Genomic DNA, 57,671 nt, shown 5'->3' with positions numbered 1-57,671 from the left:
AACCGGCGCCATGAATACCCCCCTCACCCAGCTGATCCCGGCCATTGATATCCGCAAACCCCTTGATATGGCGATTTTGCCAGGCACGCCGATGATGCCGAAGAGCGCGGCGCTGGCGCTATGGGTAGGCAAACCCGGTGATGAAAACAGCGGCATTTTCGTGTCGATTAACGCCAATCTCACGCCGTATATCCTCTATTCCGCACGGCAGAATGATTTCAGCGGTATTGCGCTGGTCATCGGCCACACCGCTATCTCCACCTTCAGTAACCGGCTGGTGGATCCGCAAACGCTGCATAACGTGCCGATCCGCGAAGTGCAGATCGACGGTTTCCCCCTCAAGGTCTACCTGTATGCCAACAGCTGGCTGGCGGAAAATACGCAGTTTGCTCTGCTGCTCGGGGTGGTGTGCGGCCTGCTGGCGGGGCTGCTCTGCTATTACGTGCTGTCGATCAAATCCGATCCGCGAAAATCCATTCTGCTGGGGATCAAAAACAACCAGTTCTACGTCGTCTATCAGCCGGTGGTGAATGCCCAGACTCTGCGTATCAGCGGCGTGGAGGTCCTGATGCGCTGGCGCCATCCGGTGGTGGGCGAAATTCCGCCTGACGTCTTTATTAACCTCGCGGAAACCCAGCAGATGATCGTGCCGCTGACCGATCACCTGCTGGCGCTGATCGCCCGCGACGCGCCGGCGCTGAAGCGTATTCTGCCGCACGGCGTCAAGCTGGGGCTCAATATTTCCCCCGCCCATCTGCAGGCCGACAGCTTCCGCGACGATATGCTGCGCTTCGCCGCCGCGCTGCCCGCCGGCCATTTTCACGTGGTGCTGGAGGTCACAGAGCGGGCGATGATTGACAAAGAAAAATCGGTCGCTAACTTCGCCTGGCTGCACCAGCACGGTTTTGAAATCGCGATCGATGATTTTGGCACCGGGCATAGCGCGTTGATCTATCTCGAACGCTATAACTTCGATTATCTGAAGATCGATCGCGGCTTTGTGCAGGCGATCGGCACCGAAACCGTCACCTCGCCAGTGCTGGATGCGGTGCTGACCCTCAGCCGTCGGCTGAAATTGATGACCGTTGCCGAAGGGGTGGAGACCCAGGAGCAGGCGGAGTGGCTCCGCGCTCAGGGAGTGCATTTCCTGCAGGGGTACTGGATCAGCCGGCCGCTGTCGCTGGCGGCGCTGGTGGCCGCGCACGATGAACCCGCGAATTATTTCACAACGCGCTAAGTCTCACTTATGATGCGGGAACAGAAGTCGGTCACGGGGGCCGGCTATGACAGGGTATTCTGCCGCCTATGTATGCGCGACTTTTTCTGCTTCTGCTTGCTCTGTTTAGCCTGAGCGCTAAAGCGCAATCCATTCAGGAAAGCGTCGCCTTCGCGATTATCGGCGAACCGAAATACGCCGCCGGTTTCAGCCATTTTGATTATGTTAATCCACAGGCGCCGAAAGGCGGCACCCTCACCCTGGCGGCGATTGGCACCTTTGACAACTTCAACCGCTACGCGCTGCGCGGCAATCCCGCGGTACGCACTGAGGCGCTCTACGATCCCCTGTTCACCACCTCGGATGATGAGCCCGGCAGCTACTATCCGCTGATTGCCGAACGGGCGCGCTACGCCGGGGACTATTCATGGATGGAGATCGCCCTCAACCCGCGCGCCCGTTTTCACGACGGCACGCCAATCACCGCCCGCGATGTCGCTTTTACCTTCAATAAGTTTATGACCGAAGGGGTGCCGCAGTTCCGCCTCTTTTATAAAGGCACCACCGTGAAGGCCATCGCGCCGTTGACCGTGCGTATCGACCTCGGCCAGCCCGGTAAAGAGAACATGCTGAGCCTGCTGAGCCTGCCGGTGATGCCCGAGGCGTTCTGGCGTCATCACAAACTCAGCGACCCGCTGTCAAAGCCGCCGCTGGCCAGCGGGCCCTACCGCATCAGCGCCTGGCGGATGGGACAGTATATTACCTATTCCCGGGTCGCCGACTACTGGGCGGCCGACCTGCCGGTCAACCGCGGTCGCTGGAACTTCGATACGCTGCGCTATGACTATTATCTTGACGACAACGTCGCTTTCGAAGCCTTTAAAGCCGGGGCCGTCGACCGCCGGGAAGAGACGGTCGCCAAAAACTGGGCCACCCGCTACGTCGGCCGCAACTTCAGCCGCGGCTACATCATTAAAGAGGAGTATGCCAACACCTCGGCGCAGGATACCCAGTGGCTGGCGTTCAATATTCAGCGCCCGGTATTCGCCGATCGCCGGGTGCGGGAGGCCATTACCCTGGCGTTTGATTTTGAATGGATGAACAAGGCGCTGTTTTACAGCGCGTATCAGCGCGCCAACAGCTATTTCCAGAACACCGAATATGCCGCCCGCAGCCTGCCCGACGCGGCCGAGCTGGCCCTGCTGACGCCGATGAAAAATGAACTGCCCCCCGAGCTCTTTAGCCAGGTTTACCAGCCGCCGGTCTCCCGCGGCGATGGCTTCGACCGCGCCAACTTACTCCAAGCCGACGCCCTGCTTAACGCGGCGGGCTGGACGGTGAAGAACCAGCGCCGGGTTAACGCCGCCACCGGCAAGCCGCTGCGCTTTGAACTGCTGATGCCGGCCGGAAGCAATGACCGCTGGGTGCTGCCGTTTCAGCACAACCTGCAGCGCCTGGGGATCGTCATGGATATTCGTCAGGTGGATAACTCGCAGTACAGCAACCGCCGCCGCAGCCGCGATTACGACATGATGCCGAGCCTGTGGCGCGCCATGCCCTGGCCGGGCACTGACCTGCAAATCTCCTGGGCGTCGGACTATATTCACTCCAGCTACAACGCGCCGGGGGTGCAAAGTCCGGTGGTGGATAAACTGATTGCGCAGATCCTGCAGTGGCAGGGTAATAAGCAGAAGCTGATCCCGCTTGGCCGGGCGCTGGACCGCGTCCTCACCTGGAACCACTACATGTTGCCGATGTGGTATATGGCGCAGGACCGCACCGCGTGGTGGAATAAATTCTCGTTCCCCAAAACCCGCCCCATTTATTCGTCCGGCCTTGATACCTGGTGGTATGACGCGAACAAAGCGGCCACCCTCCCCGCGGACAGACGCTAAGGACATACCATGGGCAGCTACCTGATCCGCCGTTTGCTGTTAGTGATCCCCACCCTGTGGGCCATCATTACCATTAACTTTTTTATTGTACAGATCGCTCCCGGCGGCCCGGTCGACCAGGCCATCGCCGCCATCGAATTTGGTCAGCACGGTGGAATTCCAGGCACCGGCGACGGCGGGATGGGCGCCAGCCATGCCCGCACCGGCGCCGGCAATATCAGCGAGGGTCACTATCGCGGGGGGCGCGGCCTCGATCCGGAAGTCATCGCCGAGATCACCCACCGCTACGGCTTCGACAAACCGCTGCACGAGCGCTACCTGAAGATGCTGGGCGATTATCTGCGCTTTGATTTTGGCGACAGCCTGTTTCGCAGCGCCTCCGTGCTGCAGCTGATTAAAGACAGCCTGCCGGTCTCGGTGAGCCTCGGGCTGTGGAGCACGCTGATCATCTATCTGGTCTCCATTCCGCTGGGCATCCGCAAAGCCGTCAGCAACGGCAGCCGCTTTGACATCTGGAGCAGTACGCTGATTATCATTGGCTATGCGATCCCCGCCTTTCTGTTCGCCATCCTGCTGATCGTGATTTTCGCCGGCGGCAGCTATTTCGACCTCTTCCCGCTGCGTGGTCTGGTCTCGCCAAACTTCGACACCCTCCCGTGGTATGAAAAGATCCTCGACTATCTGTGGCACATCGCCCTGCCGGTGCTGGCGACGGTGATCGGCGGCTTTGCCGCCCTGACCATGCTGACTAAAAACAGCTTCCTTGACGAGATCCGCAAACAGTATGTGGTCACTGCCCGCGCCAAAGGCGTCGGTGAGAAACAGATCCTTTGGGGACACGTGTTCCGCAACGCCATGCTGCTGGTGATCGCCGGTTTCCCGGCCACCTTTATCAGTATGTTCTTTACCGGCTCGCTGCTGATCGAAGTGATGTTCTCCCTGAATGGTCTGGGGCTGCTGGGCTATGAAGCGACGGTCTCCCGCGACTATCCGGTGATGTTCGGCACGCTCTATATTTTCACCCTGATCGGCCTGCTGCTGAATATCGTCAGCGATATCAGCTATACGCTGGTCGACCCGCGTATTGATTTTGAGGGCCGCTAATGTCGTTCTTCAGTCCCGTTAATCAGGCCCGCTGGGCGCGCTTTCGCCACAACCGTCGCGGTTACTGGTCGCTGTGGCTGTTTTTAATCCTCTTCCTCTGCAGCCTGGGGGCTGAGCTGCTGGCCAACGATCGGCCGCTGCTGGTGCAGTACCGGGGCCAGCTGTACGTCCCGGTGTTAAAAAACTATACCGAGCAGACCTTCGGCGGCGCATTCGCCACCGCCGCCGACTATCAGGATCCCTGGCTGCAGCAGCAGCTGGCCAGCCACGGCTGGGCGCTTTGGCCGCCGGTGCGCTTCGGCGCGACGACGATCAATTTTGCCAGCACGGTTCCTTTTCCATCGCCGCCCTCGGCCAGCAACTGGCTCGGCACCGACGCCAACGGCGGCGATGTGCTGGCGCGGATCCTTTATGGGACGCGCATCTCGGTACTGTTTGGTCTGCTGCTGACGCTGTTCTCCAGCGTGCTGGGGGTGCTGGCCGGTGCGATACAAGGTTATTACGGCGGTAAAATCGACCTCTGGGGGCAGCGTTTTATCGAAGTCTGGTCCGGTATGCCGACGCTGTTTCTGATCATCCTGCTCTCCAGCGTCGTGCAGCCGGGCTTCTGGTGGCTGCTGGCGATCACCGTCCTGTTTGGCTGGATGACGCTGGTGGGCGTGGTGCGCGCTGAATTTCTCCGCACCCGCAACTACGACTACATCCGGGCGGCGCAGGCGTTAGGGGTCAGCGACCGGCAGATCATCCTGCGGCATATGCTGCCCAACGCGATGGTGGCGACCCTCACCTTCCTGCCTTTTATTCTCTGCAGCTCTATTACCACCCTGACGTCGCTGGATTTTCTCGGCTTCGGCCTGCCGCTCGGCTCACCCTCCCTCGGCGAGCTGCTCCTGCAGGGCAAAAACAACCTGCAGGCGCCCTGGCTGGGCATTGCCGCGTTTCTCTCTGTCGCCGTGCTGCTGACGCTGCTGATTTTCATCGGTGAAGCGGTGCGCGACGCCTTTGACCCTAGTAAGGCGGTGTAATATGACCCACCCGCTGTTAGCTATCGACAATCTCTCTATCGCCTTTCGCCAGCAGGGGGAGACGCAGACCGTCGTGCATAATCTGTCGCTCGAGGTGGCGGCCGGCGAAACGCTGGCCCTGGTGGGGGAATCCGGCTCCGGTAAGAGCATCTCCGCCCTGTCGGTGCTGCGGCTGCTCCCTACCCCGCCGGCCAGCTACCCCAGCGGCGATATCCGTTTTCATGGCCAGTCGCTGCTGCATGCGGATGAGGCGACCCTGCGCGGCGTGCGCGGCAACCGGATCGCGATGATCTTTCAGGAGCCGATGGTGTCGCTCAATCCCCTGCATACCCTGGAAAAACAGCTCTACGAGGTGCTGTCGTTACACCGGGGAATGCGCAAAGAGGCGGCACGCGGAGAGATCCTCGACTGCCTGGAGCGCGTCGGGATCCGTCAGGCGCCGCGGCGGCTGGCGGACTATCCGCACCAGCTCTCGGGCGGCGAGCGCCAGCGGGTGATGATCGCCATGGCGCTGCTGACGCGCCCGGAGCTGTTGATTGCCGACGAGCCGACCACCGCCCTCGATGTGTCAGTGCAGGCGCAAATTCTGCAGCTGCTGCGCGAGCTAAAGCGGGAGCTGAACATGGGGATGCTGTTTATCACCCATAACCTGAGCATCGTCCGCCAGCTGGCTGACCGGGTGGCGGTGATGCAGAACGGCCGCTGCGTGGAGCACAATCACTGTCGGGCGCTGTTTAGCGCGCCGGCCCATCCTTACACCCAACGCCTGCTGGATAGCGAACCGGACGGCGAGCCGGTGCCGCTGGCCGCCGATGCCCCGGTGCTGCTGCAGGCGGAGGAGTTACAGGTGGCGTTCCCCATTCGTCGGGGGATCCTGCGTCGGGTGGTCGATCACCATCGGGTGGTCAATGATCTCCATTTCCAGCTACGGGCCGGCGAGACGCTGGGTCTGGTGGGAGAATCGGGTTCCGGCAAAAGCACGACCGGTCTGGCGCTGCTGCGCCTGATCCCCTCCGAGGGCAAGATAACCTTTGCCGGCCAGCCGATTCAGGGACGCGGTCGCCGACAGCTGCTGCCGCTGCGCCGACAGATGCAGGTGGTTTTTCAGGATCCGAACTCGTCGCTCAATCCGCGCCTGACGGCGCAGCAGATCATTGAGGAGGGCCTGCGCGTCCACCAGCCGACGCTGACGGCGGCTGAACGCGAACAGGCGGTGATCCTTGCCATGCAGGAGGTCGGCCTCGACCCGGCCAGCCGCCAGCGCTACCCGGCGGCTTTCTCCGGCGGCCAGCGCCAGCGTATCGCCATCGCCAGAGCGTTAATCGTCAAGCCGCAGCTGATCGTCCTCGACGAGCCGACTTCCTCGCTGGATAAAACCGTTCAGGCGCAGATCCTGAATCTGCTGAAAGCGTTACAGGTGAAGCATCAGCTGGCCTATATTTTTATCAGCCATGATTTAGGCGTGGTGCGCGCGCTGTGTCACCAGGTGATGGTGCTGCGGCAGGGAGTGGTGGTCGAACAGGGCGAGTGCCAGTCCGTCTTCAGCGCGCCCCGGCATGAGTATACCCGCCAGCTGCTGGCGCTAAGCTGACGGTCAGAAAGGGTTATTGCCGGAGAAGGGCTCGGCGATCGCCACGCCAAAGTTTTTCAGACGACAGGTGGCGGCAAACTCATCCTGCAGATTAACGAACAGGCAGGGCTCGCCTTCGCACTCCAGAACGGAACAGTCGACTTCGATGTCGCTTAACGCCTGGCTGAGCTTATGCATCACCGGCCAGGCTTTTTCACCGTCCGGACTCAGCAACTTCAGGGCGACGAGACTGTTTTCGTTCTGCGCGCCGTTTTGCGGAATCGGTTCAACTCTGGAACCCGCAAAACCGGCCAGCCAGCGATAGCTCTGCGGCAGACGGTGTACGATAGAGAGTTGTTGTGTATTCACGTGGTTTCCCCGGAAGCAAAAGGCTTCACAATAAATTTACATCAATATTAACACACTGTTGACAAATAGTCCTGCTCAGACGCAGAAAACGTTTACAGCCGCGGCGGCCCAAGGTTAAGCGCTTATATTCCAGCGTGTTATTTTTTAACCCGGCAAGCCGATTGGCGCTATATGTACCCGTTTCTGTGATCCAAAACAACTTTTTTATCGCAACAATGCGACTTTTTACACTAATTGATTTTACATAAAGGAAACAAATCGCAGAACCCTGAAGCCCATTGCGGTTGACGTGCATCAAGAAAGGGGCGATTTCGCCCCTGAAAATGTGACCTAGCGTGCGATTTTTCGCCGGCGGGAAGCGTAAAGGGAGAAGAAAATAGAGCTGGTGGCGCAGAAGGCGATGGAGATCAGCATCGGCCAGGCGGTGGTAAAGGTGGCCATCGACAGCAGCGCGCCGATAATCGCCCCGATACCAAAGCGGAAAGTCCCCGCCAGCGACGAAGCGGTGCCCGCCATATGCGGAAACTCATCGAGGATCACCGCCATAGCGTTCGACGACACCATCGATACGCAGCCAACGAAGGCCGCCACGCCGATGACCAGCGACCAGAAGCCGACGTCGAGCAGGGCGCAAACCACCATCCACACCGCCATGGCAAACTGGATCCACAGCCCGGCGCGGAACATGCGCAACGCCCCTACCCGCCGCACAAACCGGCTGTTGAACATGGTCATCAGGAACAGAAAGACAATGTTCAGCGCAAAATAGTAGCCAAAGTGCTGAGGCGCGACGTGGTTAATATTGATATAGACGAAAGGCCCGGCGCTAAGGAAAGAGAACATGCCCGCGAAGCTGAAGCCGCTCGCCAGCATATAGCTCAGGACCCGCTTATGGCGGAACAGGGTGGCAAAGTTACCCATCGTGGTGCGCAGGTGGAACGGCTGACGCCTTTCAGCCGGCAGCGTTTCGCGGATAAACAGGCCGATCATCAGCGACGCCAGCAGGGCCGCCAGGGCGAGGATCCAGAAGATGGCATGCCAGCTGAACCAGACCAGCACCGCCCCGCCGACCATCGGCGCTACCAGCGGCGCAATGGTCGTCACCAGCATGACAAACGACATCATCCGCGAAAACTCATCTTTCGGATAGATATCGCGCATCAGGGCGTTGATCACCACGCTGGCTGCCGCGGCCGCCAGACCGTGGAAGAAGCGCATGGCGATCAGCATCTCGATGGTCTGCGACAGGGCGCAGGCCACCGCCGCCGCGGCGAAGACCAGCGTTCCGCCGAGGATCACCGGCTTGCGGCCGAGGCTGTCGGCCATCGGACCGTACAGCAGCTGCCCCAGCGCAAAGCCGAGGATATAGGTGCTGAGGGTCATCTGCGCGCTGCCGTCCGGCACGTGGTACTGGGCAGCGATCACCGGCAGGGCCGGAAGATACATATCGATCGACAGCGGCATCAGCATGGCCAGCAGGCCAAGGATAAAGACAATCCCCAGAGACGAATTTTGCTTCAGCGTCACGTTTTGCTCCGTGGCTGCGGGGCGCCCACGCTGGCGATTTCCGCTTCCGTCAGCGGACGATATTCACCCGGCGCCAGAGATTCATCCAGCAGGATGTCGCCGATGCGTTCCCGGTGCAGGCCAACCACGTGGTTGCCCACGGCGGCGAACATGCGTTTCACCTGATGGTAGCGGCCTTCGCTAATGGTGAGGCGCACTTCGGTCGGAGTGATAACTTCCAGCACCGCCGGTTTGGTGAGATCTTTTTCGTTATGCAGCTGGACGCCTTTGGCAAACAGCTCCGCGGTCCCTTCCGCCAGCGGGCTTTCCAGCGCCACCAGATAGGTTTTTTCACAGTGGTGTCGCGGCGAGGTAATGCGGTGCGACCATTGGCCGTCATCGGTCATCAGCACCAGTCCGGTGGTGTCGATATCCAGCCGACCGGCGGCATGCAGCTTATGCGCCACCGGCTCGTCGAGGAAATAGAGGATAGTCGGATGATCGGGATCGTCGGTGGAACAGACGTACCCCTGCGGCTTGTTGAGCATAAAATAGCGCGGGCCGTTCTGCTGGGTCAGCGTGTTCCCGTCATACTCCACCTCGTGCTCCGGCTGAAGCTTAAAGGAAGCATCTTTTACAATGTCGCCGTCCACGGTAACGCGGCTGCCGCGGATTTCACGCCCGGCAATAGCCCGGCTGACGCCAAGCTGCTGAGCGATAAACTTATCAAGTCGCATGAGATTTTTTTAGCCTGTCAAAGTGCTGGAGCGGGCAAATCGCCCGAAAAAGAAGAAATTCACTGGCTAGTATAACGGGCTCTTAACACCACTCAAGGGAAAAGATTCATGGCATACTATTCGCGAGTTAATTAGCCCCGTGAATTCATGACTTTTACATTACGTCCCTACCAACAAGAAGCCGTCGATGCCACCCTCGCCTGGTTTCGTCGCCATACCGAGCCGGCGGCGATTGTCCTGCCCACCGGCGCGGGCAAAAGCCTGGTGATCGCCGAGCTTGCCCGACTGGCCCGCGGCCGCGTGCTGGTGCTGGCCCACGTCAAAGAGCTGGTGGCGCAGAATCATGCTAAATACTGCGCCCTTGGCCTCGAGGCGGATATCTTTGCCGCCGGACTGCAGCGTAAAGAGAGCCACGGCAAAGTGGTGTTCGGCAGCGTGCAGTCGGTGGCGCGCAATCTGGCGCAATTTCGCAGCGAGTTTTCGCTGCTGATCGTCGATGAATGCCACCGCATCAGCGATGATGACGACAGCCAGTATCAGCAGATCATCAGCCACCTGCGGCAGGTCAACCCGCAGCTCCGGCTGCTCGGCCTGACGGCGACCCCGTTCCGCCTCGGCAAGGGGTGGATCTATCAGTTCCACTACCACGGGATGGTGCGTGGCGATGAAAAAGCGCTGTTCCGCGACTGCATCTATGAGCTGCCGCTGCGCTATATGATTAAGCACGGCTACCTGACGCCGCCGGAACGCCTCGATATGCCGGTGGTACAGTACGATTTCAGCCGCCTGCAGGCGCAAAGCAACGGCCTGTTCAGCGAGGCCGATCTTAATCACGAACTGAAAAAACAGCAGCGCATTACACCGCATATCGTCAGCCAGATCGTGGAGTTCGCCGCAAGCCGCAAAGGGGTGATGATCTTCGCCGCCACCGTGGAGCACGCCCGGGAAGTGACCGGCCTGCTGCCGGCAGGCCAGGCGGCGCTGATCACCGGGGAAACCCCGGGTCCGGAGCGAGATCGCATCATCGAGGCGTTTAAAGCGCAGGCGTATCGCTATCTGGTGAACGTCGCGGTGCTGACCACCGGCTTCGACGCCCCGCACGTCGACTTGATCGCCATCCTCCGCCCCACCGAGTCGGTGAGTCTTTACCAACAGATCGTTGGCCGCGGCCTGCGCCTGGCGCCGGAAAAAACCGACTGCCTGATCCTCGACTACGCCGGCAACCCGCACGACCTGTACGCCCCGGAAGTGGGGACGCCGAAGGGCAAAAGCGACAACGTGCCGGTGCAGGTCTTCTGCCCGGCCTGCGGCTTCGCCAACACCTTCTGGGGAAAAACCACCGCCGACGGCACCTTGATTGAGCATTTTGGCCGCCGCTGCCAGGGGTGGTTCGAAGATGACGACGGCCACCGCGAACAGTGCGACTTCCGCTTTCGCTTCAAAAACTGCCCGCAGTGCAACGCGGAAAACGATATCGCCGCCCGTCGCTGCCGGGAGTGCGACACCATTCTGGTTGACCCGGACGACATGCTGAAGGCGGCGCTGAAGCTGAAGGACGCGCTGGTGCTGCGCTGCAGCGGCATGGCCCTGCAGCACGGTAGCGACGAGAAAGGCCCGTGGCTGAAAATCACCTACTACGATGAGGACGGCGCCGACGTCAGTGAGCGCTTCCGTCTGCAAACGCCCGCCCAGCGTACCGCCTTTGAGCAGTTGTTTATCCGCCCGCATACCCGCACGCCGGGAGTGCCGCTGCGCTGGATAACGCCGGCGGATATCGTGGCCCAGCAGGCGCTGCTGCGCCATCCGGACTTTGTCGTCGCCCGCATGAAAGGCCAGTACTGGCAGGTGCGGGAAAAAGTGTTCGATTATCAGGGGCGTTTTCGCCGCGCCAACGAGCTGCGTTAATCACCCGAAAGCTGAGGTTTTGATTGCCCGGGTGTCGTTTGGCGGCTATAATGCCGCCCGCTTTTGCATTCGCAAAGCAGATAATCCGCCTGTTGCTGGGTCGCCTGTAGCAGGCTTTATATATAGAGAGACATCAATGTTTACTATCAACGCAGAAGTACGTAAAGAGCAGGGTAAGGGTGCGAGCCGCCGCCTGCGCGCAGCTAACAAGTTCCCGGCAATCATCTACGGTGGCGAAGCTGCTCCGGTTGCTATCGAACTGGACCACGACAAAGTATGGAACATGCAGGGCAAAGCTGAGTTTTACGGCGAAGTTCTGACCGTCGTTGTTGATGGCAAAGAAGAAAAAGTCAAAGTTCAGGCTGTTCAGCGCCACGCGTTCAAGCCGAAACTGACTCACATCGACTTCGTTCGCGCGTAATCGCCGATAGCAAGTTGTATGGCAAGCGCCCCGGGGTCTTCGGCTCCGGGGCGTTTTGTTATCCGCGCCGCCAAAGCGCCGGCGCCTCGTCCACGATGTCGCTCAGCAGCCGGTGCTTATTCATTCCGGGCAGCCAGAGCATCACCATGGTGACGTTCAGCCCCTGACTGCCGACCTCCGTCGCGATTTCACCGACTCCCCGCCACTCGCCTGGCCGCAAATGGTCCGGTAAAAACCCCCAGCCCCTCCCCTGCTCCATCGCATGGCGCAGCAGGGTAATTTCGTTCATATACAGCGTATGGCCGGAGATCTGCAGCCGGCGGGCAATCTGATCGTCGCTGCGCCGGTGCATCACCAGCTGCGGCGTCAACGACAGATTGAGCAGCGTCAGCGGCCGCGCCGCATCCCGGAACAGGCGGTCCGCCGCGTAGAAACGCAGATCCACCGTGCCGAGCGCCCGCCACTCCATTTCGCTGCCCAGCGTGCGGTTGTTGGCCTGGCACATCGCCATATCCGCCACGCCATCGCTCAGCGCCTGCTCGGCTTCGCGCCGCGAGGCGCTCCAGCAGCTTAACCGGATCTGCCGCCGGGCCAGCGTATCGGCCAGCGCGCAGAGAAAATCACGTGGGATAAAGGGATCGTACACCAGACGCAGCGCCTGCCCGGCGGTTTGCGGCAGCGTTTGCGCAAAAGACTCGAAAGCCTGCGCCTGGCGCAACAGCAGATGCGCCTGACGAAAAAGCTGCTCCCCTTCGGCGGTTAAGGTCAGGGTACGCCCTTCCCGGCTGAACAGCCGATAGCCCAGCGCATCTTCCAGATAGTCCAGCAGATCGCGCAGCGTGGTTCGGTCTTTACCTAACCGAATGGCCGCCCGCGACAGGCTGCCGGTCTCGGCGATGGTGGCGAATGCTTCAATCTGCGCGAAAGAATACTGCAGGGTTTTCATCCTTCTCTCCCTTTCGGGGGAAAATCCCCCCTTTGCTGATTTTAGCCGCCGCGCGCCGATTTATATACTGCGATGCGAATCTATGGCAAACGAGGAAAGGAAGATGATAAGAAAACCACTGGCCCTGGCGTTAATCCTGGCCGCGCTGCCGGCCGCGGCAATGGCACAACGCTGCGGCGACCTGACGCTGGATGTCTGCCCAACGCCTTACGACCAAACGCTACCCGCCGCCAAAGATATGCTCAGCTGGGATCAGACTTCACGCGTGATTGGCTTTCGAAATGACTATCGCAACTATGCCGGCGATGTTTTCCGCCACGGCGCCTCGGCGCCGCTGGAACGCGCTGAAAAACAATTGACCGATGCCCGCTATACCCTCAACGGCCACACCTGGACCCTGCAGGATTACCTGAAGCGCGAGAACGTCAGCGGTATGCTGGTGCTGAAAGACGGCAAAGTCGCCTGGAAATATCTTGGCGACGGCAACACCGATACCACCCTGTGGACCTCACGCTCGGTGGGAAAATCGGTGGTCTCAACGCTGGTGGGCATCGCCATTCAGCAGGGTAAGATCCACTCCCTCGATGATCTGATTACCGTTTATGAACCCGAACTGAAAGGCACCGCCTGGGACGGCGTGACGCTGAAGCAGTTGATGCAGCACACCAGCGGTGTGGAATGGAATGAAGACTACACCGACCCGCAGTCGCACTTCGCCCGCCTGACCCAGTGCGAGGCGCAGCCCGGGGCCTATGCCTGCGTGCGCAAGATCGTCACCGGCCTGGCGCGCAAACATCCGGCGGGCGAGCAGTGGTCCTACTCTTCCGGCGGCGCCTGGCTGCTGGGCGATATCCTGGAGCGCGCCACCGGCATGTCGCTGGCCGCCTGGCTTGAGCAGTCGCTGTGGCGGCCCGCCGGGATGGCCCACGACGGCGTATGGCATGCTTATCAGCAAGGGAAGCACGATGTCGGCGCCCACGGTTTTAACGCCACCCTTGAAGACTGGGGCCGCTTCGGCGAATTCGTCGCCCGCGATGGTCGGTTAAGCAACGGCAAACAGCTGGTGCCGGCGGGCTGGTTCGATCAGGCCGCAAGCTGGACCACTGCGCTAAACTCGGTCTCGGCGGCGCATCCGCAAGGTATCTACGGCTATCAGTGGTGGAATAACGCCATACCGGCGAATGCGCAAAACGTCCAGCCGACGCCGCAGGAAGGGCTGAAAGACTCGCTGTGGGCGCTGGGGATCTACGGCCAGGTGATCATGGTGAACCGCGCGGAACACCTGGTGATCGTCCAGTGGTCGACCTGGCCGCAGGCGGAACCCTCCTTTAACGCCCAGCCGCTGGAAGCGGCGCTGATGTACAGCGCCATTGCCCGCGAGCTGCGTTAACCCTCCTTCCTCCTTGCCGCTCAGCCGGCGAGGAGCGTGTCGGCATTCAGCGCCAGGTGCTGCAGAAGGATAATGGTTTTGGCATCCATGATCTCGCCATCGCGAATGGCCTGCAGCGCCCGCGCCAGCGGCCACTCCAGCACTTCAATGTCCTCACCTTCCGCCGCCAGCCCGCCGCCGTCTCCCTGCCGGTCATCGGCCTGATATTCGGCGATAAAAAAGTAGAGTTTTTCGGTGACAGATCCGGGGCTCATAAAGACGGTGAAGAGGGGCTCGATGCGTGTCACCCGAAAGCCGGTCTCCTCTTCCGCTTCGGCAACGATCCGCGCCTCCGGCGAGGCGTTATCCAACAGCCCGGCCGCCGCTTCAATGAGATATCCGTCGTGACCGTGAGTAAACACCGGAAAACGGAACTGACGGGTCAGGACCACCGTCCGCTTTTCCCGGTTGTAGAGTAAAATGACCGCGCCGTTGCCGCGATCGTAGGCCTCGCGGCTCTGCTCCTGCCAGCGTCCGTCCCGGCGCTGCAGTTCGAAGGTATATTTTTTCAGCGTGTACCAGTTATCAGAGAGCAGCGTCTCGCGAACGTGTCGGACGTGCGGTGCGTGAGTTTGCATGTTATATCCCCTTTCAGATGACAGCAGGCACCATAACATGCATAATCGTGCACAAACAAGATCACTCGTGAAGGAAAAATCATGCTCGCCAGTCAACGAAAACAGCAAATCCTGCAGATCCTTGCGGAGGAAAAACAGGTAATGTCCGGGGAGCTGAGCCAACGGTTTAACGTCTCTGAGGACTCCATTCGCCGCGATCTGCGCGAGCTGGCGGCGGAAGGAAAACTGCAGCGGGTCCACGGCGGGGCGCTGCCGGTCTCTGCCGCCATCGCCCCTATTGAAACACGCAAAAGCGTGCAAATCGCCTCCAAACAGGCGGTGGCGCGCGCTGCCGCCGGCCTGATCCAGCCTGGACAGGTGGTGATTGTCGATGGCGGCACCACCACCGCGGCGATGATCGGCTTATTACCCGCCGACCTCAGCTGCACGGTGGTCACTCACAGCCCCGGCATCGCCGTGGCGCTGGTCGATCACCCGCGAATCGAGGTGATCCTGCTCGGCGGCAAAGTGTTTAAGCATTCGGTTGTCGCCGTCGGCCCCGAAACGCTGGAAGCAATGGCGCGGATCAACGCCGATGTGTTCTTTATGGGGGTGACCGGCGTCCACCCGCGAGCGGGTTTTACCACCGGTGATTATGAAGAGGCAGGCATCAAGCGCGCGCTGGCGGCCAGGGCCGCGGAAACCGTGGTGATGGCCTCCCGGGAAAAGCTCAACGCCGCGTCGGCCTTTGCCATCGGCGAGCTGAACCTCGCCAGTACGCTTATCGTCGATGGGGAACCCGACGCCGCGCTGCGCCAGCGGCTGGTGCAGAGCGGCGTGGAGATCGTCCCCGTTCAGCGGTCGCGCTGACGGGGCGTGGCGCTTAGTTGCCGCCGGACGTCCGGCGCTGCAGCTGGTCGCGCAGGTTCGGCGGGGTGCCCTTAATGGTCAGGGTATCGGTGGCCGGATCCCAGAATACGCGTTCGCCCAGCAGCATCGCGTCGAAGTTAATGGTCAAACCGCCGCCGCTGCCGGCAAACTTGGTCAGCTGACGTAAGGTGCTGCGATCCGCCGGGAAGCTCTCTTCCAGCTCGTAGCCCTGCTCGGCGGTGAATTCCTGGAAGCTCTTTTCGCTGACGCCGGCAAGCTCTTTGGACAGCGACTCCAGCTCAATCTCTTCCCCCGCCTGCAGCTGTTCATTGCAGTAAGCATAGACCTGCTGACGCACATTCTGTCGCTCGGATTTATCAAGCTGCGCGTCGGCGGCAAAGTCATCCACCGCCTGCAGCAGGCCGCGGTTCTGCGCTTTGGCGTTGAGACCTTCGCTGGCGCCGAGGAAATCCATGAAGAAATCGGCCACTTTGCGCCCCACCCGCCCTTTCAGGAAGGTCAGGTAGCGGGTCGACTCCGGATTGGTTTCCCACTCGGTCAGATCGATGCGCGCGACGATATCGGCATGGTTAATATCCAGATAATGGGTCGAGCGGATATCCAGCTCTTCGTTGACGCGCATGCTGCTGAGGTTATTGAGCACCGCCACCAGCAGATACTCGACCGCCAGGTAACGATACTGACAGAAGAGAACAATGCCCCCTTCGGCGAACGGGTACTTCGCCAGCTCATCGCGCAGGCGGCCGGTCGCCGCGCGGCTGAACGCCAGAAACTCCTCTTCCCCCTGACGCTGCAGGCGCAGCGCCTGCGCCAGTTCGCTCTCTTCATTGAACAAGCCATAGGCTTTGCTTTTGGCGCTATAAACCCGGTGCAGTTCAGCCATCATCTCGACGACCGTCGCGTTCGGCTCCAGCAGTGACTCGCGCAGCACCAGCTCCAGATTTTGTTCATCACGTTTGATTAACTGATGCAGGGCAATCTGGTCGATATCCAGACTCATGTTAAACTCTCCTTTTAGACCGGGCGGTATTCAACCACCGCCGGGTTGCCGACGCAACTGGCGCCACACATTTCGACGTCATGACTGACGATCGGTGCGCTTTTGCGCCGCGGCGAAAAAATGCGGAAAAAAAGCTGCTGCTACGGTAATATGTTGCCCTTTCACGAACAAACAGATTTTGAGTTTATGCCGCAAATTTCCCGCTATAGCGATCAACAGGTCGAACAGTTGCTCAGCGAGCTGACGAACGTCCTGGAATCACACAAAGCCCCGGTTGACCTTTCACTGATGGTGTTAGGCAATATGGTGACCAACCTGATCAACAGTAGCGTCGCGCCGGCGCAGCGTCAGGCCATCGCCCGTTCTTTCGCGCAGGCTTTGCAATCTTCGATTAACGACGATCCAGCGCATTAAGGATAACAGCAACAGTATATGGTGACTCTACGTCAGCCCTACCGAGAAAAAGTCTCCCAGATGGTTAGCTGGGGGCACTGGTTCGCCCTGTTCAACATGTTGTTGGCCATGGTGCTCGGCAGCCGCTACCTTTTTGTCGCCGACTGGCCGACGACGCTTGCCGGACGACTCTTTTCGTACGTCAGTCTCGTCGGGCACTTCAGCTTCCTGGTGTTTACCAGCTATGTGCTGATCCTCTTTCCGTTGACCTTTATCGTGGTCTCGCAGCGCCTGATGCGCTTCCTGTCGGTGATCCTTGCCACCGCCGGGATGACGCTGCTGCTGATAGACAGCGAGGTCTTTACCCGCTTTCATCTTCATTTAAACCCGGTGGTCTGGGAGCTGGTCATCAACCCTGACCAGAATGAGATGGCGCGCGACTGGCAGCTGATGTTTATCAGCGTCCCGGTCATCTTTTTGATTGAAATGCTCTTCGCCACCTGGAGCTGGCAAAAGCTGCGCAGCCTGACGCGTCGCCGCCATTATGCCCGCCCGGTCGCCTGGTTCTTCTTTTTGTCGTTCATCAGCAGCCACCTGGTCTATATCTGGGCGGATGCCAATTTTTATCGCCCGATCACCATGCAGCGAGCGAATCTACCGCTTTCTTATCCGATGACCGCCCGACGTTTCCTTGAGAAACATGGCCTGCTCGACGCCCAGGATTATCAGCGTCGCCTGGTGGAGCAAGGGGCGCCGGAGGCGGTATCGGTCCAGTATCCGCTCAGTAACCTGCGCTACCGCGACCTCGGCGCGGGCTATAACGTGCTACTGATCACCGTCGACAACCTGAACTACTCGCGGTTTGAAAAAACGATGCCGGCGCTGGCGGCGTTTGCCAAAGAAAACGTGAACTTTACCCAGCATATGAGCTCGGGCAATACCGCCGACAGCGGCCTGTTTGGCCTGTTCTACGGCATTTCGCCAGGCTATATGGACGGTGTCCTCTCGGCGCGTATTCCCGCGGCGCTGATCACCGCTCTCAACCAGCAGGGCTACCAGCTGGGCCTGTTCTCTTCCGATGGGTTTAGCAGCCCGCTGTATCGCCAGGCGCTGCTCTCCGACTTCTCGCTGCCGAGCGCGAAGACCCAGAGCGACGAGCAGACCGCCAATCAGTGGATCGGCTGGCTGGACCGTTACGCGCAGGATGAGAATCGCTGGTTCTCGTGGGTCTCGCTCAATGGCACCACCCTCGACGATACGCAGCAGCAGGGCTTTGTCCGCCGTTATAGCAAGGCGGCAGGCGACGTTGATGCCCAGATCGATCGGGTGCTGACCGCGCTGCGCGAAGCCGGCAAGCTCGATAATACGGTGGTCATTATCACCGGCGGCCACGGCAAGCCGCTTAACGTCAAACACGACCCGTTCGACTGGTCGCGCGAGCAGCTGCAGGTGCCGCTGGTTATTCACTGGCCGGGCACGCCGGCCCAGGAAATTGCCACCCTGACCGATAACAAAGATGTGATGACCACGCTGATGCAGCGCCTGCTTCACGTGTCGACGCCGGCCAATGAGTATTCGCAGGGGGAAGATCTGTTCAGCGCCGCGCGGCGTCGGAACTGGGTCACCGCGGCCAACGGCGATACGCTGGCCATTACCACCCCGGCTATCACCGTGGTCCTCAACCATAACGGCACCTATACCACCTGGAGCCGCGACGGTGAGAAAATCAAAGATCAGAAACCGCAGCTCAGCCTGTTGCTGCAGGTCCTGACCGACGAAAAACGCTTTATCGCTAACTGATTGATTAATTATGAATCAATCGCGCGCGACCCGCTTGCATTCGCCTGGGGAACGGGTAATATTGTTCCCCACGCGTCGGCACGTAGCGCAGCCTGGTAGCGCACCGTCATGGGGTGTCGGGGGTCGGAGGTTCAAATCCTCTCGTGCCGACCAAAAATCCCTGAGAAACCAGCCTTTTAAGGCTGGTTTTTTTATGCCCCTCTTTTACGCCTGTTCCCCTCAGCTCGTTGAATTTGTGCCCTTTCCGCGCCACAGCGTATAGAGTACGACTATCCTGATGGTAAATTACGTCGTAGCATCTATTATTCGACCGTATGACTCATAAGCAGGAGCGGATGACATGAGAGTTAATGGACTTACCAAAGGATTTTTCATCCTTATCGTCTTCATTGTAACCCTGGCCTTTTTTGATGTTCTCTCACCCTATTATTCCGCCATCCTCTGGGCCGCCATCCTCGCGGTGATTTTCAATCCGGTCAAAAACAAGATGCGCACCCGCCTCGGCGAACGTAACGGCCTTGCGGCGCTGATGACCATCGTCATTATCTGCCTTATCGTGTTCACGCCGCTGGCGATTATCCTGTCGTCACTGGCCTACGAGCTGAACGTGGTGTACAGCAAACTGCAGCATAACGATACCCAGTTCCCGACGGTGGTCGCCAGCCTGATCGCCCACCTCCCCGGCTGGGCCAGAAGCTTCCTCGCCGAACATAACCTGGATAGCGCGCAGCAGATCCAGCAGCAGCTCTCCGATGTCGCCCTGAAAGGCGGCCAGTATCTGGCCGGCAGCGCGTTTCTGATTGGTAAAGGCACCTTTGGCTTCACCGTCAGCTTCGGCATTATGCTCTACCTGCTGTTCTTCCTGCTGAAGGATGGCCCTCACCTGGTGCTGTTGATCCTCGAATCTCTGCCGTTATCCAGCTACGTGAAGCAGCACCTGTTCGCTAAGTTCGCCGCGGTGGCTCGCGCCACGGTAAAAGGCACCGTTGCCGTGGCGCTGGCGCAGGGGGCGCTGGGCGGCTTTGCCTTCTGGATCGCCGGTCTGGACGGCAGCATTCTCTGGGGCGCGCTGATGGCGTTCCTGTCGCTTATCCCGGCGGTAGGCTCGGCCATTATCTGGGTGCCGGCGGCGATTTACCTTTTTGCCACCGGCCAGCTGTGGCAGGGCACCTTTATCGTCGGCTTCTTTGTCATTGTGATTGGCCTGGTGGACAACATTCTGCGTCCGCTGCTGGTGGGCAAGGATACCAGGATGCCGGACTATCTGATCCTCATCGCCACCCTCGGCGGCATGGAGATCTACGGTATTAACGGCTTTGTTATCGGCCCGCTGATCGCCGCCTTGTTTATCGCCTGCTGGAATTTGCTGTCGGGGCGGGAACACGCTGGCAACACTGATGAAATCGATGAAGAATTTATTGAGGAAGCGAAAAATAGCCGTAATGAATAATTTCACCGGCAGGCCTCTGGCGGCCTGCCTGCGCCCCTGTTGCGCTCTGCGCGGCCGACGTCTTACCAGTAGATAACACTATTCATTTTGCAAAAATTGGTAAATAAATCTTAACATTTAGCTAAGTGATGATAGGCTATCTCTGTCAGGAACGAAAATAAAGGATGATCAACCGTGAAAAAAATCACTACGCTAGCCGTTTCTCTGCTGACCGCCGCCTGCATGTCTGCCGGCGCCCTGGCCGCAGACCAGCCGCTGGAAAAAGTCGCGCCGTTCCCGAAAGCGGAAAAAGGCATGAAGCGTCAGGTTATTCAGCTGCCGCAGCAGCAAGATGAATCGGCGCTGAAGGTTGAGCTGATGATCGGCCAGACGCTGGAAGTTGACTGCAACCACCATCGTCTTGGCGGGGAGCTGGAAAGCAAAACCCTGGAAGGCTGGGGTTATGACTACTATGTTTTTGATAAGCTGAGCGGCCCGGTATCCACCATGATGGCCTGCCCGGACGGCAAGAAAACGAAGAAATTTGTGACTGCCGGCCTCGGCGATGACGCCATGCTGCGCTACAACAGCAAGCTGCCGATCGTCGTCTACACGCCGACCAATGTCGATGTGAAATATCGCATCTGGCGCGCGGAGGAGACTATCGGTAACGCCGAGGTCCGCTAAGGCGCGCCATTAAAACGGCAATAAAAAAACGGCAGCCCGCAGGCTGCCGTTTTTGTCAGAGCGCGATATCCGCTATCGGCTTGCCGCCGCTCAGCGGCTTCAGCTCCGCCTGCGGGGCTTCATCCATCGCGGCGGCTGGCTCATATTTCAGCTCCAGCACTTCACTGGTCCACGCCAGCGCTTTCTCAATCTCCGCCGGGTTGCCATCAAGTCGAATACCGTAGGTCGGGATGATCGCCTTCAGCCTGGCCTGCCATTCCGGCGAATTAACTTTGTCCTTAAACACTTTTTCCATCAGCTGCAGCATGATAGGCGCCGCGGTGGAGGCGCCTGGCGATGCGCCGAGCAGCGCCGCGACGGTGCCTTCGTCATCGCTGACCACTTCGGTGCCCAGGCGGAGTACCCCGCCCTTCTTCGCATCGCGCTTGATGATCTGCACACGCTGACCGGCCTGCCACAACCGCCAGTCCTCTTTCCGCGCTTCCGGATAGTATTCGCACAGCGCGGCCAGACGATCTTTGTCTTTCTGCATCACCTGGCTAATCAGATATTTCACCAGATCGAAGTTGTCCAGGCCGACGTTGAGCATCGGCAGGATATTCGAGGTATTGGTCGAGGCCAGCAGATCCCACAGCGAACCGTTCTTCAGGAAGCGGGTCGAGAAGGTCGCGAACGGCCCGAACAGCACCACGCGTTTACCGTCGATAATACGGGTATCGATGTGCGGCACCGACATCGGCGGCGCGCCCACTTCGGCCTGGCCGTATACCTTCGCCAGATGGTGGTTTACCACCTCCGGATTTTCGCAGACCAGGAACTGGCCGCCGACCGGGAAGCCCGCATACTCTTTGGCCTGCGGAATGCCGGTTTCCTGCAGCAGGGTCAGCGCCGCGCCGCCGGCGCCGATAAAGATAAATTTGGCTTTAATAACCCGCTTCTGACGACGGTTGTCGGCATCCGCCAGGGTGACCGTCCAGCTCTTGTCGGCGTTGCGCTTGAAGCGACGTACCACGGTACCCAGCTGGAGGGAGAAATTATCATGCTTTTGCAGGCTGGCGATCAGCTGGCGGGTGATTTCGCCATAGTTGACGTCGGTTCCCACTTCCGTACGGGTGGCGGCCACTTTTTGCAGCGGGTCGCGACCTTCCATCACCAGCGGCGCCCAGGCTTTGATCTGCTGATGGTCTTCAGAGTAACGAATGCCGCGGAACAGTTCGCTCTGCTGCAGCGCCGCATAGCGCGCGCGCAGGAAGTTGACGTTATCTTCGCCCCACACAAAGCTCATGTGCGGCACGCTGTTAATGAATGATTTTGGTTTGTTCAGGACGCCGCGCGTCACCTGATGCGCCCAGAACTGACGCGAGATGTGGAAGGCTTCGTTGATGTCGACCGCTTTGTCGATATTGATGCCGTTGGCGGTCTGCGGCGTGTAGTTCAGCTCCATCAGCGCCGCGTGGCCGGTCCCCGCATTGTTCCACCCGTTTGAGCTCTCTTCCGCCACGCTGGACATCTGCTCAACCATGGTAATAGACCAGTCTGGCTCAAGCTCCTGCAGCCAGGTTCCCAGTGTGGCGCTCATAATGCCGCCGCCAATCAACAATACATCCGTCTCTTGCTCATGGCGGGTGTTGGTCCGAGTGCTGTTGGGACCAACCGCCTGTGAGCGTGGTACGGCCATCTTTTTATTCATCGGATTTGAGCCTTACTTTACTCGCTGTTTTTATTTAGCGCAGGTGATACGATTCTCACCCCTCACGTTACCACCGAAGCTCAAAAATTTAAATATTGTTTAAATTTTAAGTTCTGTTTTGAGATCCGTTATAAAAATGTTTAATAAATGTATACAGCAAATCACTTTTTGTACTGGTGCGCTGGTAGATTCCGCGCTATCATCCCTGGTTTTGTGACAGACCGCACGGAAGCAGGGTCTGACACCGCTCCTCTTTTTTTATAAGCTGCGAACTTTTTTTATGCCTCCAGTTTCTGACTCCGCCGCTTCCGGCAACCTGCGCACCATCCTCCGTTCTCCGTCGCTGCTGACGCGCGAAGCCCTGGCCGGCGTGCTCACCGCCCTGGCGTTAATCCCGGAAGTGATTTCGTTTTCTGTCATCGCCGGCGTTGACCCGCAGGTGAGCCTGATTGCTTCCGTGGTGCTCTGTCTGGCGATGTCGCTACTCGGCGGACGCCCGGCGATGGTCACCGCCGCCGCGGGCTCAGTAGCGCTGGTCATTGGCCCGATGGTGCATCAGCACGGCGTGGGTTACATTCTGCCAGCCGTCATTCTGGCGGGTATTATTCAAATTTTGTTTGGTCTGTGCGGCATGGCGCGCCTGATGCGCTTTATCCCCCCGGCGGTGATGACCGGGTTCGTCAACGCCCTCGGGATCCTGATTTTCTTTGCCCAGGTGCCGCACTTCTGGAGCCGTCAGCCGCTCATCGTCGGCCTGTTTGTCCTCACGCTGCTTATCGTCCTGTGGGCGCCGCGCTTTATTAAGGCTATCCCGGCGCCGCTGATCGCCATCGTCGCGCTCACTCTCTATACCGTCACCACCGGCCAGCTGCTGCCGACCGTCGGCGATGAAGGCTCGATGCGCGGCGGCCTGCCGGGATTCACCGCCCTGACCGTTCCCCTCAATCTTGCCACGCTGCAGATTATCTGGCCGTGCGCCCTCAGCATCGCCTTTGTCGGCCTGATGGAGTCTTTGCTGACGGCTAAGCTGGTGGATGACCTGACCCATACGCCGTCGAATAAATCGCGGGAGAGCGCCGGGCTGGGTATCGCCAACATCCTCGCCGGCTGTTATGGCGGTATCGCGGGCTGCGCGATGATCGGCCAGACCATCGTTAACGTGGAAATGGGCAAAGCCCGCAGCCGTCTCTCTACGGCGATCGCCGGCCTGGTGCTGCTCCTGCTGGTGACAGCGCTCAGCCAGGTGATGGCGAAGATCCCGATGGCGGTCCTGGCCGGGGTGATGGTGATCGTGGCGGTGAAGACCTTTAGCTGGCACAGCATTCGCCCGGGCGAGCTGGCGCGCAATCCGTGGCCGGAAACGCTGGTGATGCTGGTGACCGTCGCCGCGACGGTGGGAACCAGCAATCTGGCGATTGGCGTGCTGGCGGGGATCGTCGCGATGGCGATCATCCCCCGCCGCCTGCGGGCAAAAGCGCAGGCTACATCAGAAACAGCGTCGCCAGCCCCAGAAAAATAAAGAAGCCGCCGGTGTCGGTGATAGCGGTGATCATCACGCTGGAGCCGACCGCCGGGTCGCGCCCCAGCTTCACCATGACCATCGGGATGATGACGCCCATCATCGCCGCCATCAGCAGGTTGAGCATCATGGCCAGCGTCATCACTCCGCCAAGCTGCGGATCGTCATACAGCCACCAGGTGATGCCCCCCATGATCCCGCCCCACACCAGGCCATTAATCAGCGCAACGCCCATTTCACGCAGGATCAGGAAGGTAAAGCTGCCGGGCTGGATCTGCTGCAGCGCCATCGCCCGGACGATCATGGTGATCGTCTGGTTGCCGGTATTGCCGCCGATCCCGGCGACGATCGGCATCAGCGAGGCCAGCGCCACCAGCTGAGAAATGGTGTGTTCGAAGCCGTCGATGACCCTGGAAGCGATAAACGCCGTACACAGGTTGACCGCCAGCCACGCCCAGCGCGTTTTTACCGCCTTGCTGACCGGGGCGAAGACATCTTCTTCATCGCTCAGACCGCCCATCCGCCGCAGATCGTTGTCGGTCTCTTCATAGACCACATCGACGATCTCATCGATAGTCAGACGGCCGATCAGCTTACCATCGGCATCGATAACGGCGGCGCTGAGCAAGTCATCACGTTCGAAGGTGCGCGCCACCTTCTCCGCCTCTTCGTGCGGCTGAAAGGTGACCGGATCGCCCTCCATCACCTCCCCCACCCGCTTCTGCGCATCGTTGAGCAGAATGGTCTGCAGCTCCAGCTCGCCGAGCAGCAGCTTATTGCGGGTGGTGACAAACAGTTTGTCGGTGTTCTCCGGCATTTTACCGAGACGCCGCAAATAGCGCTGGACCGCCGCCAGGGTGGCCTCCGGCCGCACCGTAATGACCTCAAACTCCATGATCGACCCGACGCTGTTGTCGGCGTAGCGCATGATCTGGCGAATACGGGCGCGCTTCTCGGCCGGCAGGGTCGCCAGCAACCGTCCGGTCAGGTTGCGCGGCAGATGCTGCAGCAGGTAAACCTGTTCATCGATATCCAGCGGCTGCATCGCCTGCAGCAGCTCGTGGTCGCTCATCTTATCGATGAGGTCGCCCCAGACGTTTTCTGAGGCTTCCAGCAGCACTTCGCCGCGTTTATCGTCGGGCACCTGGCACCACAGCGCGGTGCGGGCGTCATAGGGGAGCGCTTCCAGCGCATCGGCGAGATCCGGCGGCGGCAGATGCGAGACCAGGATTTCCACTTCGGCCAGGTCATCGGCGAGCGTACCTTCATCGTAACGTTCTGCCAGCGTCAGTTTGCCCAGCAGCGCAGAGGTCACCGCTTTATCGGTGCTCAACAGCCAAATCAGACGGGCGCGCTCTTCGTCACGCAAGCGGGCGCTTTTTTTATGCAAAACGGACATCGGTCGGGCAATCCTTTTGAGAATAGTGAGCCGGCCTGCGGGCCGGAAGCCTTAAGCATAGCGCGAGGAGGGGGAAATAATAACCGTCAGCAATGTAGACGCTGAAAATTTCAGCGGCGCCCGGGCTTTCCCCGGGCGCGCAGCGTGAATCAGGCCGTGCGGGCCACCGCATCGCGGGAGGCCTGCGCCCGCTCTTCGCCGGTGAGCTCTGACAGCTGCCCGGCACGCATCTCCAGCAGGCGATCGGCGTGCTGGAAGTAGTGATCGTCATGGCTGATGGCGAACACGGTTTTCCCCATCTGCTTCATCAACGGCAGCAGGACCTGGTAGAACTCGCGGCGGAAATGCGGATCCTGATCCGCCGCCCATTCATCCAGCAGAATGATATCCCGGGACTCGGCCAGCGCCAGCAGCAGCGCCACGCGCTTCTTCTGCCCTTTCGACAGCCGCAGGTCGCCGATCTTACCGTTTTCCAGCTGCAGCTTGTGGGCCATTTGCAGACGCTCCAGCCACGTTGCCACCAGCGCCGGATCGGCCTCCTCACCCTGCGGCCCGAGCAGACGGTCGAACAGCCAGACGTCGGTAAACACGGCGGAGAACAGTTTGCGGTACGCCTCCGGTTTATCCGCCGCCAGCGGCTGGCCGTCCACCAGAATCTGACCGGAAACCGGCTGATACAGGCCGGTCAGGAGCATCGCCAGGGTTGACTTGCCGCTGCCGTTGCCGCCGATCAGAAACACCAGTTCGCCGCGTTTTAGCGTCAGATTAAGCGGCCCTACCGCAAAGCGATGGTCCGGATAATGGAAAGTGACATCGCGCAGCTCCAGCGTCTGCCAGTCAGCCTGCGGCTGCGGCCGGGGGAAATCGGCCCGGTAAGGGGCGAGGGAGAACTGGCGCAGCTTGTTGAACGCCACCTGGGCGCTCAGCAGCGTGGGCAGCGCGCCGACGGCGGAGAGCAGCGGCGTGCGCAAAAACAGCAGCGTCAGGGAGTAGGTCGCCGCCACGGCGGTATCGGCCCAGCCGAGGCTGTTGGCCATCCAGAACACCAGCCCGATGGCGCCAAGCATCATAATATTCGACCAGTTGACCGCGCTGAGATGGAAGGTATCGGCGCGAACGATGTGGTGCCGGTACTCACAGGCGTCCGGGAGGTAGAGCTGATTAAACACATACTCCGCGCGCTCGCGGTTGAGGGTTAGCTCTTTGCGCCCTTCCAGCACCGTCTGGTAGTCGTGATAGAGCTTATCTTCCGTTTCGCGCAGGCTGGCCATATGTCTGTAGACCCGCGATACCAGCACAAAACCGCCCCAGATGGTGAGCGCCATCCACAGGGCCGTCACCAGCATCATTTTTCCTGACAGCCAGGCCAGATAAGCGGCGGAGCCGAAGGTGAGAATGATCCCCTGCACCAGCTCAGGGAGGCGTACAAAGGCGATGGTAATATTGCGGATATCGCTGGTCAGCCCGGCAAGCAGCGACGCGCTGCCGATCTTCTCCACCTGTTCAATCTGGGTATCGAGGATGCGTTTCACAAACTCGCCGCGCAGGCGATAAACAAAATGGTGGCCGAGGGTGGTCAACGCCAGCTGCGAGCCCAGGGTCACCGCCATCAACAGCCCCAGCAGGCCAAGAAATTCCGGCAGCACCCGCAGCGAGGTATCGACAGTGGCGATCAGGCGCAGGTTAATAAAGGCGATTAAGCCGATACCCAGCGCGGCGCTGAGCAGGCTGAGGGCAATAACGCCCAGAAACGGCCAGCGATACTGGCGCCAGACGAGAGAAAGAAGTTCCATAACGGCTATCCGGAAAAGCAAAACAGCCAGCAGTTTAAACGGCTCGCCGGTGACATCAAGAATAATTCTTATTTTAATCGCCGGGACGGCCCGCATGCCGAAAGGTGAGGTTATATCGACAGTCTCCGGTCTCGGGATGATGGCCCGCTTTCAGCGGCTGAACGCCATGATAAAACAGGCGCGACTCCCCGCCCCAGACCACCACATCGCCATGCTCCAGCAGCAGCCGCTGCAGCGGGTCGCTGCGCTGCAACCCGCCAAACTGAAAGATGGCCGGCACCCCCAGCGAGACCGAGACGATCGGCGCCCGCAGATCCTGTTCATCTTTATCCTGATGCAACGACAGCTTTGCGCCGGGCTGGTAGCGGTTAATCAGACAGGCGTCGGGGGAAAAGCCCGGATAGCCGCCGGCCGCGGCTGCCGCCAGCGCCAGTTCACGGAATACGGCCGGCATCGGCGGCCAGGTGTGATGAGTTACCGGGTCGACCGGGGCGTAGAGGTAGCCGTGGCGATCGGTGGTCCAGCCCAGCCGGCCGCAGTTGGTCATCGCCACCGACATGGTGTACCCGCCCGGCGTGACCATCTGGCGAAACGGCGACTGACGGGCGACGTCGGCAATCGCCTGCAGCAGCCCCGGAGCGCGCTCGCGGGCAAAGCGCCGAAGGACCACCGCGCCGGGGGCCAGCGGCTCCTGCCACGGTAGGGTATCGCTAAACAGATCGAGCATTACTCCTCCTCTCGTTGCGCCTCGCGCGCCAGCAGCTGCGCTTTTCGCGCGGTTCCCCAACGATAACCGGACAGCGCGCCATTCTCACGCACCACCCGGTGGCAGGGAACGATCACCGCCAGCGAATTCGCCGCGCAGGCGCCGGCCACGGCTCTTACCGCCCGCGGCTGGCCAATATGCTCCGCCACCTGGCGGTAGCTGCGGGTCTCGCCCGCCGGGATCTGCCGCAGCGCCTGCCAGACCTGCAGCTGGAACGCGGTGCCCTGCAGATCCAGCGGCAGCGACACCGGCCGCCGGCTGTCGTCGAGGTGGGCGAAAATCTCCGCCATCTGACGACGAAACTCAGGGTCGCCCTGGCGCAGCTCGGCGCGGGGAAAGCGCTGGCGCAGATCGTCGAGCAATGCAGCATCGTTATCACCCGGCAGCACGGCGCAGACGCCGCGCTCGCTTTGCGCCACCAGGCAGCGGCCCAGCGCGCAGTCGCCCGTTGTCCAGGTCACCACGGCGGCGGCGCCGCCGCGGCGAAACTGGCTGGCGGTCATCCCTAAGGCGGCATCGGCCTGGCGATAATAGCTGCTGCTGTCGGGGAAGCCGGCCGCCAGCGCGGCGCGGGTCACCGGTTTCCCCTGCTCCAGCGCCTCGCGCAGGCGTCGCGCGCGCCACGCCTGCTGCCAGGCTTTGGGGGTCATACCGGTCACGGATTTGAATAAACGGTGGAAATGAAACGGGCTGACCGCCAGCTCGCGCGCCAGCGCCTCGAGGGTCAGGGGCGCCTCCTGCTCCAGCAAGCGACAGGCCTGCGCCACTTTATCGATCCTTTGCTGCTGCGGGCAGTCTTTATCCGGCTGGCAGCGTTTGCAGGGGCGGAATCCCGCCGCCACGGCAGCAGCGACGTCAGCAAAAAAGCGCACGTTTTCCCGCCGCGCGCGCCGCGAGCGGCAGGAGGGACGGCAGCAGATGCCGGTGGTCAGTACCGCAAAGACGAACTGACCATCGGCCCGGGTATCACGCTCGCAGACCGCCTGCCAGCGGCGGTCATCAGTATCGGCAACTATCGGTTTCATCACGGGTCTCCTGCTGTAAGTGTATCCTCAGTCTGCGGTAAAGCCCGCCGCAAAAAACCCGCAATCTTGCTTTTTAATTTTTTTCGCCGACGAGGAAGGTACGGAACTGCGGCGACATCCAGGTTTTAAAGCCCTCCCCCTCTTTGACGATCATGTAGACTGCCAGCCCTTGCTCGCGCACCACCTGCTGCGCTTTTTCCGGCCCCAGCACCATCAGCCCGGTATCCCAGCCGTCCGCCTCCAGCGCCGTTGGCGCAATAACGGTCACCGAGACCAGCTTATGGGTTATCGGCTGCCCGGTCTGCGGGTCGATGACGTGAGAGATACGTTTCCCGTCGAGTTCATAGTAGTTGCGATAGCTGCCGGAGGTGCTGATGCCGTGGCCATTGATGTCGACAATCGCCTGAACGGCGTTTTCCCGGTCGGTCGGTTTCTGGATCGCCACCCGCCAGGGCTTGCCTTCGCCATTCATCCCGCGGCTGACCAGCGCCCCGCCCACCGACACCAGATAGCGGGAGATCCCCTCCTGCTCCATCAAGCGCGCAAGGTGGTCGGCGGCATAGCCTTCCCCGACGGTGGAGAGGTCGACAAACAGATCGGGAATATCTTTTTGCAGGAACTGCCTGCCGCTCTGATTGATAACCTGCAGATGCTGCAGGCCGGTGCGCGCTTTCGCCGCGGCGATCGCCTGCGCATCCGGGGTGGCGACCGGCTGTTTATCCGGGCCAAAGCCCCACAGATTGACCAGCGGCCCCACGGTGATGTCCATCGCGCCGTCCGTTTTGGCGCCAATCCGCAGCGACAGGGTCACGATGTCCGCCATCGCTTCGCTCACCGGCCAGGGCCGGGTATCCGCCGCGTGGTTGAAACGCATCAGCGCCGAGTCGTTTTTCCAGGTCGACAGCAGGCGATCGTCGGCGTCCAGCTGGGCCTGAACCTTGGCGCTCAGCGCCTGGGCCTTTGCCTCATCCACGCCGATAACGCTGACCCGCCAGAAGGTGCCCATCGTTTTACCATCCAGTACGGTGGCCGTTGAGGCGGGTGTCGCGGGAGTGGTGGCTGAATCGCAGCCAGAGAACAGTACGCAGGCGCCCAACAGCGCGGCGCGAAAGAAAGTCATATCCATTAATCGAGGCTCCTCTTACCAGGGCGACAAGAGTATACCAGCGAGGTTAAACCAGACATAAAAAAAGGCGCCAGAGGCGCCTTTTTGTTATACAGCTTGCAACTTAGAACTGGTAAACCAGGCCCAGGGCAACCACGTCGTCGGTAGAAACACCGGCTTTGCGGGTGAAGCTGTTGTCGTCCAGCAGGTTGATTTTGTAGTCAACATAGGTGGACATGTTTTTGTTGAAGTAGTAGGTCGCGCCAACGTCAACATATTTCAGGATGTCCTGGTCGCCGTAGCCTTCCAGATCCTTACCTTTAGACTGCAGGTAAGCGACGGACGGACGCAGACCGAAGTCGAACTGGTACTGAGCAACCACTTCGAAGTTCTGCGCTTTGTTAGCAAAGCCCTGAGAACCAGCGCGGGTCGCGTTGTAGGTCTGGGTGTACTGAGTGGCCAGGTAAACGTTGTTCGCGTCGTATTTCAGACCGCCGGTGTAGGTTTCAGCGTTGTCGCCACGACCCAGAACCAGGTTGTTCTGATCGTCGGTACGTTTAGAGTGAGAGTACGCGAAACCAGCGCTGATGCCATCAAAGATGTCATAAGTTACAGAGGTACCGAAGCCGTCACCGTTCTGTTTCTGAGCGCCACGACCGTTGTTGGTCGCGCCTTCGCCGCTGACGCTGCCGTTTTTACCCTGGTACTGCAGAGCAAAGTTCAGGCCGTCAACCAGACCGAAGAAGTCAGAGTTACGGTAGGTTGCAACGCCGTTAGCACGGGACTGCAGGAAGTTGTCAGAACCGTAGGTGTCGCCGCCGAATTCCGGCAGAACGTCAGTCCAGGACGTTACGTCGTATACTACGCCGTAGTTACGACCGTAGTCGAAAGAGCCCGCGTCGCCAAATTTCAGACCGGCGAATGCCAGACGAGTCCAGGCCTGATCGCTGGAGCTTTCAGTGTTGTTCGCCTGAACGTTGTATTCCCACTGGCCGTAACCGGTCAGCTGGTCGTTGATCTGGGTTTCACCTTTCACGCCTACACGCATGTAGGTCTGGTCGCCGTCGACGCTCTTGTCGTCAGAGAAGTAGTGCAGACCGTCAATTTTACCGTACAGGTCTAATTTGTTGCCGTCTTTGTTATAAATTTCAGCCGCATTTGCTGCGCCTGCTACCAGCAGAGCCGGTACCAGGAGGGACAGTACTTTAACTTTCATGTTATTAACCCTCTGTTTGTTATATGCCTTTTATTATGCCACTGCTTACTGATTACCCTTCTAATCAGTCGGCTATTTCATTGTGCTGCAAAATGCAGAATAATCCAACAAGAATATGATACTAAAACTTCTAAGATGTTTCAAAGTTCCCACAAGATGTTTCAATTTGTAAATGCAGCGGAACTTTTTTTCACCCCAAAATGGCCAGGGAAATACGCACTTATAATCAAAAAAATTATTTAGCCATTCAAAATCAATATGATATACAAAACCAAGCCTATAGCACTGAATGGTAAAACAAAATGATCATTGGTGACTAAAATAAGAGTCGCTATCATCATTAACTTTATTTATTACCGTCATTCAGTTCTGAATGTCTGTTTACCCCTATTTCAACCGGATGCCTCGCATCCGGTTTTTTTTACCCTTCTTTACACAACTTTAATTTATCTGTGCTACAGCCAATGATTCCCTAACGACTATTAATCAATCAATTAGGCCGCCTTTCGTGCTTATTCCGCCAATGTCTTGTTATTTCGTGCGATTCTTCGCTTTTGTTTCTGCCAATATCGTCAGCTGTCAGCCTTGCGGACGCGGTTTCATTTACGCTTCGTTTCTAAGATAATTCCTGGGCGGTATCGCGCCGCTGGCGCCAATCTGTAGTATGGATTTACGCCATTAGCCTTTATACTGCCTGCAGCATCTGCTTTGTTGCCAGTTACTCTGGCGCTACATCCTGTTTACAAACAATGATGAGTCGTTCAGCCACAAGATGACCCCGAAAAAATTCTCTCTGATCCCCGGCAACATCAGCCGCTTCTTCATTTTGATGGTTATTGTCCTGCTGGCGACGATGGGGGTGATGATTCAAAGCGCCGTCAATGCCTGGCTGAAAGAGAAGAGCTATCAGGTGGTTGATGTCTCCCATGCCCTGCACCAGCGTATTGATACCTGGCGCTATGCCACCTGGCAAATCTACGACAATATCGCCGCCACCTCTTCCAACACCGCCAGCGGCGGCCTGCAGGAGACGCGTTTAAAGCAGGACGTGTACTATCTGGAGAAGCCCCGACGTAAAACCGAAGCCCTGATCTTTGGCTCCCACGACAGCTCGACCCTCGAGATGACGCAGAAAATGTCCGATTATCTGGATATTTTGTGGGGCGCAGAGACCATTCCGTGGTCGATGTACTATCTCAATGGTCTGGATAATAGCCTGATTCTCATCTCCACCCTGCCGTTGAAGGACCTCTCCTCAAGCTTTAAAGAGTCAACCATCAGCAGCGTGGTGGAATCACGGCGCGCGGAAATGCTGCTGCAGGCCAATACCCTTGATGAGCGCGAGACCTTCTCGCCGCTGCGCCATCTTGCCTGGCAGAACGCGCACTACTTTACGTTACGTACTACCTTCAATCAGCCAGGACACCTGGCGACAGTGGTCGCCTTCGACCTGCCGATTAACGATCTGATCCCCCCGGGCATGGCGCTGGACAGCTTCCGTATCGAGCCTGATCCCTCGCAAAATGTTGCCGCCAGCCCCGAGAAAGAGGCTAGCGATCATATCGGGATCACCTTCAACGGCATGCAGATTGACATCGCCACCGACATCAGCACCACCGGTATGCAGGTGCTGTGGACGGTCCCGATGAGCACCATGCTGCTGGAGTCCCTGCAAAACATTCTTCTGCCGCTGCTGCTTAACATTGGCCTGCTGGCGCTGGCCCTGTTCGGTTTCACCACCTTTCGGCATTATAAAGGACGCAGCAGCGCCTCGGGCGCCGGGCTCCCCTCCGCCGCCAATAGCGAACTGCGTTTACTGCGCGCCATTAATGAAGAAATTGTGTCTTTGCTGCCGCTGGGGCTGCTCGTCCACGATCAGGAAGCCAACCGAACGGTGATCAGCAACCCGATTGCCGACCATCTGCTTCCGCACCTGAACCTGCAGAACATCACCAACATGGCGGACCAGCATCAGGGGGTGATCCAGGCCACCGTCAACAACGAACAGTATGAGATCCGCCAGTATCGCAGCCAGGTAGCGCCGCGTACGCAGATCCTGATTATCCGAGACCAGGACCGCGAAGTGCTGGTTAATAAAAAGCTCAAACAGGCCCAGCGCTTGTATGAGAAAAACCAGCAGGGCCGGGCGGCATTTATGCAGCATATCGGCAGCGCCCTGAAGCAGCCCGCCCTGAACCTGGCGGCCGAGGCAGCAGCGCTCGACGGCGCGGAGAACCGGACGCTGGCGCAGCATGCCGATGAGCTGGTCACACTGATCGATGACATTCAGCTGGCTAACCTGCTGGAAAGCGATGCCTGGAAAACCAGCCAGTCGCTGTTCTCGGTGCAGGAGCTGATCGACGACGTCGTACCGGAGGTGCTGCCGGCGATGAAGCGCAAGGGGCTGCAGTTGCTTATCAATAACGCGCTGCCTGCCGGCGAGCAACGCTATGGCGACCGTGAAGCGCTGCGGCGCACGCTGGTGCTGCTGATCCAGTATTCCGTCACCACCACGCCGATCGGCAAGATCACCCTCGACGTCTGCCAGGAAGAGTCGGCCAGCGATCGCCTGACCTTCCGCATTCTCGATACCGGCAACGGGGTCTCGGCTAACGAGATCGACAATATGCACTTCCCGTATCTCAATGAGACCCAGAGCGATCTGTACGGCAAAGCGAACGCCCTCACCTTCTGGTTATGTGACCGCATGACGCGCAAGCTGGGCGGGCAGTTGACCATCAAAGCGCGGGAGTCGCTGGGGACTCGCTATAGCCTGCATCTGAAAATGCCGGCCAGCGAAGAGGCGCCAGAGGCGGGAGAACATCTGCTGGATGACGTTATCGTCCTGCTGGATGTGACCTCCAGCGAAGTGCGGCGGATTGTCACCCGCCAGCTGGAGAGCTGGGGGGCGTCCTGCATCACGCCGGACGATCGGGCGACAAGTCAAGCGTTCGATCTGTATTTAACGGATAATCCGTCTAATCTTACTGCTTCGGGCTTGCTTTTAAGCGATGATGAGGTTGGGATACGCAAAATCGGCCCGGGCCAACTGCGGGTCAACTTTAATATTAGCACGGCGATGCAGGAGGCTATCCTGCAGCTTATTGAGCAGCAGCTGGCGGAGGAGGCGGTTCAGCCCGCTACCTCAGGAAACGAGAGTAACGCCGAACTCCATGCCAGCGGCTATTACGCACTGTTTGCCGATACGGTACCGGATGATGTTCAGAGATTGTATACTGAAATCGAAGCGGGCGATTTTGCTGCTCTGGCACAAACCGCCCACCGCCTCAAAGGGGCATTTGCTATGCTTAATCTGATACCCGGCAAGCAGTTATGTGAAACGCTTGAGCATCTGATTCGCGAAAAGGATGCGCAAGGCATAGAAAAATATATCAGCGACATTGACGCTTACGTCAAGAGCTTGCTGTAGAAGGTAGCCTTATACATGAACACTATGAACGTAATTATTGCCGATGACCATCCGATCGTACTGTTCGGTATTCGTAAGTCACTTGAGCAAATTGAGTGGGTGAACGTCGTTGGCGAGTTTGAAGACTCCACGGCCCTTATCAACAATCTTCCGAAGCTGGACGCCCATGTGCTGATCACCGATCTGTCCATGCCCGGTGATAAATACGGCGACGGGATCACGCTGATTAAATACATCAAGCGCCACTTCCCGGATCTGTCGATCATTGTTCTGACCATGAACAACAACCCGGCGATCCTCAGCGCGGTGCTGGATCTGGATATCGAAGGGATCGTCCTCAAGCAGGGGGCGCCGACCGATCTGCCAAAAGCGCTGGCCGCGCTGCAGAAAGGGAAGAAATTCACCCCGGAAAGCGTCTCTCGTCTGCTGGAAAAAATCAGCGCCAGCGGCTATGGCGATAAACGCCTGTCGCCGAAGGAGAGCGAAGTGCTGCGTCTGTTCGCCGAAGGCTTCCTGGTGACCGAGATCGCCAAAAAGCTTAACCGCAGCATCAAAACCATCAGTAGCCAGAAAAAGTCGGCGATGATGAAGCTGGGCGTCGAAAACGACATCGCCCTGCTGAACTACCTCTCCTCCGTCTCGCTGAGCGCGACGGACAAAGAGTAACCCTACGCTCTCTCCGTCTCGCCCCGGCGAGACGGAGTTCCCCGTTATTCCCGCCCTTTACGTACCCGCGCCGCATATACCGTCAGCGTTTGCTTCAGCACGTCAAGCGTCACCGGCTTGGACAGACAGCTGTCCATCCCCGATTCCAGACAGCGCTGCTTCTCTTCCGCCAGGGCATTGGCCGTGACGCCAATCACCGGCAGCGTCAGGCCAAGCTGACGAATGCGCTGCGTCAGGCGATAACCATCCATATTAGGCATGTTGACGTCGCTGAGCACGATATCGATGTGCTGCTTGCTGAGGACGTTGAGCGCGTCGACCCCGTCGTTCGCGGTCACGCACTGGTAGCCGAGCGATCCCAGCTGATCCGCCAGCAGGCGCCGGTTGATCGGATGATCGTCGACCACGAGGATCATCATGTCGTCGTTATTGCCGGCCTGCGCCTCCGGCGCCATCAGCGCCCGGCTATTGTCCGCACTGGCCAGCGCGACGTGGAAAATACGCCCCAACAGCGGCAGCAGTTCATGCGGCGTCGTCACGCTATGCAGCCACTCGCCGGCGGCCCGTTCCTGCGGAATACCGATATGACGACGGCAGAAGATGACCATCGCCCTTCCCTGCCAGTCGCTCAGCGCTTCATCGTCAGTGAGTAAGACATCCTCGGCCTCCGGGGTTTCTCCGGCATGACGACGTACCGTAAGGCCGTGATAGCTGAGCAGCGAGGTGACGAACATCGCCAGCGAGGTGTTGTGGATGGCCAGCCAGCAGGTCTTGCCAGCGAAACCGTTCGCCGTCATCTGCGGCGTGTTCTGCACGCCATACAGCGGGATGCGGATGGTAAAGCGGCTGCCCATTCCCGGCTCCGTTTCCACGGCGATATCGCCATCCATCATGCTGATCAGTTTTTCACAGATCGCCAGGCCAAGGCCGGTGCCCTGGAAGTTGCGCTGCACGCCGGTCCCTACCTGGAAGAAGGGGTCGAAGAGGCGCAATACCTCTTTCGCCGGGATCCCCTCTCCGGTGTCGCGGACGCTAATCTGCAGATAATCCCCCGCGCACTGGACGTGCAGGATAATGCAGCCGGTGTCGGTGAACTTGATCGCATTGCTCAGCAGGTTGGAGATCACCTGCTGCAGGCGCATCGGGTCGCCGGACATCTGTTCCGGAACGTCCGGTTCGATAAAGCAGTACAGACCCAGCTGCTTGCGCACCACCAGCGGCAGATAGTTGGCGGAGATATGGTTCATGACCTCGCGCGGGGAAAATTCCCGCGGCTCAATCTTCAACTGCTCGGACTCGATTTTGGAGAAATCGAGAATATCGCTGATGATTTTCAACAGCAGGCTTGAGGAGTTGTTCATCGCCGTCACCAGGCGATCGACGCCCTTCGGCAACGCTTTGGTCTGCAGCAGATCGAGGTTGCCGATGATGCCATACAGCGGAGTGCGCAGCTCATGGCTGACGGTGGCAAGGAACATCGATTTCGACTGGCTGGCCTGCTCTGCCGCCTGGGCCATCTCCTGCAGCGACTCTTCCATCTTCACGCGGGCGGAAACGTCCACCAGCACGCAAATCGCCACGTTTTCGTTGCGATAGCGCGAGTGGACAAAGCTAATCTGCAGGTTGGTATGGTTGCTGGTCAGCACATCGACAAAGTTGACCTGCTGGCCGCAGATGATCTGCGTCAGCCGCTGGCGGTCCTCATGGGTCAGCATGTTCAGATAGTTGTGCGCCAGCTCGTTACTGAGAATGTTGGTCCCGTCGAGGGTGCGCAGAATACAGATCCCCACCGGGGCGGAGGCCACGATTTTGCGGTTGAACTGCTCATGCTCTTCCAGCCGCTGAGCGTCATTTTCCGCAGGGATAAAAATGCGCCGCTCATACATCCGCGCCAGCGCAAACAGCATCGCGCCGCTGAGGATATTGAGAACGATGGCGTTGATGATCAGCATACGGATCCGCTCCAGCACCTGGTCTACCGAGACGGAATAGACGATGCTCAGGGAGGACGGCGCGAGGCTTTTCTTCAGCACCAGCTCGCGGAAACCCGCGCTGTAGCCAAACCACATTCGCTCCTGCATCCATTTCGCTTCGCTCTGGATTTTGCTTTCCGCGCCGGCCAGGGAGATCAGCGGCTGGCCGTTATCGTCGAAGATAGTCACGCTCATCGGCAGGCTGCCCGGCGTAAAGAAGCTTTCCATGCGGATGGTCTGCTCAACGCCGAGCATCGCCTGCAGGCGATTGGCCATATAGATCGGCGTCAGGGCGTAAAAATAGCCCACCCCGGGGCGCATGCCCTGGCTTATCCAGAACAGGTTGTTGCCGCGCTCGTTTTGCGGCGCATTGCGGTATTGCTCAATGCGTTGATGCAGGACTTTCAGCGCCTGATCGCGCTCAATCGGCACGTCACGCAGGCCAAAGTTGGCCATACAGAGATTATCGCTGCCGATGAGAAAGATGCGGTTAAGGTCGTAGGCGGCGGTAAAATTATCCCGCCAGTAGCGCATAAACCACGCCAGCGATTGGAGCGAATTACGCCAGGCGCTACTCATCGCGCTGCAGTCGGAGTCAGGATACAGGGGTTCAAAGCTGGGGATCGCAATATCGCCGCTTTGCCCTTGCGCTACCGCATCCCCTGCCGACAGCCGGTTACCGGCGACGTACTTCAGCTCTTTAATCACATCCGCCGTACGCTGAATGTAGCGCTGGGCCTGATCGGCGTTGAGATTGAGTTCCTGATGGATCTCGGCTTCCCGCTCGTGCAGCGCGTTGACGATATAAAACACAGAGACAAACGCAATCAGCAGCCACAGCAATACCGCCAGCGCTCTGAACAGATAACGTGAAACCTTCAGGGTTGTGTGAAAAGAGGCAAGATATTTCAATGTGGCGATGCTCGGCCGTCAGGGACTCAACAGAATGGGGTTAAAGTAGCGGTAAACCGGCTTTGCCGCAATGTTAATGCAAAAAGGGCCGGGAGAATACCCGGCCCTTTCAGAACATTTACCTGGGACGATTACTCTTCGTCTTCGGCGATGTCGTCATCGGTATCCGCTTCCGGGGCGATATCGTCATCGCCTTCCGCCGCGCTACCGTCGATGGCGTCCAGTTCTTCGTCGTCTACCGGCTCAGCGACGCGCTGCAGCCCCACCACGTTTTCATCTTCCGCGGTGCGGATGAGGATCACGCCCTGGGTGTTACGGCCCACGATGCTCACTTCGGAAACGCGGGTACGCACCAGCGTCCCGGCGTCGGTGATCATCATGATCTGATCGCAATCATCCACCTGTACGGCGCCGACCACGGAACCGTTACGCTCGGTGACTTTGATCGAGATAACGCCCTGGGTGGCACGCGACTTGGTCGGATACTCAGCCGCGGCGGTACGTTTACCGTAACCGTTTTGCGTCACCGTCAGGATCGCGCCTTCGCCGCGCGGAATAATCAGCGAGACGACGCTGTCGTTTTCCGCCAGCTTAATGCCGCGTACGCCGGTGGCGGTACGGCCCATGGCGCGAACGGCATCCTCTTTGAAGCGCACGACCTTGCCGGCCGCGGAGAACAGCATCACTTCGTCCTGACCAGAGGTCAGATCGACGCCGATCAGCTCATCGCCTTCGTTCAGGTTCACCGCGATAATGCCGGCGGAACGCGGACGACTGAACTCGGTCAGCGCGGTTTTCTTCACGGTACCGCTGGCGGTGGCCATAAAGACGTTGACGCCCTCTTCATACTCGCGGACCGGCAGGATAGCGGTGATACGCTCATCGGCTTCCAGCGGCAGCAGGTTGACGATCGGACGACCGCGCGCGCCGCGGCTGGCCTCCGGCAATTGATAGACCTTCATCCAGTACAGACGACCGCGGCTTGAGAAGCAGAGGATGGTGTCATGGGTGTTGGCCACCAGCAGGCGGTCAATAAAGTCTTCTTCTTTAATGCGCGCTGCCGATTTGCCTTTACCGCCACGACGCTGCGCTTCGTAGTCGGTCAGCGGCTGATACTTCACATAGCCCTGATGCGACAGGGTGACCACCACGTCTTCCTGGTTGATCAGATCTTCGATGTTGATATCAGCGCTGTTGGCAGTGATTTCGGTACGACGTTCGTCGCCGAACTGGTCGCGGATCAGCTCCAGCTCTTCGCGAATCACTTCCATCAGACGGTCGGCGCTGCCGAGGATGTGCAGCAGTTCCGCGATCTGCTCCAGCAGCTCTTTATATTCGTCGAGCAGTTTTTCATGCTCAAGGCCGGTCAGTTTCTGCAGACGCAGATCCAGAATCGCCTGGGCCTGCTGCTCGGTCAGGTAGTATTTACCCTCGCGCACGCCGAACTCTGGCTCCAGCCATTCCGGACGCGCGGCGTCATCACCGGCACGCTCCAGCATCGCCGCGACGTTACCGAGATCCCACGCCTGGGCAACCAGCGCCGCTTTCGCTTCAGCCGGGGTCGGCGCGCGACGGATCAGTTCGATAATCGGGTCGATATTGGCCAGCGCCACGGCCAGCGCTTCGAGGATATGCGCGCGGTCACGGGCTTTACGCAGCTCGAAAATGGTGCGACGGGTCACCACTTCGCGGCGGTGGCGCACGAAGGCGGCGATGATGTCTTTCAGGTTCATGATCTTCGGCTGGCCATGGTGCAGCGCAACCATGTTGATGCCGAAGGAGACCTGCAGCTGGGTCTGGGAATAGAGGTTGTTGAGCACCACTTCCCCTACCGCGTCGCGCTTCACTTCAATCACGATGCGCATCCCGTCTTTATCAGACTCGTCACGCAGCGCGCTGATGCCTTCCACGCGTTTTTCTTTTACCAGCTCGGCGATTTTCTCAATCAGGCGCGCTTTGTTCACCTGATAGGGAATTTCATGCACGATGATGGTTTCGCGGCCGGATTTCGCGTCCACTTCCACTTCCGCGCGCGCGCGGATGTAGACTTTACCGCGACCGGTGCGGTAGGCCTCTTCAATGCCGCGACGGCCGTTGATAATGGCGGCGGTCGGGAAATCAGGGCCAGGAATATGCGCCATCAGCCCTTCAATGCTGATGTCTTCATCGTCGACATAGGCCAGACAGCCGTTGATCACTTCCGTCAGGTTATGCGGCGGTATGTTGGTGGCCATCCCGACGGCGATCCCGGAGGCGCCGTTTACCAGCAGGTTAGGAATTTTGGTCGGCATGACGTCCGGAATACGCTCCGTGCCGTCATAGTTGTCAACGAAATCGACCGTCTCTTTTTCAAGATCGGCCATCAGCTCATGAGCGATTTTCGCCAGACGAATTTCGGTATAACGCATCGCCGCGGCGGAGTCGCCGTCGATGGAACCAAAGTTACCCTGGCCGTCCACCAGCATGTAACGCAGCGAGAACGGCTGCGCCATACGCACGATGGTGTCGTATACCGCGGAGTCGCCGTGCGGGTGGTATTTACCGATTACGTCACCAACGACACGGGCTGATTTTTTATAGGCTTTGTTCCAGTCATTGCCCAATACGTTCATGGCGTAAAGTACGCGACGGTGTACCGGCTTCAGGCCATCTCGGACATCCGGCAGCGCACGGCCAACAATGACCGACATCGCATAATCCAGATAAGAGTTCTTAAGCTCTTCCTCAATGTTGACCGGTGTAATTTCTCTCGCAAGGTCGCTCATCTAACCGCTATCCCTCTACTGTATCCCGGATTCAAAGGTCGCAAATTATAACACAGCCGCGCTAAGAGAGGTAAAGCAATACGGTTTATTCATGGCGCGCTGCTGATATACTCGCAGGTCTGAACAGAAAAGGAGTAAAAGCGCCCATGAATGCCGAAAAAACGTCGGTAGCCCCTAACGTCGATCATGCTGAAATCGCCAAATTCGAAGCCGTCGCCTCGCGCTGGTGGGATCTGGAGGGCGAGTTCAAACCGCTCCACCGCATTAACCCCCTGCGGCTGGGCTATATCGCCGAACGCTCAGGCGGCCTGTTCGGTAAAAAAGTCCTCGATGTCGGCTGCGGCGGCGGCATCCTCGCCGAGAGCATGGCGCGCGAAGGCGCGACGGTCACCGGGCTGGACATGGGCGCCGAGCCGCTGCAGGTGGCGAAACTGCACGCCCTGGAGAGCGGAATTCAGGTGGAGTATGTTCAGGAAACGGTTGAAGAACATGCCGCGAAGCATCCGCAGCAATATGACGTCGTCACCTGCATGGAGATGCTGGAGCACGTCCCTGACCCACAGTCGGTCGTCCACGCCTGCGCGCGGCTGGTGAAGCCTGGCGGCCAGGTCTTCTTCTCCACCATCAACCGTAACGGTAAAGCGTGGCTGATGGCGGTGGTCGGCGCGGAATATGTCATGAAAATGGTGCCCAAAGGCACTCATGATGTGAAAAAGTTTATCAAGCCGGCCGAACTGCTGGGCTGGGTAGATCAGACTTCTCTGAAAGAGCAGCATATCATCGGCCTGCATTACAATCCGTTGACCAACACCTTCAAGTTGGCGCCGGGGGTTGATGTTAACTATATGTTGCATACCAGCGCCAAAAAAGCGTGACGTCAGCACCTGCGCTTATGATGATTGCGCGGCATCAAGCCGCGTGATTATTTCTTCCGATGAAGAAATCAGCACTCGATCAAATTTTCATTTTTTTTTCTGTTTTATTGACTTCTTCTCCAGGCCTTATGCGACGTGGACTTGCGGATTATTACCCTTCCGCAACCTCAATTTAACGTCAAAATCAACCCTTGTACTCAAAAGATTCCTTACTAAAATACTCACCATATAGCGTTCCTTTTATCGACAACCCCCTACATATAGTATTTATCCACAGAGTTAGTCACAATGGCCTTCTGTGGATAAACGGGGGATATTTTCTTTCACGGACAGGTAAAATCCACATGAATCAGAGTCTGCTGGTGACAAAGCGCGACGGAACCACCGAGCGCATCAATCTCGACAAAATCCATCGCGTACTGGATTGGGCGGCAGAAGGACTGAATAACGTTTCGATTTCCCAGGTAGAGCTGCGCTCGCATATCCAGTTCTATGACGGCATTAAAACCGCGGACATCCACGAAACCATTATCAAAGCCGCTGCGGATCTGATCTCCCGCGAGGCGCCGGATTACCAGTACCTCGCCGCGCGTCTGGCGATTTTCCATTTGCGTAAAAAAGCCTTCGGCCAGTTTGAGCCGCCGGCGCTTTACGATCACGTGGTAAAGATGGTCGAGAAGGGTAAATACGATCATCATCTGCTGGAAGACTACACGGAAGAAGAGTTCCAGCAGATGGACGGTTTCCTCGACCACTGGCGCGACATGAACTTCTCCTACGCTGCCGTTAAGCAGCTGGAAGGCAAGTATCTGGTACAAAACCGCGTCACCGGCGAAATTTATGAGAGCGCGCAGTTCCTCTATATTCTGGTGGCTGCCTGCCTGTTCTCTAACTACCCGCGCGAAACGCGTCTGGACTACATCAAGCGTTTCTACGACGCGGTGTCGACCTTTAAAATCTCGCTGCCGACGCCGATCATGTCCGGCGTGCGTACCCCAACCCGTCAGTTCAGCTCCTGCGTGCTGATCGAGTGCGGCGACAGCCTGGACTCCATCAACGCTACCTCCAGCGCGATTGTGAAATACGTTTCCCAGCGCGCCGGCATCGGCATCAACGCCGGCCGCATTCGCGCGCTGGGCAGCCCGATCCGCGGCGGCGAAGCCTTCCACACCGGCTGCATTCCGTTCTACAAACATTTCCAGACCGCGGTGAAGTCCTGCTCGCAGGGCGGCGTACGCGGCGGCGCGGCGACCCTCTTCTACCCAATGTGGCATCTGGAAGTGGAAAGCCTGCTGGTGTTGAAAAACAACCGCGGGACCGACGCCAACCGCGTTCGTCACATGGACTACGGGGTGCAGATCAACAAGCTGATGTACACCCGTCTGCTGAAGGGCGGCGACATTACCCTGTTCAGCCCTTCCGACGTCCCGGGCCTGTATGACGCTTTCTTCGCCGATCAGGACGAATTTGAGCGCCTGTACACCCAGTACGAGCAGGACGACAGCATTCGCAAGCAGCGCATTAAAGCGGTTGAGCTGTTCTCGCTGATGATGCAGGAGCGCGCCTCCACCGGCCGCATCTACATCCAGAACGTCGACCACTGCAACACCCACAGCCCGTTCGATCCGGTGGTCGCCCCGGTGCGCCAGTCTAACCTGTGCCTGGAGATCGCCCTGCCGACTAAACCGCTGGAAGACGTCAACGACGAAAACGGCGAAATCGCGCTGTGCACCCTGTCGGCCTTCAACCTTGGGGCTATCGACAGCCTCGACGAGCTGGAAGAGCTGGCGGTGCTGGCGGTGCGTGCCCTGGACGCGCTGCTCGACTATCAGGATTACCCCATCCCCGCCGCCAAACGCGGCGCAATGGGCCGCCGTACGCTGGGCATCGGCGTGATCAACTTCGCTTACTATCTGGCGAAGCATGGCAAACGCTACTCCGACGGCAGCGCCAACAACCTGACCCACAAAACGTTCGAAGCGATTCAGTACTACCTGCTGAAGGCCTCCAACGAACTGGCTATCGAACAGGGCGCTTGCCCGTGGTTCAACGAAACCACCTATGCGCAGGGTATCCTGCCGATCGATACCTATAAAAAAGACCTGGACGGCATCGTCAGCGAAGCCCTGCACTACGACTGGGAAGCGCTTCGCGCGTCCATCAAAACCCACGGCCTGCGTAACTCCACGCTCTCCGCGCTGATGCCGTCCGAGACCTCGTCGCAGATCTCCAACGCCACCAACGGCATCGAGCCGCCGCGCGGCCACGTGAGTATCAAAGCGTCGAAGGATGGGATCCTGCGCCAGGTGGTGCCGGACTACGAAAACCTGCAGAACGCCTACGAACTGCTGTGGGAAATGCCGAACAACGACGGCTACCTGCAGCTGGTGGGTATCATGCAGAAGTTTATCGACCAGTCGATCTCTGCGAATACCAACTACGATCCGACGCGCTTCCCTTCCGGAAAAGTGCCGATGCAGCAGTTGCTGAAAGACCTGCTCAACGCCTATAAATTCGGCGTCAAAACGCTGTACTATCACAACACCCGTGATGGCGCTGAAGACGCTCAGGATGACCTGGCCCCGTCCATCCAGGACGACGGCTGCGAAAGCGGCGCTTGTAAGATCTAAGGTATTTTTGCCGGGTGGCGCTACGCTTACCCGGCCTACGATTTTGTAGGCCCGGCCAACGCATCGCCGCCGGGCAATACAGTTCAACAGGACTCACTTCAATGGCATACACCACTTTTTCACAGACGAAAAACGATCAGCTGCTTGAGCCAATGTTTTTTGGCCAGCCGGTTAACGTGGCCCGCTACGATCAGCAAAAATACGATATCTTTGAAAAGCTGATTGAAAAACAGCTCTCCTTCTTCTGGCGCCCGGAAGAGGTTGACGTCTCCCGCGATCGCATTGACTACCAGGCGCTGCCGGAACATGAAAAACACATTTTCATCAGCAACCTGAAGTACCAGACGCTGCTCGACTCCATCCAGGGCCGCAGCCCGAACGTGGCGCTGCTGCCGCTGATCTCCATCCCGGAGCTGGAGACCTGGGTGGAAACCTGGGCCTTCTCCGAGACCATTCACTCGCGCTCGTACACCCATATCATCCGCAACATCGTCAACGACCCGGCGACCGTGTTCGACGATATCGTCACCAACGAGCAGATCCAAAAGCGTGCCGAGGGGATCTCCCACTATTACGATTCGCTGATCGAGATGACCAGCTACTGGCACCTGCTGGGCGAAGGCACCCACACCGTCAACGGCAAGACCGTGACCGTCAATCTGCGCGAGCTGAAAAAGAAACTCTATCTGTGCCTGATGAGCGTCAACGCCCTGGAAGCGATCCGCTTCTACGTCAGCTTCGCCTGCTCCTTCGCCTTTGCCGAGCGCAAACTGATGGAAGGCAACGCCAAAATTATCCGCCTGATCGCCCGCGATGAAGCGCTGCACCTGACCGGCACTCAGCATATGCTGAACCTGCTGCGCTCCGGCAGCGACGATCCGGAAATGGCGGAAATCGCCGAAGAGTGCAAGCAGGAGTGCTATGACCTGTTCGTGCTGGCGGCGCAGCAGGAGAAAGAGTGGGCGGACTACCTGTTCCGCGACGGCTCGATGATTGGCCTGAACAAAGATATTCTCTGCCAGTACGTCGAGTACATCACCAATATCCGCATGCAGGCGGTGGGCCTCGATCTGCCGTTCCAGACCCGTTCCAACCCGATCCCGTGGATCAACACCTGGCTGGTCTCCGACAACGTCCAGGTGGCGCCGCAGGAAGTAGAGGTCAGCTCTTACCTGGTCGGCCAGATCGACTCTGAAGTCGATGCCGACGACCTGAGCAACTTCCAGCTGTAATGAAGCGGATCTTCTTGAAAATCTCTGACACTCGCCTTGAGTGTCAGGATGAACACCCTTCCCTGTTGGCTGCTCTTGAATCGCATAATATCGACGTCGAGTATCAGTGCCGCGCAGGCTATTGCGGCTCCTGTCGCACTCGTCTGGTCTCCGGCCAGGTTGACTGGCTGACCGAGCCGCTGGCCTTTATCCAGCCGGGAGAAATTTTGCCCTGCTGCTGCCGGGCGAAGGGCGATATCGAAATTGAGATGTAAGTTTTGTCGGGCGGCGTAACGCTTATGCGCCCGACAAAACTGCCGTTCACAGGCCGGGTAAACCCGGCTTTTTACTGCTTAGCGTCCAGAAACTGCACCGCTTTATCCGGGAAATCGGTAAACAAGCCGTCGACGTCCGCCTGGTGATACAGCAGGTCATAGAGCTGATTGACGTTGCTGGCGTACTCCGGCAGCTGATCCGCGCGCACGGTATACGGATGCACCTGCAGATGGCTGGCGTGCGCCTCCTTCACCATCGCCGTCAGCTTCACCGCCCCCGGCTTTGAGCCTTCCGCCACCAGCATATGATAATCCGGACCAATGCCGTCGGCGTACTGCGCAATCTGCGCCATTGCCCCCGGCTTGAACATCCAGTCATAGCTGTAGTTCACCCACTTGCCGTCAGCCTGCCGCTGCTGGGTTTCATTCCAGTCGGTATAGGCGATAAGCTGCACCAGCTTGAGATCCATGCCCATCTTCGGCTCCAGCTCATGCTTAATACGCTTGAGCTCGTTGGCGTCAAAGCACTGCAGATAGACCTTATCCTGCTTGCTGGTGTAGCCATATTCTTTCAGCACTTTCAGCGTGCTGGCGGCAATATCTTTGCCTTCCTGATGGTGGAACCACGGCGCTTTGATTTCCGGGTAAATACCGATGTTTTTGCCGGTGGAATGATTCAGCCCCTGGACAAACTCAATCTCTTCTTCAAAGGTATGAATGCGGAAATCGGATTTGCCCATCGGGAAACGCCCGGGATAGGTTTGCACATTCTTGCCGTCTTTCGGCTCAAAGCCTTCGGTAAACGTCAGCGACTTGATCTCGGCCAGGGTAAAGTCGATGGCGTAAAAACGGCCATCTTGACGCGCCCGCTGCGGGAAGCGCTGAGCGACGTCGGTCACCCGATCCAGATAGTGGTCGTGCAACACCACCAGTCGGTCGTCTTTGGTCATCACCAGGTCTTGCTCAAGGTAATCCGCCCCCTGAGCGTAAGCCATCGCTTTCGCCGGCAGGGTATGTTCCGGCAGATAACCGCTGGCGCCCCGGTGGGCGATAACCATTTTATCCGCCGCTGCCGCGCTGAAGCACAGCGCAGAACTGGCCAACATCATGCCGCTCATTAGCGTGGTGAGTTTCATGTTCATCGCCGCTCCTTAGGCTTGCTTCAGCTGTTGATGATGGCGGCGTTCACCGAGCATCACGATAACCAGCAGGACAACCGCCAGCACGCTGCCGCCGATCATCACCATAAAGCCGCCGTCCCAGCCGAAGAAATCGACGGTGTAGCCGACGATGGCGCTCGCGGCCACGGAACCGCCGAGGTAACCGAACAGGCCGGTGAAGCCTGCGGCGGTGCCGGCGGCTTTCTTCGGCGCCAGCTCCAGCGCATGCAGGCCAATCAGCATCACCGGGCCGTAGATCAGGAAGCCGATAATAATCATACAGGCCATATCGACGCCCGGGTTACCCGGCGGGTTCAGCCAGTACACGACGGTGGCGATGGTGACCAGGGTCATAAAGAACACGCCGGTGGCGCCGCGGTTGCCTTTAAACACTTTATCCGACATCCAACCGCACAGCAGGGTGCCCGGGATCCCCGCGTACTCGTACAGGAAGTAGGCCCAGGAGGATTTATCCAGCGCGAAGTGCTTCACCTCTTTCAGGTAGGTCGGCGACCAGTCGAGAATGCCGTAGCGCAGCAGATAAACGAAGACGTTGGCGACCGCGATGTACCACAGCAGCTTGTTCGGCAGAATGTACTGCATAAAGATCTGCTTCGCCGTCAGCTCTTGTTCATGCTCTTCGCTGTAATCGTCCGGGTAGTCGTTTTTATACTCTTCGATCGGCGGCAGGCCGCAGGACTGCGGCGTATCGCGCATCATCGCGAAGGCGAAAATCGCCAGCAGAATAGCGCCGAAAGCCGGCATATAGAGCGCCGCGTGCCAGTCGTTAAACCAGGCCATACCCAACAGGAACAGCAGCGGCGGAATCCCCCCGCCGACGTTATGCGCGCAGTTCCACACTGAAACAATTCCGCCGCGCTCTTTCTGCGACCACCAGTGGACCATGGTACGGCCGCACGGCGGCCAGCCCATCCCCTGGAACCAGCCGCAGAGGAACAGCAGTACGAACATGATCATGATGCTCGAGGTGGCCCACGGTACGAAGCCCATCACCAGCATCACCAGCGCGGCGAGGATCAGCCCCGCCGGCAGGAAAATGCGCGGATTCGAACGGTCAGAGACCGATCCCATGATGAATTTCGAAAATCCGTAGGCAATGGAGATGCCGGAAAGGGCGAAACCGAGATCGCCGCGGGAGAAGCCTTGCTCGATAAGATAGGGCATCGCCAGGGCAAAGTTCTTACGAACCAGATAGTAAGCGGCATAGCCAAAGAAGATGCCGATAAAAATCTGCCAGCGTAACCGACGATAGAGCGGGTCGATCTCCGCGGCTGGCAAACGCGCTTTATGCGCGGCGGGTTTAAAAATACTTAACATATCAGCCTCCGTGGCCCTTGCTGTTTTTTACTGACGTCACGACAACAATCCCAGATTAATCACCAACTTCGAATCTGGCCGCGATGGTAGGCAATACGTAGAGCTGATACTGTGAAACATCGCACAATTTGTTACAGAAATATGACAAAAGGTTCCAATGTGAGCACAAAATCACATAACGCGCTCAAATAACGCGCGAATATGCTCGAAATCAAACAATAACCTTATTGATTGTGGCTAAATGGCGGTAAACGAAAGCAGAGGAGCTGAAGATGACGGGACGTCTTGATAGCGAGGTCATCATCATCGGCGGCGGAGCAACCGGCGCCGGCATCGCCCGCGACTGCGCCCGACGCGGATTACGCACAGTGCTCATTGAGCGCCATGATATCGCCACCGGGGCCACCGGCCGTAATCATGGGCTGTTGCACAGCGGCGCCCGCTATGCGGTGACCGACAACGAATCCGCCCGCGAATGCATCAATGAGAACCGCATCCTGCGCCGCATCGCCCGTCACTGTATCGAACCGGCCGGCGGTCTGTTCATTACCCTGCCTGAAGACGATCTGGCCTGGCAGCAGACCTTTATCGCCGCCTGCCAGCAGGCTGGCATAGAGGCCACGCCGCTTTCTGCGCAGGAGGCGCTGCGCCGCGAGCCCGCCGTCAACCCGACGCTGCTGGGGGCGGTGCAGGTCCCGGATGGCACCATTGACCCGTTTCGCCTCACCGCGGCCAATATGCTCGACGCCCGCGAACACGGCGCGCAGATCCTCACCGGCTGCGAAGTGACAGGCCTGCTGCGCCAGGGCGACCGCGTCTGTGGCGTCCAGGTATACGATCGTCAGCTTCACCAGACCCGCGCCCTGTACGCCGGGGTAGTGGTCAATGCCGCCGGGATCTGGGGGCAGCGCATTGCGGAATATGCCGACCTGCGCATCACCATGTTCCCGGCGAAGGGATCGCTGTTGATCCTTGACCACCGGATTAACAACCTGGTGATCAACCGCTGCCGTAAGCCGGCCGATGCCGATATTCTGGTGCCCGGGGATACCATCTCGCTGATCGGCACCACCTCGATGCATATTCCTTATGACGAAATTGACGACAACCGGGTAACGACCGCGGAAGTCGAAACCCTGCTGCGCGAAGGTGAAAAGCTGGCGCCGGTCATGGGCCGCACCCGGATCCTCCGCGCCTACTCCGGCGTGCGCCCGCTGGTGGCCAGCGACAACGATCCCAGCGGACGCAGCGTCAGCCGCGGCATCGTCCTGCTCGACCATGCTCAGCGCGACGGCATGGAAGGCTTCATTACCATCACCGGCGGCAAGCTGATGACCTATCGCCTGATGGCCGAGTGGGCCACCGACGCCGTCTGTCGTAAGCTGGGTAACACCACCCCCTGTTCCACGGCCGAGAGCCCGCTCCCCGGGTCGCAGGAGCCGACGGAAAGCACCCTGCGAAAAATTATCTCCCTGCCGGGCCCGCTGCGCGGCTCTGCTGTCTACCGCCATGGCGATCGCACGCCGGCCTGGCTTGGCGACAGCCGCCAGCACCGTAGTCTGGTCTGCGAATGCGAAGCCGTCACCGCTGGTGAAGTGAAATACGCGGTGGAAAATCTGGCGGTCCACACCCTGCTCGACCTGCGCCGCCGTACCCGGATTGGCATGGGGACCTGCCAGGGGGAACTCTGCGCCTGCCGCGCCGCCGGTCTGCTGCAGCGCTTTAACGTCACCACCCCCTCGCAGTCGTTGACCCAGCTGTCGGCGTTTCTCAATGAGCGCTGGAAGGGCGTGCAGCCCATCGCCTGGGGCGACGCGCTGCGCGAAAGCGAATTCACCCGCTGGGTCTACCTCGGCCTGTGCGGACTACCACAGGAGCATCAGGATGAAATTTGACTGCGCGATTATCGGCGGCGGACTGGCCGGCCTGCTGTGCGGCCTGACGCTGAATCAGTCCGGCCTGCGCAGCGTTATCATCAGCCGCGGGCAAAGCGCACTGCATTTTTCCTCCGCGTCGTTAGATCTGCTCTCGGCGCTGCCGAACGGCGATAACGTCACTGACCTCGCGCAAGGTCTGCAGCAGCTCGCTGAACTGCTTCCTGAGCACCCTTATTCCCGGCTCGGCGCCGGGGCGGTGCTCGAATACGCAAAACAGACTGAAGCCCTGCTGGCCGCCTGCGGCGCGGTGATGCAGGGCGACGCGCACCGCCCGCACCGGCGGGTAACGCCGCTGGGGACGCTGCGCGCGGCGTGGCTATCGCCGCAGGAGGTTCCTGTCGCGCCACTCCCCCGACAGGGGGTCTGCCTGGTGGGGATCAGCGGCTTTGCCGATTTTCAGCCGCATCTCGCCGCCGCCGCGCTCGGGCAAACCGGCGTCACCGCCGTAGCGGCGGAAATCGAGTTACCGCTGCTGGATGTTTTACGTGACAACCCCACCGAGTTTCGCGCCGCCAATATCGCCCGCCTCCTCGACGATGAAAACCACTGGCCTGCCCTGCATGCGGCGCTGCTGCCGCTGGCGCAACAGCATGAGCTGCTGATCATGCCCGCCTGCTTTGGCCTCGCCGACGATCGCCTGTACCACTGGCTGCAGGCGCGCCTGCCCTGCCCGCTGCGTCTGCTGCCGACGCTGCCGCCTTCGGTTCCCGGGATGCGCCTGCACAGTTTGCTGCAGCGGCAGTTTATTCGCGGCGGCGGCACCTGGCTTGCCGGCGATGAAGTGGTGAACATCAGCCATCGACAGGGCGCAGTCGAGGCCGTCTGGACGCGAAATCACGGCGATATTGCGCTGCGTCCGCGTTTTACCGTGCTGGCCAGCGGCAGCTTTTTCAGTAACGGTCTTGTCGCCACGCGGGATAGCGTGCGCGAACCCATTCTCGGTCTCGATCTACAGCAGACCCTGCCGCGCGACGACTGGTACCAGCGCGACTTCTTTGCCTCCCAGCCGTGGCAGCGCTTCGGGGTGAAAACCGATGCCCTGCTGCGCCCCATGCTGGGCGGGCAGCCGTTCAGCAATCTTTTCGCCATCGGTTCACTGCTCGGCGGGTTCGATGCCATTCAGCTCGGCTGCGGCGGCGGGGTCTGCGCCGTCACCGCACTGCACGCCGCCAGACAGATCCACGCCCTCGCCGGAGGCCGACCATGAACGATACCCGTTTTGAAAGCTGCATTAAGTGCACGGTCTGTACCACCACCTGTCCGGTCAGCCGGGTCAATCCGCGCTATCCCGGGCCGAAACAGGCGGGGCCGGACGGCGAACGCCTGCGCCTGAAGGATGGCGCGCTGTACGATGAGGCGCTCAAGTACTGCATTAACTGCAAGCGCTGTGAGGTCGCCTGCCCGTCGGATGTGAAAATTGGCGATATCATTCAGCGCGCCCGGGCACAGTATGGCCAGCAAAAACCGACCCTGCGCGACGCTATTCTCAGCCATACCGACCTGATGGGCACCCTTTCCACCCCCTTTGCCCCACTGGTAAACGCCACCACCGGCTTAAAACCGGTACGCCGCCTGCTCGACGCGGCGCTCAATATCGATCATCGCCGCACGCTGCCAAAATATGGCTTCGGCACCTTCCGCCGCGCTTACCGCCAGCTCGCGGCCAGACAGGCGCAGTACCCTGAGCAGGTGGCCTTCTTTCATGGTTGCTACGTCAACTATAACCACCCGCAGCTGGGCAAGGATCTGATTCGCGTCGTCAATGCGCTGGGCACCGGCGTGCAGTTGTTATCACGGGAAAAATGCTGCGGCGTGCCGCTGATCGCCAACGGCTTTTTTGACAAAGCGCGTAAGCAGGCGCAGAGCAACGTCGCCGCGATGCGGGAAAACGCGCTGCCGATCATCGCCACCTCCTCGACCTGCACCTTTACGCTGCGCGATGAATACCCGCACCTCCTTGATGTCGACAACAGCGATCTCCGCGACCGGGTGGAGCTGGCCACTCGCTGGATCTGGAAACAACTGGATAGTGGCAAAACGCTGCCGCTGCGCCCGCTGCCGCTGAAGGTGGTCTATCACACGCCGTGCCATATGGAGAAAATGGGCTGGTCGCTGTATACCCTCGAACTGCTGCGGCTGATCCCTGGCCTGCAGCTGGAAGTGCTGGATTCGCAGTGCTGCGGCATCGCCGGCACCTACGGATTTAAGACTGAGAATTACGCGGTATCCCAGGCTATCGGCGCCCCGCTGTTCCGTCAGATTGAGGAGAGCGGCGCCGACATCGTCGTCACCGACTGCGAGACCTGTAAATGGCAGATAGAAATGTCCACCAGCAAACGCTGCGAACATCCGCTCACGGTGCTGGCGCAGGCGCTCGCCTGAGTCCGGCGCCAGCCTGCGCCGTCAATAGCTCGCTTTCTCCTGCGGCTGAGCGCTGGCGGATTTAAACATTGCCAGCCGGCGGTCCAGCGCCTGGGTGTACAGCATGGTATCGACCCCGACGGCGACGAAATTGGCCCCCCAGGCGAGACATTTTTCCGCCATCGCCGGGTCGACCGCCAGAAATCCGGCCGCTTTTCCCGCCGCGCGAATGCGCCGGATGCTCTGCTCAATCACCCGCTGCACGTCAGGATGGCCAGCATCGTCCGGGTGTCCCAGCGAAGCGGAGAGATCCGCCGGCCCGATAAACACCCCGTCAATGCCTTCCACCTCGAGGATAGCGTCCAGATTTTCCAGCGCGGTTCGGCTCTCCACCTGAATCAGCAGACAGAGTTCGTCATTCGCCTCCGCCATATAATTCTCCACTCTGCCCCAGCGCGCCGCCCGGGCCACGCCGGCGCCAACGCCGCGGCTACCGACGGGAGGATAACGGGTTGCCGAGACGACTTCCCGCGCCTGCTCGGCGGTATCGACCATCGGCACCAGCAACGTTCTGGCGCCAATATCCAGCACCTGTTTTATCAGGCTGCGGCTGCCCTCCACCGGACGGATCACCGGCTGACTGGCGTAAGGGGCGATGGCCTGGAGCTGATGATAAAGGTCCTGAATAGTGTTCGGGGCATGCTCGCCGTCGATCAGCAGCCAGTCATATCCGGAAGTGGCGGCAATCTCCGCCAGATAGGAGGAGGTCGAGCTCAGCCACAGGCCTATTTGCGTCTCACCGCGTAATAATCCACGTTTGAAGGGGTTTGATAACAGTGCGTTCATAGCGATTCCTTTAATCAATGCTGTACGCCGCCGCGCTGAGGAACCGCGCGGGTGAGGCTTAATGAGAAGATGGTGATCACCCCGATGATGGCCACGCCGGCCAGGGTTAACAGTCCAGCTGCGCTGCTGGCGAACAGCGTTTCGGCCTGCACGCGAACGATCGGCGCCAGAAAGCCGCCGATGGCGCCAAACAGGTTAACGAAGCCAATCCCGGCGGCCAGCGCCGTGCCGGAGAGCAGCTGCGTCGGCATCGTCCAGAAGACCGGCTGCACGGCAATCACCCCAACCGCCGCCACGCACAGCGCGATGATAGCCAGCACCGGCGCCACCAGCCCGGAAACCGCAATCCCGACCGCTGCCGCCAGCAGCGTCAGCGCGGCAATATTGCGCCGCTCGCCGGTGCGATCGGAGTAGCGAGGGATAAGCCAGGTACCGAACAGCGCCGCCACCCACGGAATAGCCGTCACCACCGAGGCAATGAAGCCGACTTTGGTGCCCAACAGCGCGGCGACCTGAGTGGGCAGGAAGAAAATCAGGCCATAGACCGCCACCTGAATGGTCATGTAGATCAGCGCCAGCTGCCAGACCCGCCCGTTACGCAGCGCATCGGACAGACGCGAGGTGACCTTTTTCTCCTCCTCTCGCGCCAGCTCGCTTATCAGGGCCTGTTTCTCCGCCGCGCTCAGGAAGCGGGCATGCTGCGGCGAATCGTCCAGCCAGAAGAAGGTGAACGCTCCCGCAGCGACGGCGAGCAGGCCTTCAATCACAAACATCCAGAACCAGCCGGGATGGCCCATAAACCCATGCATCTCCAGCAGCGCGCCGGATAAAGGCGAACCGAGGGTCAGCGCCAGCGGCGCCCCCATATAAAAAAGCCCCATAATGCTGGCGCGGTTTTGCTGGGGAAACCACTGAGACGTGAGGTAGATCATGCCGGGGAAGAAGCCCGCCTCCGCCGCGCCCAGCAGGGTACGTACCAGCAGGAATTTCGCTTCCGTATCCGCCCACGCCATCGCCGCCGACAGCACGCCCCACAGCAGCGTGGTGCAGCCGATCCATTTTCTGGCGCCAAATTTGCGCATCAGCAGGTTGGCCGGCACCCCAAGAAAGGCATAGACCACAAAGAAAATCCCCGCCCCCAGCGCATAGGCTTCGTTGCTGAGGCCAGTGTCCAGCTGGTAGGTCTCTTTGGCGAAACCGATATTCGAACGGTCAAGAAACGCCAGCACGTACAGCGCCAGCATAAAGGGGATTAAGCGGGCGCGGTTTTTCTTCACCACGCTCTCCAGCAGAGTGTTGCTCATCATAATATCCTCAGGCGTGGGCCGCCGGGCGGCCCGGGGGATCAGTGTTGATAAGGACGTTTTAGGTTGCAGTCGCGATTGAGCTCGACGCCAAAGCCGGGTTTATCCAGTACCGATTTATGAATGCGCCCCCTCTCCGGCACCGGCTCGCCGAGCAGGATCGGGTCGAACTGCGGACGCAGCGTGGCGCAGTCAGGACTGGTCATCAGAAACTCGCTGAACGGCGTGTTGGTGAAAGTGATCACCGCATGATGTGAGTAAACCGACGAGCCGTGCGGCACCACCAGCTGCCCGCGCGCTTTAGCAATAGCCGCTATCTCCACCAGCGTGGTTAAGCCGCCGCACCAGCCGACGTCGGGCTGCATAATATCGATTCCGGTCTCCGACAGGGTGCGGAAGGACTGCAGGGTGCCGTGGTGCTCGCCGCTGGTCACCATCATCCCGGCCGGCGCCTGGCGCTTCAGCTCGCGATAACCTTCATACTGCTGCGGCGGCAGGCACTCCTCGATCCACTTGAGGTTGTAAGGGGCGCAGGCATGGGCAAGTTTGGTGGCATAGTTAACGTCCTGGCTCATCCAGCAGTCCAGCATTAACCAGAAATCCGGGCCGCATTTTTCGCGCATGTCCGCCACCATGGCGACGTCTTTGCGGATCCCGGCGTCGCCATCGTGCGGCCCCCAGTGGGTGGGCATTTTGCCGCCGATAAAGCCCATCTCCTGCGCCAGATCCGGACGAGCGCCGGTGGCATAGAACTGGATTTCGTCACGCACCGCTCCGCCCAGCAGTTTGTAGACCGGCAGGCCAACCACTTTCCCGAACAGATCCCACAGCGCGAGGTCGACACAGGAGATAGTGTTCATCACCAGACCGCCGGATCCTGCGTAGTAAAGGGTGGCGTTGAGCATCTGGTCGTGGATCAGTTTGATATCGCTGACGCATTTGCCTTCGATAAAGCGGTTGAGATGTTTTTCCACGATAAAGCAGCCCATCTCTCCGGCCGTCGACACGGCAAAGCCGGTCTGCCCGTTGTCGGCTTCCACTTCCACAATCAGCGTGCCCAGCACGTTGATGCCAAACGACTGGCGGGACTGCTCATACTGTTTGTATTTGCTCATCGGGGTGGCGATATGATCGTCAATCCAGTGGTTAGCCCCCTGATCGTGATAATCGCCGCCGCCGGCGCCCTGCTCTGCGGTGGCGCCGCCGGTAAACCAGGCGCGGACGTGTTTAATTTTCGGTAGGGTCATGGTGTTCTCCTTATGATGAGGCGAGTTGTTCAAAGGGGCTTTTCCACCCCAGCAGTCGTGAAATATCTTTCGCGCAGGCAATCGCCTTACCGGCAAGGTAATCGCGATTGTCTTCATTGATTTGCAGACGGGTGCCCACCACCGAGATGGCGGCGGTCAGGTCGTTATTGGCGTTAAAAACCGGGGCGGCCACGCAGCGCACGTCCGGATAGTCCTCGCCATTATCAAAGCTCCAGCCCCGGGCGCGGATCCGCCCCAGCTCCTCCCGCAGCTGTTGAGCATTGCTGATGGTCGTTGGCGTAGCCCGCTCCCACTGCAGTTCATCGATAATCGATGCCTGAACCCCGGCGGGCTGCCAGGCCAGCAGACATTTGCCGATCCCGGAGCGGTAAAGCGACAGGCTCTTTCCTTCGTGCGAACGCACGCTAATGGTGGCGGGTGATTCAATTTTCAGAATGTAGTAGGCGTTACCGTGATCGATAATGCCCAGATGGCAGAGCAGGCCGCACTCATCCATCAGCCGGGTCAGGCGCGGCCGCGCCAGCTCGCGCAGGTCCATTTTGCTTAGCGCCTGCCCGGCCAGCTCCACCAGTTTGGTCCACAGGCAGTAGTTATCCTGATTATCCATACTGATGAAGCGCTGCTTTTTCAGCTCGCCCAGCAGCAGATAAACCGTGCTTTTCGGGATCCCCAGCTCCGCTATTATCGTCGCCGCGCTGCAGGGTCCGATGCGGCCAATTAAATTAAGGATCTCAATCGCGCGGGTCAGCGCCGGGACTTTCGTTGATTCCAACATACTGGACTCCAATCCTGAATACTGGAATCAGTGTTGCGGTTGTCCGGGCGGTAAAGTGTGAGCGACATCGCGGGGCAATCGCTTTCCCGTATGCTGGACCGTTCGCAGCGGAAAATTGCGACTTAACGCACAGAATTTTTTCAGGAGAGTACAACTGGCTGGACAACCGGCGCCCGGGAGAAGCCCGCGCGCCGGGAAACGACCTACATTGAGAGGGAATCCACCACGTTAATCCAGCCATGTTCACTGGCCAGCGGTTGGCCATTCAGCCAGCGACGCAGCAGGTTTAATGCCATCATGGCGCAGACTTCCTGGCGTACCGCCAGGCTGTGGCGGGTGACGCTAAACTTCACCCGCAGCGCGAAGGTGCCGTCGGGGGTGGCCAGGGCCACGTTAAGATGATCGTTTTCCTGGCCGCTCACCGCCAGGGCCAGGCCGGCAAAATGGTTAATGCGCCGCTCGGCCGCCCAGCGGGCCGCCTGCGCCAGCGTCTCCTCCTGCGCCGGGACCACTTCGCTGGCCAGCAGCGGCGCGCCGGCGCGGGACAGCTGG

45 protein-coding genes and 1 tRNA gene (2 of these 46 cut by a window edge) are annotated in these 57,671 nt (G+C 59.3%); 24 read left to right on the top strand and 22 right to left on the bottom strand.

The genetic code is table 11. The features are described 5' to 3' along the window. The 5 genes from ABLV52_RS04425 to yejF form a co-directional block, all read left to right on the top strand. A protein-coding gene (locus ABLV52_RS04425) for a cyclic di-GMP phosphodiesterase (protein WP_023290460.1) crosses the window boundary here: on the top strand, positions 1 to 1,237 show its 3' portion. The gene continues 326 nt to the left of window position 1, outside the view; the window shows 1,237 of its 1,563 coding nt (coding positions 327-1,563); its start codon lies off the left edge, out of view; it ends in the stop codon at positions 1,235 to 1,237. Positions 1,238 to 1,305: 68 nt separating this feature from the next. Beyond that, the gene (locus ABLV52_RS04420) at positions 1,306 to 3,111 is read left to right on the top strand and encodes an extracellular solute-binding protein (protein ID WP_348890058.1); all 1,806 of its coding nucleotides are present in this window, start codon (positions 1,306 to 1,308) and stop codon (positions 3,109 to 3,111) included. Positions 3,112 to 3,120: 9 nt separating this feature from the next. Further along, complete coding sequence (locus ABLV52_RS04415; RefSeq protein WP_348890056.1) at positions 3,121 to 4,215, top strand: microcin C ABC transporter permease YejB; 1,095 nt, start codon at positions 3,121 to 3,123, stop codon at positions 4,213 to 4,215. Next, a complete protein-coding gene (locus ABLV52_RS04410; RefSeq protein WP_023290463.1) occupies positions 4,215 to 5,240 on the top strand; it encodes a microcin C ABC transporter permease in 1,026 nt (341 codons plus the stop codon). The genes ABLV52_RS04415 and ABLV52_RS04410 overlap by 1 nt, the downstream gene beginning before the upstream one ends. Position 5,241: 1 nt before the next feature. Continuing rightward, positions 5,242 to 6,831 carry a microcin C ABC transporter ATP-binding protein YejF gene (gene yejF, locus ABLV52_RS04405; protein WP_348890055.1) on the top strand — a complete coding sequence of 530 codons (1,590 nt, stop codon included), beginning with the start codon at positions 5,242 to 5,244 and terminating at the stop codon, positions 6,829 to 6,831. A gap of 3 nt (positions 6,832 to 6,834) precedes the next feature. Here the strand turns inward: yejF and ABLV52_RS04400 are convergent, their stop codons facing one another. The 3 genes from ABLV52_RS04400 to rsuA form a co-directional block, all read right to left on the bottom strand. Further along, positions 6,835 to 7,179 (bottom strand): YejG family protein, encoded by a 345-nt coding sequence (locus tag ABLV52_RS04400; RefSeq protein WP_002912974.1) that lies wholly within the window; start codon positions 7,177 to 7,179, stop codon positions 6,835 to 6,837. A 330-nt stretch (positions 7,180 to 7,509) separates the two neighbouring features. Further along, positions 7,510 to 8,706, bottom strand: coding sequence for a Bcr/CflA family multidrug efflux MFS transporter (locus tag ABLV52_RS04395; protein WP_023290465.1), 1,197 nt, complete (start codon positions 8,704 to 8,706; stop codon positions 7,510 to 7,512). After that, positions 8,703 to 9,422 (bottom strand): 16S rRNA pseudouridine(516) synthase RsuA, encoded by a 720-nt coding sequence (gene rsuA, locus ABLV52_RS04390; protein WP_023290466.1) that lies wholly within the window; start codon positions 9,420 to 9,422, stop codon positions 8,703 to 8,705. The genes ABLV52_RS04395 and rsuA overlap by 4 nt, the downstream gene beginning before the upstream one ends. 147 nt (positions 9,423 to 9,569) lie before the next feature. Between rsuA and ABLV52_RS04385 the strand changes: the two genes are divergently transcribed. Continuing rightward, on the top strand, positions 9,570 to 11,327 hold the full coding sequence (locus tag ABLV52_RS04385; protein ID WP_348890054.1) for a DEAD/DEAH box helicase: 1,758 nt from the start codon (positions 9,570 to 9,572) through the stop codon (positions 11,325 to 11,327). Positions 11,328 to 11,463: 136 nt separating this feature from the next. Then, positions 11,464 to 11,748, top strand: coding sequence for a 50S ribosomal protein L25 (rplY, locus tag ABLV52_RS04380; RefSeq protein ID WP_044524232.1), 285 nt, complete (start codon positions 11,464 to 11,466; stop codon positions 11,746 to 11,748). A gap of 58 nt (positions 11,749 to 11,806) precedes the next feature. Here the strand turns inward: rplY and ABLV52_RS04375 are convergent, their stop codons facing one another. Then, the gene (locus ABLV52_RS04375; protein WP_050533202.1) at positions 11,807 to 12,694 is read right to left on the bottom strand and encodes a LysR family transcriptional regulator; all 888 of its coding nucleotides are present in this window, start codon (positions 12,692 to 12,694) and stop codon (positions 11,807 to 11,809) included. 103 nt (positions 12,695 to 12,797) lie between these two features. On the opposite strand from ABLV52_RS04375, the gene ABLV52_RS04370 reads away from it, so the two are divergent. Further along, positions 12,798 to 14,084: a serine hydrolase gene (locus ABLV52_RS04370; RefSeq protein WP_049013173.1), complete on the top strand. Its 1,287-nt coding sequence runs from the start codon at positions 12,798 to 12,800 to the stop codon at positions 14,082 to 14,084. Positions 14,085 to 14,104: 20 nt separating this feature from the next. On the opposite strand, the gene ABLV52_RS04365 is transcribed toward ABLV52_RS04370, so the two are convergent. Beyond that, on the bottom strand, positions 14,105 to 14,701 hold the full coding sequence (locus ABLV52_RS04365; protein ID WP_032453543.1) for an NUDIX domain-containing protein: 597 nt from the start codon (positions 14,699 to 14,701) through the stop codon (positions 14,105 to 14,107). Between the two features lie 81 nt (positions 14,702 to 14,782). Here ABLV52_RS04365 and ABLV52_RS04360 point away from each other — a divergent pair, with 81 nt between their 5' ends. Then, complete coding sequence (locus ABLV52_RS04360) at positions 14,783 to 15,550, top strand: DeoR/GlpR family DNA-binding transcription regulator (protein WP_049013174.1); 768 nt, start codon at positions 14,783 to 14,785, stop codon at positions 15,548 to 15,550. 13 nt (positions 15,551 to 15,563) lie between these two features. On the opposite strand, the gene yejK is transcribed toward ABLV52_RS04360, so the two are convergent. Further along, complete coding sequence (gene yejK / locus ABLV52_RS04355; RefSeq protein WP_004144267.1) at positions 15,564 to 16,571, bottom strand: nucleoid-associated protein YejK; 1,008 nt, start codon at positions 16,569 to 16,571, stop codon at positions 15,564 to 15,566. 186 nt (positions 16,572 to 16,757) lie between these two features. On the opposite strand from yejK, the gene ABLV52_RS04350 reads away from it, so the two are divergent. From ABLV52_RS04350 to eco, 5 genes are all read left to right on the top strand, one after another. Then, the gene (locus ABLV52_RS04350; protein ID WP_004195346.1) at positions 16,758 to 16,985 is read left to right on the top strand and encodes a YejL family protein; all 228 of its coding nucleotides are present in this window, start codon (positions 16,758 to 16,760) and stop codon (positions 16,983 to 16,985) included. A gap of 18 nt (positions 16,986 to 17,003) precedes the next feature. Then, complete coding sequence (yejM, locus tag ABLV52_RS04345; RefSeq protein ID WP_049013176.1) at positions 17,004 to 18,764, top strand: LPS biosynthesis-modulating metalloenzyme YejM; 1,761 nt, start codon at positions 17,004 to 17,006, stop codon at positions 18,762 to 18,764. A gap of 76 nt (positions 18,765 to 18,840) precedes the next feature. Continuing rightward, positions 18,841 to 18,917 (top strand) — tRNA-Pro (locus ABLV52_RS04340). Between the two features lie 187 nt (positions 18,918 to 19,104). Next, positions 19,105 to 20,214 (top strand): AI-2E family transporter, encoded by a 1,110-nt coding sequence (locus ABLV52_RS04335; RefSeq protein ID WP_348890052.1) that lies wholly within the window; start codon positions 19,105 to 19,107, stop codon positions 20,212 to 20,214. Between the two features lie 174 nt (positions 20,215 to 20,388). Then, positions 20,389 to 20,880 (top strand): serine protease inhibitor ecotin, encoded by a 492-nt coding sequence (gene eco, locus ABLV52_RS04330; protein ID WP_023290474.1) that lies wholly within the window; start codon positions 20,389 to 20,391, stop codon positions 20,878 to 20,880. A 55-nt stretch (positions 20,881 to 20,935) separates the two neighbouring features. Here the strand turns inward: eco and mqo are convergent, their stop codons facing one another. Next, on the bottom strand, positions 20,936 to 22,570 hold the full coding sequence (gene mqo / locus ABLV52_RS04325) for a malate dehydrogenase (quinone) (protein ID WP_032453547.1): 1,635 nt from the start codon (positions 22,568 to 22,570) through the stop codon (positions 20,936 to 20,938). 280 nt (positions 22,571 to 22,850) lie between these two features. Between mqo and ABLV52_RS04320 the strand changes: the two genes are divergently transcribed. Beyond that, positions 22,851 to 24,089: a SulP family inorganic anion transporter gene (locus ABLV52_RS04320; protein ID WP_065812281.1), complete on the top strand. Its 1,239-nt coding sequence runs from the start codon at positions 22,851 to 22,853 to the stop codon at positions 24,087 to 24,089. On the opposite strand, the gene mgtE is transcribed toward ABLV52_RS04320, so the two are convergent. From mgtE to ABLV52_RS04290, 6 genes are all read right to left on the bottom strand, one after another. After that, entirely contained in the window at positions 24,052 to 25,488 is a 1,437-nt protein-coding gene (gene mgtE / locus ABLV52_RS04315; RefSeq protein ID WP_023290477.1) for a magnesium transporter, read from the bottom strand. The two genes, ABLV52_RS04320 and mgtE, sit on opposite strands and share 38 nt — an antisense overlap. 149 nt (positions 25,489 to 25,637) lie before the next feature. Further along, the gene (locus tag ABLV52_RS04310; protein ID WP_348890051.1) at positions 25,638 to 27,281 is read right to left on the bottom strand and encodes a multidrug ABC transporter permease/ATP-binding protein; all 1,644 of its coding nucleotides are present in this window, start codon (positions 27,279 to 27,281) and stop codon (positions 25,638 to 25,640) included. Positions 27,282 to 27,354: 73 nt separating this feature from the next. Next, positions 27,355 to 28,008, bottom strand: coding sequence for a DNA oxidative demethylase AlkB (gene alkB / locus ABLV52_RS04305; RefSeq protein WP_348890050.1), 654 nt, complete (start codon positions 28,006 to 28,008; stop codon positions 27,355 to 27,357). Then, positions 28,008 to 29,072: a bifunctional DNA-binding transcriptional regulator/O6-methylguanine-DNA methyltransferase Ada gene (gene ada / locus ABLV52_RS04300; protein ID WP_023290480.1), complete on the bottom strand. Its 1,065-nt coding sequence runs from the start codon at positions 29,070 to 29,072 to the stop codon at positions 28,008 to 28,010. Before ada ends, alkB begins: the two co-directional genes overlap by 1 nt. Positions 29,073 to 29,145: 73 nt before the next feature. Beyond that, positions 29,146 to 30,198, bottom strand: coding sequence for an FAD:protein FMN transferase ApbE (gene apbE, locus ABLV52_RS04295; protein ID WP_348890048.1), 1,053 nt, complete (start codon positions 30,196 to 30,198; stop codon positions 29,146 to 29,148). A 103-nt stretch (positions 30,199 to 30,301) separates the two neighbouring features. Next, positions 30,302 to 31,393: a porin OmpC gene (locus ABLV52_RS04290; RefSeq protein WP_348890047.1), complete on the bottom strand. Its 1,092-nt coding sequence runs from the start codon at positions 31,391 to 31,393 to the stop codon at positions 30,302 to 30,304. A gap of 772 nt (positions 31,394 to 32,165) precedes the next feature. On the opposite strand from ABLV52_RS04290, the gene rcsD reads away from it, so the two are divergent. Together rcsD and rcsB are read left to right on the top strand one after the other, a co-directional pair. After that, the gene (gene rcsD / locus ABLV52_RS04285) at positions 32,166 to 34,823 is read left to right on the top strand and encodes a phosphotransferase RcsD (protein ID WP_023290483.1); all 2,658 of its coding nucleotides are present in this window, start codon (positions 32,166 to 32,168) and stop codon (positions 34,821 to 34,823) included. A gap of 15 nt (positions 34,824 to 34,838) precedes the next feature. Continuing rightward, complete coding sequence (gene rcsB / locus ABLV52_RS04280) at positions 34,839 to 35,489, top strand: response regulator transcription factor RcsB (RefSeq protein WP_002913007.1); 651 nt, start codon at positions 34,839 to 34,841, stop codon at positions 35,487 to 35,489. A 44-nt stretch (positions 35,490 to 35,533) separates the two neighbouring features. On the opposite strand, the gene rcsC is transcribed toward rcsB, so the two are convergent. Both rcsC and gyrA read right to left on the bottom strand, forming a co-directional pair. Further along, a complete protein-coding gene (rcsC, locus tag ABLV52_RS04275) occupies positions 35,534 to 38,374 on the bottom strand; it encodes a two-component system sensor histidine kinase RcsC (protein ID WP_348890045.1) in 2,841 nt (946 codons plus the stop codon). A 131-nt stretch (positions 38,375 to 38,505) separates the two neighbouring features. Then, positions 38,506 to 41,139: a DNA topoisomerase (ATP-hydrolyzing) subunit A gene (gene gyrA / locus ABLV52_RS04270; protein WP_004201688.1), complete on the bottom strand. Its 2,634-nt coding sequence runs from the start codon at positions 41,137 to 41,139 to the stop codon at positions 38,506 to 38,508. 146 nt (positions 41,140 to 41,285) lie between these two features. Between gyrA and ubiG the strand changes: the two genes are divergently transcribed. The 4 genes from ubiG (at position 41,286) to yfaE (ending at position 46,130) form a co-directional block, all read left to right on the top strand. Then, positions 41,286 to 42,014 carry a bifunctional 2-polyprenyl-6-hydroxyphenol methylase/3-demethylubiquinol 3-O-methyltransferase UbiG gene (ubiG, locus tag ABLV52_RS04265; RefSeq protein ID WP_023290485.1) on the top strand — a complete coding sequence of 243 codons (729 nt, stop codon included), beginning with the start codon at positions 41,286 to 41,288 and terminating at the stop codon, positions 42,012 to 42,014. 344 nt (positions 42,015 to 42,358) lie between these two features. Then, entirely contained in the window at positions 42,359 to 44,644 is a 2,286-nt protein-coding gene (gene nrdA, locus ABLV52_RS04260; protein ID WP_048297918.1) for a class 1a ribonucleoside-diphosphate reductase subunit alpha, read from the top strand. A 101-nt stretch (positions 44,645 to 44,745) separates the two neighbouring features. Then, a complete protein-coding gene (gene nrdB / locus ABLV52_RS04255) occupies positions 44,746 to 45,876 on the top strand; it encodes a class Ia ribonucleoside-diphosphate reductase subunit beta (RefSeq protein ID WP_004140835.1) in 1,131 nt (376 codons plus the stop codon). Beyond that, positions 45,876 to 46,130 (top strand): class I ribonucleotide reductase maintenance protein YfaE, encoded by a 255-nt coding sequence (gene yfaE, locus ABLV52_RS04250; RefSeq protein ID WP_004201692.1) that lies wholly within the window; start codon positions 45,876 to 45,878, stop codon positions 46,128 to 46,130. The genes nrdB and yfaE overlap by 1 nt, the downstream gene beginning before the upstream one ends. Before the next feature lie 71 nt (positions 46,131 to 46,201). Here the strand turns inward: yfaE and glpQ are convergent, their stop codons facing one another. Continuing rightward, positions 46,202 to 47,272: a glycerophosphodiester phosphodiesterase gene (gene glpQ / locus ABLV52_RS04245; RefSeq protein WP_101862051.1), complete on the bottom strand. Its 1,071-nt coding sequence runs from the start codon at positions 47,270 to 47,272 to the stop codon at positions 46,202 to 46,204. A gap of 9 nt (positions 47,273 to 47,281) precedes the next feature. Then, on the bottom strand, positions 47,282 to 48,628 hold the full coding sequence (glpT, locus tag ABLV52_RS04240) for a glycerol-3-phosphate transporter (RefSeq protein WP_023290488.1): 1,347 nt from the start codon (positions 48,626 to 48,628) through the stop codon (positions 47,282 to 47,284). Positions 48,629 to 48,900: 272 nt separating this feature from the next. On the opposite strand from glpT, the gene glpA reads away from it, so the two are divergent. Genes glpA through glpC form a run of 3 tightly spaced genes read left to right on the top strand, consistent with a single transcriptional unit; the run spans position 48,901 to position 52,947 of the window. Continuing rightward, entirely contained in the window at positions 48,901 to 50,523 is a 1,623-nt protein-coding gene (glpA, locus tag ABLV52_RS04235) for an anaerobic glycerol-3-phosphate dehydrogenase subunit A (RefSeq protein WP_348890044.1), read from the top strand. Then, positions 50,513 to 51,772 carry a glycerol-3-phosphate dehydrogenase subunit GlpB gene (gene glpB, locus ABLV52_RS04230; protein ID WP_064155531.1) on the top strand — a complete coding sequence of 420 codons (1,260 nt, stop codon included), beginning with the start codon at positions 50,513 to 50,515 and terminating at the stop codon, positions 51,770 to 51,772. The genes glpA and glpB overlap by 11 nt, the downstream gene beginning before the upstream one ends. Continuing rightward, positions 51,769 to 52,947, top strand: a complete 1,179-nt coding sequence (gene glpC / locus ABLV52_RS04225) for an anaerobic glycerol-3-phosphate dehydrogenase subunit GlpC (RefSeq protein WP_023290491.1) — start codon at positions 51,769 to 51,771, stop codon at positions 52,945 to 52,947. The genes glpB and glpC overlap by 4 nt, the downstream gene beginning before the upstream one ends. Positions 52,948 to 52,968: 21 nt before the next feature. Here the strand turns inward: glpC and yfaU are convergent, their stop codons facing one another. The 5 genes from yfaU to ABLV52_RS04200 form a co-directional block, all read right to left on the bottom strand. Further along, positions 52,969 to 53,772: a 2-keto-3-deoxy-L-rhamnonate aldolase gene (gene yfaU, locus ABLV52_RS04220; RefSeq protein WP_023290492.1), complete on the bottom strand. Its 804-nt coding sequence runs from the start codon at positions 53,770 to 53,772 to the stop codon at positions 52,969 to 52,971. A gap of 14 nt (positions 53,773 to 53,786) precedes the next feature. Continuing rightward, positions 53,787 to 55,076: an MFS transporter gene (locus tag ABLV52_RS04215; RefSeq protein ID WP_032428943.1), complete on the bottom strand. Its 1,290-nt coding sequence runs from the start codon at positions 55,074 to 55,076 to the stop codon at positions 53,787 to 53,789. Between the two features lie 41 nt (positions 55,077 to 55,117). After that, the gene (rhmD, locus tag ABLV52_RS04210; RefSeq protein WP_017899291.1) at positions 55,118 to 56,323 is read right to left on the bottom strand and encodes an L-rhamnonate dehydratase; all 1,206 of its coding nucleotides are present in this window, start codon (positions 56,321 to 56,323) and stop codon (positions 55,118 to 55,120) included. 10 nt (positions 56,324 to 56,333) lie between these two features. Then, complete coding sequence (locus ABLV52_RS04205; RefSeq protein ID WP_023290494.1) at positions 56,334 to 57,119, bottom strand: IclR family transcriptional regulator; 786 nt, start codon at positions 57,117 to 57,119, stop codon at positions 56,334 to 56,336. A 203-nt stretch (positions 57,120 to 57,322) separates the two neighbouring features. Next, on the bottom strand, positions 57,323 to 57,671 hold the 3' end of the coding sequence (locus ABLV52_RS04200; protein ID WP_032453562.1) for a nicotinamide mononucleotide deamidase-related protein YfaY. The gene runs 848 nt beyond the window's last position; only the last 349 of its 1,197 coding nucleotides appear in the window; its start codon lies beyond the right edge, outside the window; it ends in the stop codon at positions 57,323 to 57,325.

This window comes from Klebsiella sp. GB_Kp056 (genome assembly GCF_040064755.1).
Classification (GTDB): Bacteria; Pseudomonadota; Gammaproteobacteria; order Enterobacterales; family Enterobacteriaceae; genus Klebsiella; species Klebsiella quasipneumoniae.
The sequence above is the reverse complement of the archived record's forward strand: the minus strand, read 5'-3'. Positions and strand labels throughout refer to the sequence as shown.

What these genes read in the sequence shown, in the direction of transcription:
- ABLV52_RS04420 (WP_348890058.1), top strand. Translation starts at nt 1,306, where the DNA reads ATGTATGCGCGACTTTTTCTGCTTCTGCTTGCTCTGTTTAGCCTGAGC.
- ABLV52_RS04415 (WP_348890056.1), top strand. Translation starts at nt 3,121, where the DNA reads ATGGGCAGCTACCTGATCCGCCGTTTGCTGTTAGTGATCCCCACCCTG.
- ABLV52_RS04410 (WP_023290463.1), top strand. Translation starts at nt 4,215, where the DNA reads ATGTCGTTCTTCAGTCCCGTTAATCAGGCCCGCTGGGCGCGCTTTCGC.
- yejF (WP_348890055.1), top strand. Translation starts at nt 5,242, where the DNA reads ATGACCCACCCGCTGTTAGCTATCGACAATCTCTCTATCGCCTTTCGC.
- rsuA (WP_023290466.1), bottom strand. Translation starts at nt 9,422, where the DNA reads ATGCGACTTGATAAGTTTATCGCTCAGCAGCTTGGCGTCAGCCGGGCT.
- ABLV52_RS04385 (WP_348890054.1), top strand. Translation starts at nt 9,570, where the DNA reads ATGACTTTTACATTACGTCCCTACCAACAAGAAGCCGTCGATGCCACC.
- rplY (WP_044524232.1), top strand. Translation starts at nt 11,464, where the DNA reads ATGTTTACTATCAACGCAGAAGTACGTAAAGAGCAGGGTAAGGGTGCG.
- ABLV52_RS04375 (WP_050533202.1), bottom strand. Translation starts at nt 12,694, where the DNA reads ATGAAAACCCTGCAGTATTCTTTCGCGCAGATTGAAGCATTCGCCACC.
- ABLV52_RS04370 (WP_049013173.1), top strand. Translation starts at nt 12,798, where the DNA reads ATGATAAGAAAACCACTGGCCCTGGCGTTAATCCTGGCCGCGCTGCCG.
- ABLV52_RS04365 (WP_032453543.1), bottom strand. Translation starts at nt 14,701, where the DNA reads ATGCAAACTCACGCACCGCACGTCCGACACGTTCGCGAGACGCTGCTC.
- ABLV52_RS04360 (WP_049013174.1), top strand. Translation starts at nt 14,783, where the DNA reads ATGCTCGCCAGTCAACGAAAACAGCAAATCCTGCAGATCCTTGCGGAG.
- yejK (WP_004144267.1), bottom strand. Translation starts at nt 16,571, where the DNA reads ATGAGTCTGGATATCGACCAGATTGCCCTGCATCAGTTAATCAAACGT.
- ABLV52_RS04350 (WP_004195346.1), top strand. Translation starts at nt 16,758, where the DNA reads ATGCCGCAAATTTCCCGCTATAGCGATCAACAGGTCGAACAGTTGCTC.
- yejM (WP_049013176.1), top strand. Translation starts at nt 17,004, where the DNA reads ATGGTGACTCTACGTCAGCCCTACCGAGAAAAAGTCTCCCAGATGGTT.
- ABLV52_RS04335 (WP_348890052.1), top strand. Translation starts at nt 19,105, where the DNA reads ATGAGAGTTAATGGACTTACCAAAGGATTTTTCATCCTTATCGTCTTC.
- mqo (WP_032453547.1), bottom strand. Translation starts at nt 22,570, where the DNA reads ATGAATAAAAAGATGGCCGTACCACGCTCACAGGCGGTTGGTCCCAAC.
- ABLV52_RS04320 (WP_065812281.1), top strand. Translation starts at nt 22,851, where the DNA reads ATGCCTCCAGTTTCTGACTCCGCCGCTTCCGGCAACCTGCGCACCATC.
- mgtE (WP_023290477.1), bottom strand. Translation starts at nt 25,488, where the DNA reads ATGTCCGTTTTGCATAAAAAAAGCGCCCGCTTGCGTGACGAAGAGCGC.
- ABLV52_RS04310 (WP_348890051.1), bottom strand. Translation starts at nt 27,281, where the DNA reads ATGGAACTTCTTTCTCTCGTCTGGCGCCAGTATCGCTGGCCGTTTCTG.
- alkB (WP_348890050.1), bottom strand. Translation starts at nt 28,008, where the DNA reads ATGCTCGATCTGTTTAGCGATACCCTACCGTGGCAGGAGCCGCTGGCC.
- ada (WP_023290480.1), bottom strand. Translation starts at nt 29,072, where the DNA reads ATGAAACCGATAGTTGCCGATACTGATGACCGCCGCTGGCAGGCGGTC.
- apbE (WP_348890048.1), bottom strand. Translation starts at nt 30,198, where the DNA reads ATGGATATGACTTTCTTTCGCGCCGCGCTGTTGGGCGCCTGCGTACTG.
- ABLV52_RS04290 (WP_348890047.1), bottom strand. Translation starts at nt 31,393, where the DNA reads ATGAAAGTTAAAGTACTGTCCCTCCTGGTACCGGCTCTGCTGGTAGCA.
- rcsD (WP_023290483.1), top strand. Translation starts at nt 32,166, where the DNA reads ATGACCCCGAAAAAATTCTCTCTGATCCCCGGCAACATCAGCCGCTTC.
- rcsB (WP_002913007.1), top strand. Translation starts at nt 34,839, where the DNA reads ATGAACACTATGAACGTAATTATTGCCGATGACCATCCGATCGTACTG.
- gyrA (WP_004201688.1), bottom strand. Translation starts at nt 41,139, where the DNA reads ATGAGCGACCTTGCGAGAGAAATTACACCGGTCAACATTGAGGAAGAG.
- ubiG (WP_023290485.1), top strand. Translation starts at nt 41,286, where the DNA reads ATGAATGCCGAAAAAACGTCGGTAGCCCCTAACGTCGATCATGCTGAA.
- nrdA (WP_048297918.1), top strand. Translation starts at nt 42,359, where the DNA reads ATGAATCAGAGTCTGCTGGTGACAAAGCGCGACGGAACCACCGAGCGC.
- nrdB (WP_004140835.1), top strand. Translation starts at nt 44,746, where the DNA reads ATGGCATACACCACTTTTTCACAGACGAAAAACGATCAGCTGCTTGAG.
- yfaE (WP_004201692.1), top strand. Translation starts at nt 45,876, where the DNA reads ATGAAGCGGATCTTCTTGAAAATCTCTGACACTCGCCTTGAGTGTCAG.
- glpQ (WP_101862051.1), bottom strand. Translation starts at nt 47,272, where the DNA reads ATGAACATGAAACTCACCACGCTAATGAGCGGCATGATGTTGGCCAGT.
- glpT (WP_023290488.1), bottom strand. Translation starts at nt 48,628, where the DNA reads ATGTTAAGTATTTTTAAACCCGCCGCGCATAAAGCGCGTTTGCCAGCC.
- glpA (WP_348890044.1), top strand. Translation starts at nt 48,901, where the DNA reads ATGACGGGACGTCTTGATAGCGAGGTCATCATCATCGGCGGCGGAGCA.
- glpB (WP_064155531.1), top strand. Translation starts at nt 50,513, where the DNA reads ATGAAATTTGACTGCGCGATTATCGGCGGCGGACTGGCCGGCCTGCTG.
- glpC (WP_023290491.1), top strand. Translation starts at nt 51,769, where the DNA reads ATGAACGATACCCGTTTTGAAAGCTGCATTAAGTGCACGGTCTGTACC.
- yfaU (WP_023290492.1), bottom strand. Translation starts at nt 53,772, where the DNA reads ATGAACGCACTGTTATCAAACCCCTTCAAACGTGGATTATTACGCGGT.
- ABLV52_RS04215 (WP_032428943.1), bottom strand. Translation starts at nt 55,076, where the DNA reads ATGAGCAACACTCTGCTGGAGAGCGTGGTGAAGAAAAACCGCGCCCGC.
- rhmD (WP_017899291.1), bottom strand. Translation starts at nt 56,323, where the DNA reads ATGACCCTACCGAAAATTAAACACGTCCGCGCCTGGTTTACCGGCGGC.
- ABLV52_RS04205 (WP_023290494.1), bottom strand. Translation starts at nt 57,119, where the DNA reads ATGTTGGAATCAACGAAAGTCCCGGCGCTGACCCGCGCGATTGAGATC.